The sequence below is a fragment of the Streptomyces qaidamensis genome, assembly GCF_001611795.1.
GTDB lineage: Bacteria > Actinomycetota > Actinomycetes > Streptomycetales > Streptomycetaceae > Streptomyces > Streptomyces qaidamensis.
This window is the reverse complement of record NZ_CP015098.1, coordinates 7,296,669-7,353,360: the sequence shown is the minus strand read 5'-3', so window position 1 is coordinate 7,353,360 and position 56,692 is coordinate 7,296,669. Positions and strand designations below refer to the sequence as shown.

The following is a 56,692-nucleotide window of genomic DNA, read 5'->3' as shown; positions in this document are numbered from 1 at the left end:
AGTCCGGCCAGAGCAACCAGATGTCCCTGGCCGTAGCCACCGGTGGCGCTGTCATCACCGGCCGGCCGGCTGCCGAAGCGGTGTGGAGGCAGAGGGTGTCGGATGTGCTGAGGGATTCCGCCCACTTGGGCGCGTTCGCCCGCCGTCTTCGACGCCCCCCGTGAAGGAGGACGGACCGCCCACGCGCCTGCACTTCCATGCCGCCCGGATCCTGCAGGGCGACGGTGACGGGAACCCGCTGCACGCAGTGTGGGCCCGACCGGCGTACCGGTCGGGCCCCTGCTGGTCAGATGTCGGCTGGTGTCTGATCACCTGGTCAGACTGTGACGGGGGTGCCGAGCATCGCGGAGGCGTGCTGCATCGGGCTGAGCATGCCCAGAGGCGCTGCCTTGGGAACGGCGCGGCAGGTGAAGCCGAGCTGAGCCATGGCCCGCAGGACTTCGGCGGCGCTGAAGTCACGGCGGTCCTGGCGCGTGATGACCTGGCCGACCTGCTTGGCGGGGTAGTGGCGGCGGCCGATGATCACCGATTCGCCGGTGACCGGTTCGGGCTTGATGCCCTTCATCGATTCCAGCACCCCGCCCTTGGTGAGCTCGAAGGGGAAGCGGGCGATGACGCAGCGCATGTGGCCTCACAGAGAGAAGGAAAGAACGGTCCGGCCAGGGGCGAGGTGTTTCAGCGGGAGAGGGCGAGGATGCCCAGGGCGCTGCCTTGTTCGTCGACCACCGGCAGGGCACCGAGCCGACGGGTGCGCATCGCGTGCTCGGCTTCGGCCATCGTGGTCACGGGTGAGGCGAACGAACCGGGGCCGCCGAGGATGTCGCGCAGGCGGACACGGTCCGTGTAGTCGGAGCTGTCACGGACGGCGGCGAGTTCGGTACGGGTGACCAGGCCGGTGCACTGGCCGTCCTGGTCGCAGACGACCAGTCGGCCCGTGCGGGCGGCGGCCATGACGGCCAGCGCCACCTCGACACTCATGTCGTCACAGACCTGCGGTCCGGCCGCATCCATGACCTCAGCCACCGTCCTGTGCACGGACTCGCCGTCCGCCGGGCGGGGCTGTGTCTGAACCAACGTCAAGGGTGCCTCCTGCAGAGATGGGCCGGCTTCCTGATCACGAGAGTTCTAGGCCACCGCGCCGAGGACGGACTGGCGTACGGGGGTGCGCCTGGTCGCGGAGGTGGGGCGGCGGCGGCCTCGGGAGGTGGCGCTGCGCTTGGGGCGTTCGGTCACCGGTGCGGTGATGACGACCGGGATGCCGGACGGGGCCTGGGCTCCGGTGATCCGGCTCAGTGCCTCGTCGCCCGAGCGTACCTGGGTGGTCTGCGGCCGGATTCCGGCGTCCGACATCAGACGGACCATGCCTCGGCGCTGGCTCGGCGTGACCAGGGTGACGACGCTGCCGGACTCGCCGGCGCGGGCGGTACGGCCGCCGCGGTGAAGGTAGTCCTTGTGGTCGGTCGGCGGATCGACGTTGACGACCAGGTCGAGGTTGTCCACGTGAATGCCGCGCGCCGCGACGTTGGTCGCCACCAGCACGGTGACGTGCCCCGTCTTGAACTGCGCCAGCGTGCGGGTGCGCTGGGGCTGCGACTTGCCGCCGTGCAGCGCGGCGGCCCGCACCCCGCTGTCGAGCAGGTCCTGGGTCAGCCGGTCGACGGCGTGCTTGGTGTCCAGGAACATGATCACGCGGCCTTCACGGGCGGCGATCTCGGTCGTGGCGGCGTGCTTGTCGGCGCCGTGAACGTGCAGGACGTGGTGCTCCATCGTCGTGACCGCACCGGCCGACGGGTCGACCGAATGCACGACGGGGTCGGTCAGATAGCGGCGCACCAGCAGGTCGACGTTACGGTCCAGGGTGGCGGAGAACAGCATCCGCTGCCCCTCCGGACGCACCTGGTCGAGCAGCGCGGTGACCTGCGGCATGAAACCCATGTCGGCCATCTGGTCGGCCTCGTCCAGCACCGTGATGCCCACGCGGTTCAGCCGGCAGTCGCCACGGTCGATGAGGTCCTTGAGCCGGCCCGGGGTCGCGACGACGACCTCGGCTCCGCCGCGCAGCGCGCTGGCCTGCCTGCTGATCGACATGCCGCCCACCACGGTGGCCAGCCGCAGCCGCACGGAGCGGGCGTACGGGGTCAGCGCGTCGGTCACCTGCTGTGCCAGCTCACGCGTGGGTACGAGGATCAGCCCCAGCGGCTGGCGGGGCTCGGCACGCTGTCCGACGGTGCGGGCGAGCAGGGCGAGGCCGAAGGCGAGGGTCTTGCCGGAACCGGTGCGCCCGCGGCCCAGGACGTCACGGCCCGCCAGGGAGTTCGGCAGCGTAGCTCCCTGGATCGGGAACGGTACGGTCACACCCTGCTTGCCGAGTTCGGCCAACAGCTGCTCGGGCATGTCGAGATCGGCGAAGCCCTCGACGGCGGGCAGTGCGGGGGTGATCGTCCTGGGCGGCGCGAACTCACGCTGCACTGCGGCGGGCCGACGGCCGTAACCGCCGGAGCGGACGGGCCCGCCGGTACGGCGCGGTGCCTGCGAGCCGTAGCCGCTGCCGCCCCTTCCGGCGTCGGCACGGCCGTCACGGGAGCGGGCGGGGCGGTCGTTCGTGTACGTGCGATTCATGCGGACCTTCCTCGATGTGGCACATACCAAGGAATTCCCGCCGCGATGAATGGCATGGAGAATTACAAGTATGGACCGGTGACAAGAGAAAACAGATCTGGCCTGCGAAAACATCCGTGGGAACAGATACTGAAATGGGTGACGCGATGGGGACCTTTCGATCCGGGCGCCGGCTGCGGTGCAGCGCTTCAGGATGCACCTGCGTCCCGAAGAAGGAACCACGTGTGGTGGTAGCGCGAATTCCTCCGGGGCGTCCCGCGGGTGAAATCCACTGCGGGTACGCGTACAGCTGGGGCCCGCACCCCGAAGGATGCGGGCCCCAGCTACGGATTGCGCGTGAGCGTCAGGCCGGAACGATGTTCTCGGCCGTCGGGCCCTTCTGGCCCTGCGCGATGTCGAAGTTCACCTTCTGGCCCTCGAGCAGCTCACGGAAGCCCTGCGCGGCAATGTTCGAGTAGTGGGCGAACACGTCGGCGCCGCCACCGTCCTGCTCGATGAAGCCGAAGCCCTTTTCCGCGTTGAACCACTTCACGGTACCAGCAGCCATGTCATATCTCCTTTGGGGCAGTGCATCGGCATCCGCACTGTGCGAACGCCGTGTCGCCGCGATGATCACCCCGCCCGGAAATGACCGGAAATACAAAAGCGCTCCCGACCGGCAGAAGCCTGGTGGGGCACTTGAAGTTTCGGGAACCACAACTGCAACTGAGATAGACAGTAGCACGCCGGAGCGGCCCGTGTGCGTTGGATAATTCCACTCTTCTCTTCGCGGCAAAAACTCCCGCTGCACGGCCCCCCAAAATCTGATCCCTCGGGAACAGATATTGATTACTCGGAGTTTTGACGTCTCAGGAAGAGTCGACCGGCATGCTGCGCGACAGCCGGGGAAAAACCGCTGCCCCCGCCTGGAAAACGCAGCTGCGAGACTGCGGTATGACCAGATGAGCGAGCCCATTTCTTCAGTGTGGGTGAGGCGTCGTTGAGCTCGGCACGGGGCGGGGTACGTGGAGTTGGCACAGGACCTGATGAGACGCTCCTCGCCACGATCAGCTACGTGCTGGTCAGCGGCTGCGCCTGGCGAACTCTGCCGCCGTGCTTCGGCATAGCGGAGTCGACCGCCAACCGCCGGTTCCTCATCTGGTCCAGAGCCGGTGTCTGGGGCCGACTGCACGAGGCCGTGCTGCCGTGACACACCTCCTGCCGTGACACGTCGCCGCCCGTGGAGCCACCGTACTCGCGGGACTGGCGGCTCGGCGCGGCGCGGGCCCGAAGGCCCGCGCCGCGCCGGGTCACGCCGGTGGCCTCAGACAACTGCCCGCTGCCTGCGGCGCCTGCTCAGGTACATCCCCGTGGCACCCGCCGCCAGCAGGCCGCCCGCGGCGATGCTCACCGGAAGGGCCGGGAAGGACGAGACGTCGGTGCTCGCGGCGGTGTTCTGAACGGCCGGGCCCGGGGTGATGGACGTGGTGACCGGGCTGACGTGCCGGATCCGGCCGACCGACTTCACCGAGCCGTCCGTGTTCAGCAGCACCTGCTTGTTGTTGGGGTGCCGGAAGTCGAACATGCCCGTGAGCGGGCCCGCGGTGGCGTCGAAGGACGCGTCGCCGATGCGGCCGGTGTGCCAGTTGTCCTCGATGAAGCGGGTGATCGACGCCTGGTCGGTCTGTGTGTGGTCGACCTTGTCGACCTTGCTGTAGGGGGAGATGACCAGCAGCGGCTGGCGGGTGCCCGGTCCGCAGCGGTCCTGGTAGCCGCCAGAGGCCGTGGGGCCGTCCTGGCAGGCCGGGCTGTCGGTGGCCTTGCCGTTGGAGCCGGGGGCGGTGTCCGTGGAGCCGTTGCGCGGTGGGGCGTAGACGTGGTCGTACCAGCCGTCGGAGTCGTCGTAGGCGACGACGATCGCGGTGGACTTCCACTGCGGCGAGCTCTGGATGGCGTTGATCTGCTGTACCAGGAAGTGCTGTTCGTCGATCGGGTCCGAGTAGCCGGCGTGCCCGTCCTGGTACTCGGCGGCCTTGAGGAAGCTGACGGAGGGCAGCTTGCCCGCCTTCAGCGCGGCGTCGAAGTCGGTCAGGTCGTAGTTGTGGTTGGCCTGGCCGTTGTGACCGATCTCGGTCACGCTCTTGGGCGGCAGGTGGTGCGGGTTGGACGTCGACTTGTAGTACGCGAACGGGTTGTGGTGAGGGCTGTAGTCGACCACGGAGGCGCCGCCCACGTTCGTGTGCGCGGTGTCGCACTTGGCGTACGAGCCGCCCGCGCCGTTCCACGCGGTGGAGGGACGGAAGCCGCCCTGGAACCAGCCCCAGCTCACCTTGTCGGCGTTGAGCAGGTCGCCGATGTTCTTGCCCTGCATCGCCGCGAGCGCGTTGGTGCTGGTGTGGTCCTTGCCGGCGCAGTCGTCGTAGGCCGGGTCGGGGTCGTTGACGACCGTGCCGACGCCCTTGGCGTCCGGGGACTTGACCGTGTAGGCGTCCGGGGTGGAAGTCTGCTTCGGGTTCTCGGTGCCGGTGGATGGGTCGACCGAGATGACACCGTGCGTCTGACCGGAGACCAGGTTCAGGGCACCGGGTGTGGAGGGGCCGTAGACCGAGCTGAATGAGCGGTCGTTGAGGGTGTAGTGCTGGGCGTAGTTCCACAGGCCGGTGACGGTGTTGCCGTCGTAGTAGTCCATCACCAGGCCCGGCTCGCCGAACAGGCCGCCGCTGCACTTGTCGACCTCGGTGTTCTGCACGAACTGGTCGGCCTTGCCACCGTTGTAGGCGTACTGCTCGGGCCCGTAGGAATGGTTCTGGTCGCAGGTCATCGCCTGGGACGGGGGCAGCCGCTTGGGCGCGTACTGGTTCGGGTTCTGCGTCAGCAGCCCGGCGTGCGCGACGGTGTCGATGTTCCTCGGGGTCTTCTTCGACGCCGTGAACTTCGTGCCGTCGGTGTTGGCGGCCTTCGGATAGGTTGCGAAGTAGTGGTCGAAGGAGACGTTCTCGTCGTAGATGACGACGACGTGCTTGATGGGCGTGGCCGTCGAGGAGCGGCCCTGGTGGTAGCCGGCGGGCACGGCGGCCCAGGTGGGTGCCGCGCCACCGAGGACCGTGAGCGCGGCGGCGCCCGCCAGTGCCCCCAGGCTCCGGATCGCTGTTCTGCTTGCCTTGCTGACCATGCTCGTTCACCCTCCGGGCGAGATCGTTATCGAGGCATACGGCCAGGGATCCTCCGCCGGGCGGACGGCGTGCCGACGGAGGGATGGTGGCGGCTGGGTGAACACCGGGTCAGGGAAACACGACCTGATTTTGACCGCTTGTTGACCGGTCAGGCGCGGAAGTTGTCCATACAGGTTTCAGGTGAGGAGGGCCCGCCCGTACCAGTCCGCCGCGTCCCGCACACCGGGCAGGGCGAAGAAGTAACCCCCGCCGAACGGCTTGATGTAGTCGGTGAGTGGCTCACCCTCCAGACGCTTCTGGACCGTCTCGAACTGCCGGACCAGATCCTGCTGGTAGCAGCAGAACAGCAGGCCCATGTCGAGGTTGCCGTTGCTGTCCATGCCCCGGTCGTAGTTGTAGGCGCGGCGAAGGATGCGCTGGCCGGCGGTGGCGGTGGTACGCGGATTGGCAAGCCGGATGTGGGCGTCCAGGGGGATGACGTCGCCCTTGGGGTCGTCGGCGTAGTCGGGCGTGTCGTGCTCGGCGTTGCCGTCCAGCGGCGCGCCGGACTCGCGGGCGCGGCCGAACATCCGCTCCTGTTCACTGAGCGACACCCGGTCCCAGAACTCCACCAGCATCCGGATGAGCCGCACGACTTGATAGCTGCCGCCGACCGCCCAGTCCGGCTCGTCCATACCCTGGCCCACCCATACCAGGCGGTTCATCGCGTGCGCGTCGGTGGCGTCCGGGTTGGCGGTGCCGTCCTTGAAGCCCATCAGGTTGCGGGGGGTGCCGGTCGGGCGGGGTGGGCTGCTGAATCCGTCCAGGCGCCAGCGGACCTGCATAGCGCCCCGGGTGTGCCGCGCGATGTCGCGCAGGGCGTGCAGCACGGTGTCGGGGTCGTCGGCGTGCAGCTGGAGGCTGAGGTCGCCGTGGCACCAGTCCGGCTGAAGGTCGTCGTCGGGGAAGGAGGGCATCGCGGTCAGGCGGCGGGGCCTGAGCCCGCCGAGGCCGAAGCGGGCGTCGAAGAGCGCGGCGCCGACGCCGACGGTCACCGCCAGTGCGCGGGAGGGCAGTTCACCGCCGAGGACGCCGGAATCAGCGGGCGGTCCGGTGATGCCGACCGGCTCCGGCATGCCGCCCGTGGTCAGGAAGCGGGCGCGGTCGGTGAGCGTGCGCAGCAGGTCGGTCAGCTCGGCACGGTTCTCGGCGGTGACGTCGAAGGAGGTGAAGGCGCTGACCCGGCGCGGGGCCGCGAGCACCGACTGCTGGTGCCGGCCGTGGAACGGAGCAACGGCAGGGGTCGCAGCGGCGGCGGCTGTGCCAGGAGCGGTCGCACCTCCCGCGGCGAGTCCCGCCCCCGCGAGCGCCGCGCCGCGCAGGAAACCGCGCCGGGCGACCCTGCCCTGCTGCCGGGCCCCGGCCTCCCGTTCTGCCGTACTCATACCGTCCTCCGGGGATCGCACAGGGTCGCGACCGACGCGAGCCGCTCCACCAGGTCGTCGAGGACCGCGTCGACGGTCTCCCGCTGCGGACGGCTCACATGGGCCAGCGGCGTCCATTCGTCCCCGTGGCGAAAGCCGTCGAGAGTGTCCTGCGCGGTGGCCAACTCCTTCTCCAGTCGAGGCAGATCGCCGTACCGGGTGGCGAGCAGGGGCCGCAGGCGGGACAGGACATCGCGGGTGCCGTCGAGGTTGGCGCGGGCGGTGGCGAGGTTGCTGCCGCTGCCGTAGTCGGTGCGCCCGGTCAGCTCGAACTGCACGGTGTTCTCCAGGATCTCGTGCGCCCGCAGCCCCAGTTGGGCCGGGTCCATGCGCGTCTGCGTCCAGCTGTCGTGCAGCGCGGTGACGGCCTTCAGCAGAGCGGCCGCCGGGGCGCCCAGCTCGGCGGCGGACTGGCCGTGCCACAGCCCGTACTCGATGCGGTGGAAGCCGGTGAAGTCGTTGTCGTGGACGCCGCCTGGCAGGCCCGCGTCGGTGCCGTTGATCTCCCCGTCGGCGTCGCCGAACGCGTCGTACGCGGCACCGAGCCGCTCGTACTCCAGATGCGCCGGCAGCCAGGCGGCGCGGGCCCCAGCCAGGTCGCCCCGGCCGATCGCCTCCCGCAGCCTCGACGTCAGCCGTACGACGTCATCGAGGCCACTGCCCACCCACTTCTGGTAAGCGAGCGCGGGCGGGATCAGATCGTGCTCGGTGACCGGGGCCGCCGCCGGACCACTGCGTCCGGCGGTGATGCGGACCGTGGGTCCGGTGACCGCGTCGGCGTCGTCGGGCACGCACTTGAAGGCGTACGCGCCCTTGCCGAGACGCACGGTCAGCGGGCGGGTCGTGCCGGGGCCGATGTCCTCCAGTTCGCCGTACACGGACTGGCTCTTCGGGTCCTCCAGGTAGACCTCGGCGGGCCCGTCGGAGGTGTTGTGCACCTCGAAGACCTGCAGACCGGACACCGGATGGTCCCAGCCGTGGCCACAGCGGCCCGCCGACACCTCCACGGTCGTGTGCGGCAGCCCGTCCGAGGCCGCGCCGGCCGGTCGGGACCCGTGTGAGAGGACCAGCACTCCGGCCACCAGGCACACGAGAGTGAGCCCGAGGACACCCCACAGACGCGGCGACCTCCGTCTGAGGCCGGACAACACCATCCCGGCCTCCCGGGTCGTACCGTACGTGACCGCCTCATGCTAGGCAGCGGACTCCGCCCGAACGGCCGTCCAAAGGAACCCATGACCAAGAGTTCCCTCCCGGTTCACCGGAGGGCGCCGCGAGCTGGTCAGCTCTGGCCGGCCGAACCACTCATACGCTGCACAGAGGCCAGGTCATGCTCCGCGAGCTTCTTCGCGGTCGCGGCACCGTTGTCGCTGCCGTCGGTGGACAGCACGCTGACGACTGCCGTGCCGGCGCCGGCGGCGATCAGCGTGGTGCCGCTCCCCCAGGGGCTGTCGGTCAGCGTGACGGTGTACGCCTCGTCCCCGAGCCCTGCCATGGAGGCGCCGGTGACCTTCACGGTGCTGTGGGTGTCGGAGTCGGTGTAGGTCGGGCACCCGGAGACGACCTTCGCCACGTCCTTCACCACGTCCGCGGCCGTCGTACCGCGGTAGACGTCGATCTCCTGGTCGAGCTCGGCGGACGTGTTCTTGTTGATGTGGGAGTCCTGCGCGAAGGACACGCCCTCCACGCCGGTGAGGCTGATCCAGCTGGTGGCTCCGAGATCGGCGCAGTGCGACTTTGCGGCGCCCTTGGTGGCCGGTGCCTGGCAGGTGTCTCCGGTGTCCCGGGCGAGACCGGGGTCGGCGGCGAAACCGGTCGGGAACTAGGACGCGGGAGCCAGGGCCTTCTTCAGCTGCGTGCCCGTCAGCAGACCAGTGTGATCAGCCAAGGGGCGGTCAAGAGCGGTGCCGAGCCGCACCGGCCACCTGACCGGCCACCTGACCGGCCGCCAGCCGCTGCCGTCGGCGTGCGGTAAGCGCCAGACCGCCGCGCCCCACGTGGCGGCGCGGCCTCGGCACCGCCTGGCGGCCGCGGCCTCGGCACCGCCCCGGTGACGCCGGTGGAACGGGCAGTGCCTCACCCGCGCTGTCGTGGCTGACGGCGGGTTACTCCCCGGTCAGCAGGTGGCGCACGACGTATCCGGCGGAGTCCACGCCGGATCTGCCGCCTTCGACCAAGGCCGCGACGGCGATGCGGGAGTCGTACGCGGTCAGCCAGCCGTTGGTGTGGTCGCCCTCCTCCGCGGTCCCCGTCTTGGCGCCCACGCCCGCCAGCCCGCCCAGCCGGGGCGCGGCGGTGCCGCTGGTGGCCACGCTGCGCATCATCGACTGCAGGTATCCGGCCGTGCGCGCGGAGATGGGGCGGGATGCGGCCTCTTGGTGCTGTCCGGGCAGGATGACCGGCTGCTCGAAGCCTGCGTTGCGCACGGTGGCCGCCACCGAGGCCATGAAGAGCGGTGTGGCCGTGACCTTGCCCTGGCCGATGAACTGGGCCGCCTGGTCGCCGCCCTGCGCGTCCGGCGGGATGCTCGGGTCGGTGGTGGCGACGCCGCCGCCGATGGACCAACTGCCCATGCCGAAGACGTTCACCGCCTCGTCGTGCAGGGCGGAGGCGTCGCCGTCATGCACGAGGTGGTGGAAGCCGTCCTTGATGAAGGAGGTGTTGCAGGACACGGTGAACGCCTGGGCGATCGTGGAGCCGGGGTCGGCCCTCACGCCGGGATCGTTGTGGAACGACTGGCTGTTGGCCATGAGCGAGTCCGTACAGGGCGCCGGGCTGTCCGGGGTGAGGCCCGCCTGGTCGAACAGGGCTGCCGAGGTGACGATCTTCATGGTGGAGCCCGGCGACTTGATGCCGTTGATGGCGATGTCGCCGTCCGCGCCCGTGTGGGCGATCGCGAGGATATGCCCCGTTCGCAAGTCGAGCGCTACCGTCCCGGCTGGCTTGCCCTGTAGGTGAGCGTCCTTCACCGCGGTCTCGGCCACCGACTGAAGAGGGGCGTCGATCGTGGTCCTGACGACGGCAGCCCGGCCCTTTGAGAAGACCTTCAGTGTCCTGACGCCCGCGCCGGTGCCGTCGATCACGGCCACGCCCGTGCCGGGGGTTCCACCAGTGGGCTTGGCGTTCTTCCGGATCGTCGCCGTGATGTCCCGCAGGGACGCGAAGGTGGACAGCTCTGTCTTTCCGTCGTCGGCGACCACCTTCACGGTGCTCGCGTCGGCCGGCAGCCTGCCCGCGGTCAGCGACTGGCCGTCGCCCAGGCCCGGGTAGAGCACCGAGTTGTTCCAGTGGACCGCCAGCACGCCGTCTGTACTCTTCCGCACCGCCACCGCGCTCGGGTAGCTCCAGGTGCCACCCGCGACCTGCGCGGTGACGTCGAAGGTGACCTTGGTGGCGCCCGGCGTGGCCGTTGAGGAACCCGCCGAGCGAATGTGATCAGACGACAGCTTCTTCACATGCAGGCCGTTTGCGTATCCCCGCAGTGCCTGTGATGCCGCGTCCGGCAGATCGGTGTCGCCCGCCGCGTCGCCGAGGTGCTGCTTGGACCAGTCGTCAAGGAACGCACGGGCCAGTTTGACGGCTTCGGCGTCCGTCGGCGGCGTACTCGATACGGCCGACGGGTCAAACGTACGCGCCGCCTTGGTCCGAGCGTCGCCCGCGGAACCGGTGGTCAGGGCATGAACCACGTTGTAGGCGCCGATTCCGCCGACGACGACCAGCGCGGTGCACGTACCGGCAAGGCCGATCTTCGCAGCTTTGTTCACATGCCGGATCGTATGCGCGTTCCCTCTACCTATTTACAGGTCATGGGTAGATCATTACCGGATCAACAGCATGAGGTGGGGCCCGCACCCGCGTCTCACTCTCCACAGCGCTCCGCCCCGCCGGATGAGATCAGCGGGGGGATTCACCAACAGCGTCGGAGCGCTCAGGTGGGGCTTCGTCTCGTGGCTCCGGGCAGACCCCGCCAGCATGCACCCAGCGGGCCTCGCCCTTTCACCGGGCCGTCACGGGCGCTGCCTCACGTCTGTCACCAACTACGCCCCCCGAACCGCGACACCTTGACCTCCCCTTACGCCCCGAGCCTGGAATTCGCCGCGGGGCAGGTCGCTGTCGGGCGATCACCATGCCGGGGCCAGAGGCGACGGCGCACACGGAGCGCGCGACGTCCAGCGGCTCCCGCAAGCCTGCCGCCCTGGAGGCGAAGCCGGTGTCCCGCCGACGGGCACACCGCGTCATTCCGCAGGAATGCGAAACTCGAATTCGGGACGGTCCCACGGCACGACGGGCGGGTTCGCGAACGCGGTCCCTGTCCGCACCGCACCGACACGGTGGTAGAAGTCCTCGGCGAGAACATGCGACACGACCTTGACACGGTCGATCCCGGCCGCACGGGCCGTGGACTGCATGTGCGCGACCAGCAGCCGTCCAATACCCCGTCCCTGCACGTCGTCGGCGACGAACAGCAGGTCGAGCTCCGGCGGAGCGAGGACGAGCGCGTAGAACCCGAGGACCCGGTCTTCATGCTCGTCGGCGCCGACGGCCACGAAGGTGCGGTGAGCCTCGATGTAGTCAGGACCGACCCGGTAGCCCGCGACTGCGGCTGCGTACTTGCCCTTGTAGGCGCCTGAGCCACGCACGAGCCGCGTGAGCCGTTTGGCATCCCGTGCGGCGGCCCTCCGGATCGTGATCGACCGGCTGATCGGGGAAGTGCGAGAACCCATCGGGAGAGTATGCCGCACCGGCGAATGCCGTCGTGTGGCGGATCGGCTGCTCTCGCGCAGGCACTCCCGGACGGGACGGCCATGACACGCTCACCGTCGGTTCCGGCACCGCCGACGCGGGTCCCGGGATCCTTACACCCGGCTCCCGGATATCACCGGTGAACCTCACACCGCCTTCCTTGATGTGCCCGGGGAGCGGGGGCGACGAAGCGGGGGTGCGCAGGCGCGGGGATGGGGGCGCCGAGGCGTGTTCAGAAGTCGCTCGGCAGACCGAGGCCAGTCAGGGCGCCCACCGGGTCCAGGTCGGGGGTGCCTCTCGGCCACCAGTCGTCGTGGCCCGGCTCGGACTCGTAGGCGTACCAGAGGCCGTCGCGGCCGAGGCGGAGCTGGAGGTGGCCCCGGGGGTGGGTGAGGTGGTTGCGCCAGGGGCGGAAGGCGGGCAGGTCGGCAGCGAGCAGGAGGGGGCGGGCACGGTCGAACCGCCCGGCCGGCGGGTCCCAGGGCTCCTCCAGTACGGCGAGGCCCTCCAGCCCTCCCTGACGCCAGGCGGCGACCGCACGGGCCAGGTCGGACGGGGTGCGGCCCGCCGCCGAGGCGAGGGACGAGTAGAGCGACCGGGTGCCGGCGGTGAGTCCCACCCCGGGGCGGGCGGCGGCCAGGCGGACCGCGTCCTGCCAGAAGGTCAGCTGCCCGACCGGGTCACGGCCGGTGCCGAGCAGGGCGTGGGCGCGGGCGGCGGCGTCCGTGGCGAGCTGGTCCAGCGCGAAGGGGTCCGGACCGCCGGGGGCCGCCGGGTAGGCCGGGGGCTGCGCGGGGTGCGCGGGCGGAGGCAGTGGTGCGGGCAGGGGCGGAAGGGCCCGCGACGCGAGGACCTCCGCGGCCCGCACGCCGGGCAGGGGCGCCGGGCCCTTGTCGCGGGCGGCGCGCGCCGCGCGGGTGGCACTCAGCCGGGACAGCGCGTCCAGCAGCTCCCGCTCGCCCCGGCCGCGCAGCAGGAGCAGGACGAAGGGGTCGGCGTCGAGCAGCCGGGCGGTCTGGTAGCAGAGGGCGGCCGCGTGCTTGCAGGGGTGACCACGGTCGGGGCAGCTGCACCGGGGCTCCAGATCACCGGGGCCGGGCAACAGCGGCACGCCGCACTCCGCGAGGGACTGGGGCATCTCCTTGTCGAGCAGCGCGGCGATGTGCCCGGGGCGGTCGGCGGCCGCATCCAGGAAACGGTCCCAGTCGGTGTCGTCGAGGGTGCGCAGGCGCACCTGGACACGGTACGGGCGGGGGCGGCTGCCCTGGACGTAGGCCAGCACGAGTCCGGGCGTCACGGTGATGGCGTCGACATGCCCCTGCCCGGCGTACCCCCGCCCGCGCTCCAGCCGCTTCACATCCAGCGCGCCCTGCTCCAGCGCCCCGATCCAGGCGTTCCCCCACCAGCTCTCGGCGAAGCGGTCGCCGTCCCGGGGCGGGAAGGGCGGGAAGGTACGGCGGAGTTCGTGGTCACGAGTGGGGGCGGCCATGGAACGGGCTGCCCGGGGCGTGCTGCTGACCGCGGAGGTCGTGGGCGAGGCCGAGGCCGGCGCGGGACCGGCGGTCACGGAGCTGGCCGGCGCGGGGCGGCGGGGCGAGGCGGGGCCCGAAGCCGGGGGCGGCGGGGCCGGGGCGTCGGCGCCTGCGGCGGCGCCGGGGTCCCGGAGGGCCGGGCCGCCGGTGTGCACGGCCGGGCCCGTGCTCCCAAGTCCCGGAGCATCGGTTCCGGCCAGGGCAGCGGGACCGGAGTCCGGGACGGCCGAACCGTCGGCGTGCGCGGCCCGGCCCGAACCCCCGAGTCCCGGGGCACCAGGCTCGACCGGAGCGACGGCGCCCGCGGCGGGACCGGAGTCCGGGACGGCCGAACCGTCGGCGTGCGCGGCCCGGCCCGAACCCGCGAGTCCCGGGGCGCCAGGCTCGACCGGGGCACCGGTGCCCGCGGCGGGACCGGAGTCCCGCAGAGCCGGACCCCCGGTGTGCTCGACCGGTCCCGCACGCCGGACTCCGGAAACGCCGGGCTCGACCGGGGCGTCGGTGGCGGGGCCGGGGTCCCGCAGGGCCCGACCGCCGGTGCGCGCGATCGGACCCGGATCCATGAGTCCTGGGGCGCCGGTTTCGGCCGGGGTGTCGGCGCCTGCGGCGGGGCCGGAGCCCGGGAGGGCAAGGCCGTCGGCGGGCGCGACCGAACCCGGATCCACGAGTCCTGGGGCGCCGGTTTCGGCCGGGGTGTCGGCGCCTGCGGCGGGGCCGGAGCCGGGGAGGGCCGGACCGTCGGCGGGCGCGACCGGACCCGGACCCCCGAGTCCCGGGGCGCCGGTTCCGGCCGAAGCGTCCCAGGGCTCGGGCCGGGAGCCCGGGCTTCCGGTTCCGTCCTGCGCCTCTGGACCCGGTTCGGTCAGGCTGTGCCCGCTGTCCGGCGTCTCTTGGCCCGCCCCGGCCAACCCGTGCCCACCCGGCACCTCCGGGCCCGACCCGGCCACCCCGTGCCCGCCACCCGACACCTCCGGGCCCGACCCGGCCAGCCCGGGATGGTCGTCGGAGGTCGGCTCCTGCGAGTCCGGCATCCGGAAGGCGTCGGACAGGAATCGCCGTATGTCATGCGCGGCCGAGCCGGGGGCGTCCGTGGCGGCGCGGCGCGCAGCCGCTGCTCTGTCGTCGACGTGGCGTTGCCGGGCCCGGCGCCTGCGGCGCGCACCTTCCCGTTCGGTCTCCTCCCGGGCCCGCCGCGCGTCGTCCCGTGCCGCGCGCAGCGCCTCACGCGCGACGTCCGCCGCCCGCGGCTCGGTACCCGCCCGGGCAGCGGATCGCGCGGGGGCCCCACCGGCCGGGGTGTCCCCCGTCGGGCTCGGCCGCGGGCCGCCTGCTGCCCGCGGCCCGGGCGTCGCGGCCGGAGAGCCCGTGTCCTCCGGCGCGTCGGCGACGCGGGGCGCGCTCGCGGCCTCCGACCCGCCATCCGCTTCGGTGGCGGCCATGCCGTCCTGCCCACCGGCCTCGTCGGGGTCTTCGGCGCCCTCGGCACCCCCGGCGGCCTCCGTGGCGCCGGTGACCCGAGGCGCACCCCGGTCACCTCGCCCACCAGCGGCAGCCTCGGGCGCATCCGCCTCCCCGGGTGCGCCGGCCCGCTCCGGGGAGTGAGGGGCCTCGAAGGCATCGGTGTCCCCTTGTCCGCTCCCCCGCTGCTCGGACACCGCCCTCCGCAGCGCCTCGCGGGCCGCGTCTGCCGGTCCGGGTGTTTCCTGGGCGGCGGCTCCCCCGGCCGGGGACGGTTCCGGACGGGCTGCGGATGCCCGGTCGGGGTCCTGGGCCGCCCGTTCCCGGGCCTCCCGCAGGGCCCGGCGGGCCTCGTCGGCCGGGCCGGGTGTCATGACGACCTCCGCAGGGACACCAGGTCGGACAGCTCCCGGTCCGTCAGTTCCGTGAGGGAGGACTCGCCGGAGCCGAGGATGGCGTCGGCCAGGGCGCGCTTGGACTGGAGCATCTCGGCGATGCGGTCCTCGACGGTGCCCTCGGTGATGAGGCGGTGCACCTGAACCGGCTGGGTCTGGCCGATGCGGTAGGCGCGGTCGGTCGCCTGTTCCTCGACGGCCGGGTTCCACCAGCGGTCGAAGTGCACGACATGTCCCGCCCGGGTGAGGTTGAGGCCGGTGCCCGCCGCCTTGAGCGACAGCACCAGGACGGGCGTCGAACCGGCCTGGAAGCGGTCCACCATGCGCTCCCGCTCGGGGACCGGCGTACCGCCGTGGAGGAGGTCGACCGGGACCGCGCGGGTGGCCAGGTGCGAGGTGATCAGGCGGGCCATCCCGACGTACTGCGTGAAGACGAGGGCGGATCCGTCCTCGGCCAGCAGCGTGTCCAGCAACTCGTCGAGGAGGGCGAGTTTGCCGGAGCGGGCGGCGAGCCGGTCGCCCGTGGCCGGATGCTCCTCCTTGAGGAACAGCGCCGGGTGGTTGCAGATCTGCTTCAGCGATGTGAGGAGCTTCAGCACCAGGCCGCGGCGGGGCATGCCCTCGGCGGTCTCGATGGCGAGCATCGACTCGCGCACCACCGCCTCGTACAGCGCGGCCTGTTCGCGGGTGAGCGGGACGGGATGGTCGGTCTCCGTCTTGGGCGGCAGCTCTGGCACGATGCCCGGGTCGGACTTCTTGCGGCGCAGCAGGAAGGGCCTGACCAGCCGGGCGAGGCGCTCCACCGCCTCCTCGTCCTCGCCGTTCTCCACGGCACGCGCGTGCCGGGCGCGGAAGGACTTCAGCGGGCCGAGGAGGCCGGGGGTCGTCCAGTCGAGCAGGGCCCACAGCTCCGAGAGGTTGTTCTCGACGGGCGTGCCCGTCAGGGCCACGCGCGCGGGAGCCGGGATCGTGCGCAGCGCCTTGGCCGTGGCCGAGTAGGGGTTCTTGACGTGCTGCGCCTCGTCGGCGACGACCATGCCCCAGGTGCGGTCGGCCAGGGCGGGGGCCGCCGAGCGCATGGTGCCGTAGGTGGTGAGGACGAAGCCGCCGTCCAGGTCGTCGAGGCTGCGGTCCGGACCGTGGAAGCGGCGGACCGGCACGCCGGGGGCGAAGCGGTTGATCTCCCGCTGCCAGTTGCCCAGCAGGGAGGCGGGGCAGACGACCAGCGTCGGCTCACGGCGGGCGCGCTTCAGATGCAGGGCGATGAGGGTGACGGTCTTGCCGAGGCCCATGTCGTCGGCGAGGCAGCCGCCGAGACCGAGGGTGGTCATCAGGTCTAGCCAGGCCAGCCCTCGGAGCTGGTAGTCCCGGAGGGTGGCCTGAAGGGCCGGGGGCGGTTCGGCCGGGCGGATCCCCGCGGTCAGGCGGTCGCGCAGGGCGGCCAGCGCGCCCACGGGGACGGCTTCGACCGTCTCACCGTCCACGTCGGCCGTGCCGGTGAGGGCCACGGACAGGGCGTCGACCGGGTCGAGGAGGCCCAGGTCCCGTTTGCGGGCCTTGCGGACGAGCGCCGGGTCGACCAGTACCCACTGGTCGCGCAGCCGGACGACCGGGCGGTGGGCCTCGGCGAGCGCGTCCATCTCGGTGTCGGTGAGCGGGTCGCCGCCGAGCGCCAGCTGCCAGCGGAACCGGAGGAGGTCCTCGCTCTCGAAGAAGCCGGTGCCGTCGGTCGCCGAGCCGGGGGCCGGGCGGACCACCGCCGCGGCGGACAGGTCCTGTGCGAGGTCCCGCGGCCAGTGCACGGCGACCCCGGCCGCGGCGAGCCGGGTCGCCGCGACTCCGAGCAGGTCGCTCAACTCGTCCTCGGTCAGGGCCAGCACGTCGGGCACGTCCTGGTCGGCGAGCCGGTCGAGCGGAGGCCAGACGCGGGCCGCGCGGCGGACGGCGAGGGCCGCGTCCACGCGGGCGCGGGGCCCGAAGGCGTCGTCGGCCTCCCCCGCCCACAGGGCCGCCGCGTCGGCCACGAGGGTGGGGTCGGCGAGGCTGTGCACCTGGACGATCGCGGCGCCGGCACTACGGCCGTCGGAGGCGTCGTCGAACAGGTCGTACGCCGACAGGTCCAGGCGGAGCGAGATCCGCACGCCGGCGTCCATGCCGGCGGCGACCTCGGCGGCCCAGTCGTGAGCGGCGGGCAGGTGCTGGGGTTCGCGCGCCGCGAAGGGCCTGCCGGAGGTGTGGGGCGCGGCCGGGGTGCGGGGCAGGGTGTCGGCGACCGCGTCCAGGAAGGCGCGCACCAGCGCTTCCGGTTCGGGCAGCCGGAGCGGGCCCGGGCCGGGCAGCGGGACGGCGTGGCCCTCGTAGGGCAGGGCGGCGGCGACGGCGCGCAGGTGCGCGATGTCGTCCGGGTCGAGGGGGCCGGCGCGCCAGGCGTCGTGGCCCGTGGGAGTGAGGCCGGGCAGCAGCCGGCCGCGGGCGGTCAGACGCAGGGCGTGGAGGGCGGCGGCGCCCCAGCAGGCGGTGGCGGGGTGGGCCCCCGGGTCGTGCCGGGCGCGCACGAGGAGCGGCAGGGCCACGTCGAGCGGGAGGGTCAGCGCGGGGGCGGTGTGCCGCCGGACCCCGGCGGCGCCGTGCCGTCGGACGACGGTCAGCTCGGTGGCGGCGGTGTGCTCCGGGTCCCCGGCGGGGAGGGGTTCGCCCTCGGGGTTCCAGAAGGCGACGCGTCCCTCGCGCGGGAGGGGTGCGGGCAGGAAGACGGCCGGGAGCCGGACCGGGACCGCGGGCGCCTCGGCCCGCTCGGCCACCGCAGTCGTGTCGCCCATACGTCCGGTCACCTCCCGCCCGTGTTTCGGATCAGCTGTCTCCGACTCTACGGGCGGGGTCTGACAATCGGCTCCGGGGACGGTCAGGGCACGGTCCGCGCGACCACGTACACCCAGGGGTACGCCGGGTTGGACAGGTCCACGACCACGTCGTGGGTGGGGGCCGGGTTCTTCTGCCGGTGGACGAAGCCGTACCAGGAGTCGGTCGTGGCGAACTTCCAGCCGGTGACCTTCCGGTCGCGGGCGCCGATGGTGATGTCGCCCTGTTTCAGGTCCTTCCGGGTCACGCCCAGGCCGGTCAGGTAGGCGTCGAGGCCGGCGGCGTTGGTCTCGAACTGGGTGTAGAGGCGGCTGGTCTTCCAGTTGTTGGTCTCGTAGTACGCCACGTGCCAGGCCGGGTGCGGGACGGGCACCTGGTAGATCCGGCGCTGGAGCTTGGAGGGCCAGCCCTCGGTCAGGCCGGTCGCCGAGTACTTCGCCTCCTTGTCCTTGCCGCTGTCGCGGCTCTGGTTCGCGGAGATCACGAGGTAGCCGGCCGGGATGCCGATGAGCAGCACGATGATCAGCAGGGTGAGGGCCCTGCGGCGGATCATGTGGCGGCGGTCCTCGACCGGGCGGTCCGGCTCGTCGGGCCAGGATCCCTGGTGGGGCAGGGAGGCGGTCACGGCGTCTCCTGGGTACTGCGGAGCGACTGCGTGTAGCGCTCGTACCGCTCGTGGCGCTCCACGCGGCGGCGCTTGGCGCGGCGGAAGCGGCGGGCGACCAGCCGGGCGAGGTCGGCGGCGCCGACCATGCCGGCCTCGGGGCCGAGCTGGGCCCGGACGATACGGGCCTCGGGGCGGTAGCCGCGGCCGGTGAGGTGCCGCTTGAAGGCGTCCCGGGCCGGGGCGATCAGCAGGTCGTCGGCGGCCGAGACGCCGCCGCCGATCACGAAGCAGGACGGGTCGAGGGCGGCGGCGAGGTTGGCGATGCCGACGCCGAGCCACTGGCCGATGTCCTGGAGCAGCTCGATGCACATGGCGTCGCCGTCACGGGCCAGCTCGGTGATCATCGGGCCGGTGATGTCGCCGATGCTGCCCTTGACGTGCTCGATGATCCCGTACGCGACGGGCGAGTCTGCGGCGGCCAGCTCGCGGGCCTCGCGGACCAGGGCGTTCCCGGAGCTGTACTGCTCCCAGCAGCCGCGGTTGCCGCACGGGCAACGGTGGCCGCCGGGCACGACCTGCATGTGGCCGAACTCGCCGGCGACGCCGTACTTGCCGCGCTTGACCTGGCCGTCCTCCAGGATCGCGCCGCCGATGCCGGTGCCCAGGGTGATCATGACGAGGTGGTCCTCGCCCCGGCCGGCGCCGAAGCGCCATTCCGCCCAGGCCGCGGTGTTGGCGTCGTTGTCCACGAGGACGGGGACGGAGAGCCGGCCCGACAGGCGGTCGCGGAGCGGTTCGTTGCGCCAGGACAGGTGGGGGGCGAACAGCACGCGGTTGCGGTCGGCGTCCACCCAGCCGGCCGCGCCGATGCCGACGGCGTGCACGTCGTGCCGGTCGGAGAGGTCCAGGACCAGCTCGGCGATGGTGTCCTCGACGACCTTGGGGCTCTTGGACTTGTCCGGGGTCTCCGTGCGGAGCATCTCCAGGATGTTGCCGTCGGCGTCGACGACGCCCGCCATCACCTTCGTACCGCCGATGTCGATGCCGACCGTGGGCACGCGAGGTGCCGTCAGGTGCGAGCGGCGCTCCCGGGTGCCGACGGTGCGGAGCACGGTGGCACGGCGGGAGCCGATGGGGGCGGTGAAGTCGCGGTAGGTGCTCATCGCCGCCGATTCTGCCTCACGGTGGGGGTGCGTGCGGAGCGGGGCAGGGGCGGGGTGGTGCGGGTCATTGCCGGGTGCGGGCGGGTCGGGGCTGAGTGCGCAGTTCCCCGCACCGCCGAGAACTCAGCTCCGCACCAGGAGCTGGAACTCGAACGAATAGCGCGTCGGGCGGTAGGTGTGTGTGCCGTATTCCACTGTCCGGCCCGTGTCGTCGAACGTGACGCGTTGCATGGTGAGCAGCGGCGCGCCCGTCTCCTCCGCCAGGCGTTCCGCCTCCTCCGTCGTCGCCGCGCGGGCGCCGATCGACTGGCGGGCGCTGTGCAGGGTGATGCCCGCCGCTCGCATCAGACGGTAGAGGCCGGTGGTCTCCAGCTGGTCCGTGTCGAGGTCGATGAGGCCGGGGGGCAGGAAGTTGCAGAGGTAGGCCATGGGCTCGCCGTGGGCGAGGCGGAGGCGTTCCACGCGGTGGACGTCGCTGTCCTCGGCGACACCGAGCGCGGCGGCGACCTCGGCGGAGGCGGGGACGAGCTTGTTGACGAGGACCCGGGTGGCCGGGCGCTGGCCCGCCGCTTCCAGGTCGTCGTAGAGGCTGCTGAGCTCCAGGGGGCGCTTCACCTGGCTGTGCACGACCTGGGTGCCCACGCCGCGGCGGCGGACGAGGAGGCCCTTGTCGACGAGCGACTGGATCGCCTGGCGGACGGTGGGCCGGGACAGGCCGAGCCGGGCGGCGAGTTCGATCTCGTTGCCCAGCAGGCTGCCGGGGGTCAGCGTGCCGTGCTCGATCGCGGCTTCCAACTGCTGGGACAGCTGGAAGTACAACGGCACGGGGGAACTGCGGTCCACGCTCAGCTCAAGCTGCACGGTCGGGTCCACTTCTGGTTTCGGCACGGGGCGAGCGTAGCTCCGTGCGTGGTTGACGGGAAGTCGTGTAGTCAGATTGTCCGGACATACAGATTGACAGCGGCGCGTCGGGCACGCACTTTGTTTTCATGCGCATCGGCGTCATCGGTACGGGCCGCATCGGCACCATCCACGCGAACACGCTCAGCCGGCATCGCGACGTCGGCTCCCTGATCCTCACGGACGCGGACGCCGCCAGGGCCCAGGAACTGGCGCACCGGCTGGGTGAGACGGCCGCGCCCGGCGTGGAGGAGATCTTCCGCTGGGGGGTCGACGCGGTGGTGATCACGACGGCCACGTCGGCCCACGCCGAACTGATCGGTCGGGCAGCACGCTCGGGGCTGCCGGTGTTCTGCGAGAAACCCATCGCGCTGGATCTGCCGGGGTCCCTGAGCGCGATCTCCGAGGTCGAGACGGCCGGGACGGTTCTCCAGATGGGCTTCCAACGCCGCTTCGACGCGGGCTACACGGGCGCGCGCGAGGCCGTGCGCTCCGGCCGGCTGGGGCGGCTGCACACCGTGCGGGCCCTCACCAGCGACCAGGCGCCGCCGGACGCCGCCTGGCTGCCGCTGTCCGGCGGGCTGTACCGGGACACGCTGATCCACGACTTCGACGTGCTGCGCTGGGTGACCGGCCGGGAGGTGACGGATGTCTACGCCGCCGGGTCCGACGCCGGTCCCCGGATGTTCCGCGAGGCGGGCGACGTCGACACCGCCGCCGCGCTGCTCACCCTGGACGACGGCACCCTCGCCACCCTCACCGCGACCCGGATGAACGGGGCCGGCTACGACGTGCGCATGGAGCTCGCCGGGGAGCGCGACCAGATCGTGGTCGGCCTGGACGACCGTACGCCGATCGCGTCCACCGAGCCGACCGGGCCACCGGCCGCGGACAAACCGTGGACGGGCTTCCTGGAGCGCTTCGGCCCCGCCTACGAGGCCGAGCTGAACGCGTTCGTGGAGGTCGTGCGGGGCGAGCGGGCCAACCCCTGCGACGGGCGCGAGGCGCTGCAGGCGCTGCGGATCGCCGAGGCGTGCGAGCTGTCGCGGCGGGGCCGCAGGCCGGTACACCTCGCGGAGATCGCCGGCGCCTCCCCCGCGTTCGCCTGACGGCGAGCCGCCGCGGTCAGTGCTCTTCCTGCTCTTCCTCCAGGAGCCCCGCGTCGTAGGCGAGCAGCGCGATCTGCACCCGGTTGTTGAGGTCCAGCTTGGCCAGGATGCGCGAGACGTGCGTCTTCACGGTGGCGACGCTCATGAACAAGCCGGTGGCGATCGCGGCGTTGGCCAGGCCCCGGCCGACCGCGACGGCGACCTCGCGCTCGCGGTCGTTGAGGGCGGCCAGGCGTTCGCGCGCGCGGGTGCGGCGCGTGTCGGCCGCGGTGCCGACGGCGTGCCGCATCAGCTGCCGGGTGACCGTGGGCGACAGGACCGGGTCGCCGGCCGCGACCCGGCGCACCGCCGCGAGGATCTCCGCCGGCGGGGTGTCCTTGAGGACGAACCCGGCGGCACCCACCCGCAGCGCGCGCAGCACCTGCTCGTCGGCGTGGAACGTGGTGAGCACCACCACCTGCGGGGCGTCCTCGCGGGCGCGCAGCCGCTCCGTGGCCGTGAGACCGTCCACCGTCGGCATCCTGATGTCCATGAGTACGACGTCCGGGCGGGTGCGGTCGACGAGGGCCTCCACCTCGGCGCCGTCCGCGGCCTCGCCGACGATCTCGATGTCGTCGGCGCCACCCATCATGAAGGACAGCCCGGCCCGCACCAGCGGATCGTCATCGACGAGGAGCAGTCTGATCGCAGTCATGGGCCTCACGTAATCACGGCCGGGCCGGTCTGTGGGGCACAAGCCGTCACCCCCAAGGCAGCCACGCCCGCACCTCGAACCCGCCCTGCGGGGTGGGTCCGTGCTCCAGCCGGCCGCCCGCGAGGGTCGCCCGCTCCGTGAGGCCGATCAGGCCCTGGCCGGAGCCGGGGACGGGTGGCACCTCGCCCTCGGGCGGCGGGTTGTGCACGAGGACGTCGAGGCCGGTGCCCGGGGCGCCGGTGACCGTCACCGTCACGTCCGTGCCCGGTGCGTGCTTGCGCGCGTTGGTCAGGCCCTCCTGGGCGATCCGGAAGGCGGTGCGGCCGACGGAGGACGGGACGGCGGCGGGGTCCTCGACGCGGTGGACGAGGGAGACCTTCATGCCCGCCTCGCGGGACTCGGCGACCAGGGTGTCCAGCGCCGCGAGCGTCGGCTGCGGACGGCCGGTGTCGTCGGGCTCGCCCGCCCGCAGCACACCGATGATCTCCCGAAGGTCCTGGAGCGCGTCGTGCGCGCTCTCCCGGATCACGCCCGCCGCCCGCGCCGTCTGGGCCGGGGGCGCGTCGGGCCGGAACTCCAGGGCGCCGGCGTGCACGCTCAGCAGGGTCAGCCGGTGGGCGAGCACGTCGTGCATCTCCCGCGCGATGGCCTCGCGGGCGAGCCGCTGCCCCTGCTCGGCCCGCAGCCGCGCCTCCGTCTCGGCGCGCCGGGCCCGGTCCTGGAGGCTCACCATGAGCTGCCGCTTGGCCCGTACGAACATGCCCCAGCCGACGACGGCCACGGTGAGCAGCCCGGCGAAGAGCACGGCCACCAGGTAGGGGAGGTCCGCTTCGGGGCGCACCCAGTAGTAGAGGGGCACCAGCGCCACGTTGACGCCGCCCACCCAGGCCACGTACCGGAAGGGGCGGTGCACGGCCAGGGTGAACAGGGCGATGAGGCCCGCGGCGCCCGAGGTGTCCGAGAAGACGTTGAGCGGGGTCAGCGCCACGGCCAGACCAAGGGGCCAGCGGCGCCGCAGCCAGACGGCCGCGCAGGCCAGCGCGCCGATCACCTGGTCGACGACGGCGAGTCCGTCCGGCACGTGGGGATTGTCGGCGAGCGCCTCGACGGCCGTCAGGCCCACCCCCACGGCCAGCAGGAAGCAGGAGAAGTCGACGACCCAGTCGCGGGCGGTGCGCCGGGGCCGCCGCCCGGCCCGTGCGGCGTCGGGGTCGAGTTCGTGCAGGAGGGCCGACGGGAAGAACCATCTGCGCCCGGTCAACGGCGCGGGCGTCTCTCCCACCGGTACCGGAGCTCCCACCGGTACCGGGGAGGCGTGCCCCACGTCGTCACCACTCACGAGGGCCAAATCTACGCAGCGCAGGCCCGTCGCACCCGCCCTCGCGCCGGATCGTCGACCAAAGTCGCCATGGCGCAGACTTTCGATGCCGTGGTGGCTCCGGAGCGGGGACTTCCGCTCCCGGCGGCCCGCCTCGCGGCCGATGTGCGTGGGGGCCCGCGGGGCGAGGCTGACGGCATGAAGCAGGTACTGGAGATTCTCGGCTTCCTCGCCCTGGTCCAGGGCGTGGCGGGCCTGGTGCACGAGTTCACCGACTGGAACTGGGGCCTGGTGCAGCGGCTGGGGTTCCTCGACGGCTACGAGGTCTACGCGAGCGTCGCGTTGCTCGTGCTGGGTGTCGCCCTGTTCGCGGCGGCCGGGAGCCGGAAGTCCGTCTGAGCAGCCCGACGGACGTCCGGCCCGCGGCCCCGTCCGGGCTCAGCAGCCGTAGTCGACCAGGTCGAACGACTCGTAGTGGTCGGCCGTGTAGTAGTCCTCCCGGTTCTGCTCACCGGTGACGATGCGCCGCGCTCCGCGGGTGGAGGAGCCCGGGGTGATGACCGTGTACTCGTGGTAGTAGCCGGACGACTGGCCGGGCAGGATGCCTTCCCGGTTCTGGAAGACGGTGCCGTCCTGGTCGAACGGGTAGGGGCCGCCCTGCTCGATCAGGTCGAGCGTGTCGTGGGCCTGGGACGGCAGGGCGCTGTAGCAGATGTCGCCGACGGCGGTGGGGGCGGCGTCGGCCGTGGTGGCGGAGACGGTTCCGCCGACGAGGAGGGCGGACAGGAGGGCGGCTGCTGCGCCGAGCCGCGAGGCGCGTGGGGGGAGATTCATGGACCTCATGATGACGCGCGTAGACGCTGGCATGTCAATGACAAGCATGGAGAATTTCCTGTGAAGCCCCGTGCGTTCGCGGGAAGTTCACCCACGCACCGGCGCCCTCACGCCTCCTCCGGCAGTCCGAACTCGCCGTACTCCGGGCGGCCCTTCAGGTCGTACGTCTGGACCGACACGCCCGCGCCGGTGACGCTCCCGCCGGTGTGCTCGAACGCGGTCGGTACGGCGCCCTCCGTGAACAGCCGGAACCCGGAGCCGAGCACGACCGGGAAGGTCAGCAGGTGCAGGGTGTCGACGAGGTCGAGCGCCAGCAGGGAGCGGACGAGGGCACCGCTGCCGTGTACCTGGACCTCGCCGTCGGTGCGCTCCTTCACGGCGGCGACCTCCTCGGCGAGATCACCGGTCAGCACCGTGGTGCCCGCCCAGCCGGGATCCGTCAGGGTCGAGGAAGGCACGTACTTCGGCAGCGAGTTCAGCTTGGAGGCGACCGGGTCGGCGGGGTCGGTCACCTTGGGCCAGTACGTGGCGAAGATGTCGTAGGTGCGGCGGCCGAGCAGGAAGGCGCCCGGGCGGGCGAAGACCTCGTCGATGAACCGGCCGAAGTCCTCGTCGGCGTACGGGAAGCTCCAGCCGCCGTGGGTGAAACCGCCCCGGGTGTCCTCCTGCGGCCCGCCGGGGGCCTGGTAGACGCCGTCGAGGGTGACGAAGAGGGTGGAGACGAGCTTGCCCATGGCGGGTGCCTTCCTTCCGGTGGGCCGGGATCTGCTGTCATCGGTTCAGACCCCGCCGCCGCCCGCAACTCATCGCTGGGCCGTACGCCCGTCCCCCGGCACGACGCACGCCGCGGGCGGTCTCACCTCGACGTCCGTTCGCCGCCAGCGCCGGTGCCGTGCGGCCGCTGGGATGGACTCATGACCACTCAGGGAACTCTGTACGGCAAGGTGGCTCTCGTGACCGGCGGGAGCCGTGGGATCGGCGCGGCGACGGCGGTGCGGCTGGCGCGGGAGGGGGCGGACGTGGCCGTCAGCCATGTGAACGGCAAGGAGGCGGCCGAGGACGTCGTCCGGGAGGTGGAGGCGCTGGGGCGCCGGGCGGTGGCCGTGCGCGCGGACCTGGCGCAGCCTGCCGAGGCAGCCGCCGTGGTGGACGCGGCGGCCGAGGCGCTGGGCGGGCTCGACATCCTGGTCAACAACGCCGGTGTGGGGGTGCTCGGGCCGCTGGAGACCCTGTCGCTCGCGGAGGTGGACCGGGTCCTGGACGTGAACGTAAGGGGTGTCTTCCTGGCCTCTCAGGCGGCCGCGGCGCGGATGCCCGAGGGCGGGCGGATCATCACGATCGGCAGTTGCATCGCCCAGCGGGTGCCGGGGCCCGGCGGGACGCTCTACGCGATGAGCAAGGCGGCCCTGGCCGGTCTGACGAAGGCGCTGGCCAGGGAGCTGGGCGGACGCGGGATCACGGCCAACCTCGTCCTTCCCGGCCCGATCGACACGGACATGAACCCGGCGGACGGGCCGTACGCGGCCGGCCAGGCGGCGATGACGGCGCTGGGCCGGTTCGGGACGGCGGACGAGGTGGCGTCGATGGTCGCCTGCCTGGCGGGGGCGACGTACGTGACCGGGGCGGAGTTCTCGGTGGACGGGGGCCACGCGGCGTGAGGCGCGTGGGGCGCACCGGTGCCGTCCGGCGGGTGCGTCCCACGGTCCGGCGGGTGAGCCCCATGGTCCGGCGGGTGAGCCTCACGGTCCGGCTGGTGAGCCCCACGGTCACGGGATTGTTCAGCCACCCAGCTCCTGGTGGCGTGCCACCAGCCGGCTCGTGCCCTCCTGGGTCAGGGAGCCGAACAGGCGCAGCCGGGAGATGCCCCCGTCGGGGAAGATGTCCACGCGCGCGTGCGTGCCCACGGCCGGGGCCGGCAGGACGAAGCGGTGGTTGGTGTCGGGCTGGAGGCGGGTGCGGGGCAGGATCTCCTGCCAGTCGCCGTCCTCGCCGTCCCTGACCGACACCGACGCCCAGCCGGCGCTGTTGCCCTTGAGGTAGGCGGTGTCGATCTCCAGGGCCCGGATCTGCGCCTGGGCGGCCAGCCGGTAGCGGATCCAGTCGTGGCCCTGGTCGCGGCGGCGGCGGGTCTCCCAGCCGTCGTCCATCTTGAGGGAGCGGCCCGGCTGGATGGTGTTGGAGGCGGGCGAGTAGAAGCGGTTGGAGGCGTCCTCGGCCCGGCCGCCGTTCTCCAGGGCGACGACGTCGAAGGTGCCGAGCGCCTCCAGCCAGGCCGGGTCGGGGACGACCTCGCCGTGGACGCGCAGGCGCGCGATGCCGCCGTCGGGGTGCTGGTTGACCCGCAGGTGCGTGAAGCACTGCTCGACGTCGACGGCGAACCCGTTCGCCGCGTGGCCGCCGACCGGGGTGCGCGGGACGAGGGTCGTCCACTTCACGTCGTCCCCGAGGAGTTCCTCCGGCGACGGGGAGCCGATGACGCGGGTGCCCTCGACGGAGACGGCCTGCGGGTAGTTGCCGCGGAAGTGGGCGGTGTCGACGACGATCCCGCGGATCACGCCCGGGGCGCCGAGGCGGACCAGCGCCCAGTCGTGGTCCTCCTCGGTCGGCCAGGGGTGGCCGGCGGAGGCGCCCCGCCGGCGGCGCGTCTCCCAGCCGTCCATGATCTTGCCCTTGTGGCCGAAGTGCTCGGGGTCGAACTCGGCGGGCCCGGGCACCAGCAGGTTCTCGCGCTGGGCGAAGAACTCGTCGTTGGCGGCGATGACACCGGCACCGAGACGCCGGTCGGCGAGGTCGGTGTACTGGGTGAAGGGGAAGTCGGCGGTGCGGTAGTCCGCGTACGGGTCGCCGCCTCCGTAGGGGTTCGCGTCGCCGGTGAAGCTGGGGATCGCCGTCACGATGATCAGGTCTGCCTTTCGGGTGTCCGGGAGGGGATTCAGTGGGTCCGGGTGAGGAGCCGCCCCTTCGGTTCGGTGAACTCGCCGTCCGCGACGATGCGCTGCCCGCGCAGCCAGGTGGACTTCACGACGCCGTGCAGGGTCCTGCCGGCGTAGGCGGTGACGCGGTTGCGGTGCTGGAGGGCGACCGGGTCGACGGTGAAGGTCTCGTCGGGGGCGAGGACGGCGAAGTCGGCGTCGCGGCCCACCGCGATGGCGCCCTTGCGGTCGTCGAGCCCGACCAGTTCGGAGGTGCGCGCGGACATCCAGCGCACCACGTCCTCCAGGCCGTGCCCGCGCCTGCGGGCCTCCGTCCAGACCGCGGCCAGGCTGAGCTGGAGGCCGGAGATGCCGCCCCAGGCCGTCGCGAAGTCGTCGGTCTTCAGGTCGGCCGTGGACGGGGAGTGGTCGGTGACGACGCAGTCGATGGTGCCGTCGGCGAGCGCCTGCCAGAGCAGGTCCTGGTTGGCGGCCTCGCGGATGGGCGGGCAGCACTTGAACTCGCTGGCACCGTCGGGGACTTCCTCGGCGGTGAGGGTCAGGTAGTGGGGGCAGGTCTCCACGGTGATGCGGACGCCCTCCGCCCGCGCCTCGGCGATCATCGGCAGGGCGTCGCTGGAGGAGAGGTGCAGGACGTGCACGCGCGCGTGGAGGGCCTTCGCCTCGCGGATGAGCTGAGCGATGGCGGTGTCCTCGGCGTCCCGGGGGCGGGAGGCGAGGAAGTCGGCGTACTTCGGGCCGGGCTGCTGCGGGGCGGCGGCGAGGAGGCGGGGGTCCTCGGCGTGCACGATGAGCAGTCCGTCGAAGGCGGCGATCTCGGCCATGGTGCGGGCGAGGGGGTCCCGGTCCAGGTGCGGGAACTCGTCGACGCCGGACGGCGACAGGAACGCCTTGAAGCCGAACACACCGGCCTCGTGCAGCGGGCGGAGCTCCTTGATGTTGTCGGGCAGCGCGCCGCCCCAGAAGCCGACGTCGATGTGTGCCTTGTCGGCGGCCACCCGCTGCTTGGTGCGCAGGTGCGGGACGGTCGTGGTCGGCGGGAGGCTGTTCAGGGGCATGTCGACGAGAGTCGTGATGCCGCCGGCCGCCGCGGCGCGGGTGGCGGTCCAGAAGCCCTCCCACTCGGTGCGGCCCGGGTCGTTGACGTGCACGTGCGTGTCGACGAGGCCGGGCAGCAGGACGTGGTCGCCCAGGTCCTCCAGGCGGGCGCTCTCCGGTACGGGCGCGTCGTACGGGAGGACGGCCGTGATCGTGCCGGCGGCGACCGCGACCGATGCGGCGCGGGTCCCCTCGGGAGTGATGACACGCGTCGAGCGAAGCACCAGTTCAGCGTCGGACACCCGAACCCCTTACTTCCAATCACTTCCGCGTAACGGAATTCAACTTTCTGTTGAAGGAGTCTTCACTCCCTCTTCCGCGACGTCAAGGGCACACTGGACTGCGGCGCCCTTCGGTGCACACTCCTGGACGTTTCCACAAAGCGGAATTAAGCTTCCAGCACGCAGAACGTAGCTACGTACAAGCGGGGAGTCAACCGACTGCCGGGTAGGCTTCTGCCCTTCCCGCCCGCCCCGAAAGGAACGCCGTGCCGACGTCCAGCGCCAGCACCACCGACTCCGCCCGGTCCTCCGCCAACGGCGGCGTCCAGTCCCTGGAGCGCGCCTTCGACCTGCTCGAACGGATGGCGGACGCGGGCGGCGAGGTGGGCCTGAGTGAGCTGTCCGCAAGCAGCGGCCTGCCCCTGCCGACCATCCACCGCCTGATGCGCACACTGGTGGCCTGCGGGTACGTACGTCAGCAGCCCAACCGGCGGTACGCGCTCGGCCCGCGCCTGATCCGCCTCGGCGAGTCGGCCTCCCGGCTGCTGGGCACCTGGGCACGGCCGTACCTGGCACGACTGGTCGAGGAGACCGGCGAGACGGCGAACATGGCCCTGCTGGACGGGGACGAGATCGTCTACGTCGCACAGGTGCCGTCGAAGCACTCGATGCGGATGTTCACGGAGGTCGGCCGACGGGTGCTGCCGCACTCCACGGGCGTCGGCAAGGCCCTGCTGGCCGGTTTCCCGCCGGAGGAGGTGCGGGCGCTGCTCTCCCGTACGGGCATGCCCGCGGCGACGGAGAAGACGATCACGACGCCCGACGGGTTCCTCGCGGCCCTGGAGGACGTGCGCCGCCAGGGCTACGCCATCGACGACAACGAGCAGGAGATCGGGGTCCGTTGCCTCGCGGTCCCGGTGCCCGACTCCCCCACCGCCGCGGCCATCTCCATCTCGGGCCCGGCGGGACGGGTCACGGAGGCGGCGACGGACAAGATCGTGCCGGTGCTCCAGCAGGTCGCGGGGGAACTGTCCGTGGCGCTCGCGAGTCAGAGTCCCGCGTAACGGCAGGGACCGCAGCCGCGGCTGCAAGCCGGGGTCGCGACCGCACCCGGGCCCCAGGCGCTCGGATCAGCCCGCCGCCTCGCGGGGCCCGGTGCGCATTCCGGGCTTAGCCCTGGCCCCGCACCGGCCCCCCGAAGAGATCCACCGCCCGCCGGACCTCCCTCAGTTCTGCGGACAGCGCGCTCACCGAGCCGATCGCGCCCGCGATCAGCAGCAGAGAGCGGCGCAGGCAGGAGGTCTCGGGGATGCCATCGGCGGCCATGGCGGCCATGGCGGCCAGTTCCTCCTCGGCTATCGTCCGGTCGGCGAACTCGCCCGGATGGGCGGCCAGTCGGCGGCGCAACCGCGACACGGCGGAGCGCAGCTCCGTCACGCGCGGATCCTCCTCGCCGCCGGTCACAGGCCCCTGCCGCTTCTGCTCGACGCTCCGCAACACAGTCCTCCCCCTCGCACCTCGCCGTGCGCGTGCCCTTCCGACGCGAAGTCCCCCACACCGGGCAGCCGTCGGGCACCCGGCCGGTCGGTGCGGGCGACAGTAAACGACGCGGACCACCAGGCGCCAGTCCATTGCGTCATCGACTTGTTTCGCTGAGTGACTTTCTGGCCCGAGGCGCACGCCCGTGCGACGCGCACCCCGCGCCGTCGCACCCCTGTGCGGGGCGTGCGGTATGCAGGAGCCATGACGACACGGGAGACGACGGACGGGGCGCCGGCGGTTGCGGGACTGCTGCTCGCGGCAGGTGGTGGACGGCGGCTCGGCGGGCGACCCAAGGCACTGCTCCCGCACCGGGGACGGCCTCTGGTGGAGCACGCCGTGCGGGTGCTGCGGGAGGGTGGCTGTGCGACCGTCCACGTCGTGCTGGGCGCCCGGGCCGACGAGGTGCGCGCCCGGGCCTGGCTCCCGGGGTGCGTCCTGGTCGACAACCCCGACTGGGAGCAGGGCATGGGGACCTCGCTGCGCGCCGGGCTCGGCTCGCTCGCCGGCACGGGTGCCGGGGCCGCCCTGGTGTCACTGGTCGACCAGCCCGGCATCGGACCGGAGGCGGTGGCCCGGGTCCTCGCGGCCTGCACGGGCGGATCGTCGCTCGTTTCCGCTTCATACGACGGTGTGCGCGGCCATCCGGTGCTGTTCGGCGCCGCCCACTGGGCGGGCGTCGCCGCGACTGCGCAAGGGGACCGGGGGGCACGCGCCTATCTGAAGGAGCACCGGCCGGAGGTCGCCCTCGTCGAGTGCGGGGACGTCGCCCGGCCCTTCGACATCGACACCGAAGCCGATCTGACCCACCTGGAGTGAGCGGGGTGGCACGAAGCGCCACCTTGCCTCGACCCGGAGAATCTCGACATCAACAGACGATTGAACTTCCACTATGAGGAAACTAGTATCCACTGTTCAGAAGCGCCCGTCTGCTCCGCGGGCGCCGAACGCCGTATCCGGGAAGACTGGCACCCGGTGCCAAGCACGCCGGCTCGTCTTCACAGCTCGCTGAAGGAAGTGACCGTTCATGTCCGCTCCAGCGCCGTCCCCGCTGGCCATCGTCGACGCCGAGCCCCTGCCCCGGCAGGAGGAGGTCCTCACCGAAGCGGCGCTCGCCTTCGTGGCCGAGCTGCACCGGCGGTTCACGCCCCGGCGTGACGAGCTCCTCGCCCGCCGCGCCGAGCGCCGCGCCGAGATCGCCCGCACCTCCACCCTCGACTTCCTCCCGGAGACCGCCGCGATCCGCGCCGACGACTCCTGGAAGGTCGCCCCCGCCCCGGACGCCCTGAACGACCGCCGGGTCGAGATCACCGGCCCCACCGACCGCAAGATGACCATCAACGCCCTCAACTCGGGCGCCAAGGTGTGGCTCGCGGACTTCGAGGACGCCTCCGCACCCACCTGGGAGAACGTGGTCCTCGGCCAGGTCAACCTGAGCGACGCCTACACCCGCACCATCGACTTCACCGACCCGAAGTCCGGCAAGTCCTACGCCCTCAAGGCGAACGAGGAGCTCGCCACGGTCGTCATGCGCCCGCGCGGCTGGCACCTGAACGAACGTCACCTCGTCGATGCCGACGGCACCCCGGTGCCCGGCGCCCTCGTCGACTTCGGCCTGTACTTCTTCCACAACGCCCAGCGCCTGCTGGACCTCGGCAAGGGCCCGTACTTCTACCTCCCCAAGACGGAGTCCCACCTGGAGGCGCGCCTGTGGAACGAGGTGTTCGTCTTCGCGCAGGAGTACTGCGGCATCCCGCAGGGCACGGTCCGCGCGACCGTCCTCATCGAGACGATCACCGCCGCGTACGAGATGGAGGAGATCCTCTACGAACTGCGCGACCACGCCTCCGGGCTGAACGCGGGCCGCTGGGACTACCTGTTCTCCATCGTCAAGAACTTCCGTGACGGCGGCGCCGCGTTCGTCCTGCCGGACCGCAACGCGGTGACGATGACCGCCCCGTTCATGCGCGCCTACACCGAACTCCTCGTCCGCACCTGCCACAAGCGCGGCGCGCACGCCATCGGCGGCATGGCGGCCTTCATCCCCTCCCGCCGGGACGCGGAGGTCAACAAGGTCGCCTTCGAGAAGGTCCGCGCCGACAAGGACCGCGAGGCCGGCGACGGCTTCGACGGCTCCTGGGTCGCCCACCCCGACCTGGTGCCGATCGCCATGGAGTCCTTCGACAAGGTCCTCGGCGACAAGCCCAACCAGAAGGACCGGCTGCGTGAGGACGTCGACGTCAAGGCGGCCGACCTCATCGCCATCGACTCGCTCGACGCCAAGCCCACCTACGCGGGTCTGGTCAACGCCGTGCAGGTCGGCATCCGTTACATCGAGGCCTGGTTGCGCGGCATGGGCGCGGTCGCCATCTTCAACCTGATGGAGGACGCGGCCACCGCCGAGATCTCCCGCTCCCAGATCTGGCAGTGGATCAACGCGGAGGTCGTCCTCGACAACGGCGAGCAGGTCACCGCCGATCTGGCCCGCAAGGTCGCCGCCGAGGAACTCGCCAACATCCGGGCCGAGATCGGCGACGAGGCCTTCGCGGCCGGCAACTGGCAGCAGGCCCACGACCTGCTGCTGACGGTCTCCCTCGACGAGGACTACGCCGACTTCCTGACGCTCCCCGCCTACGAGCAGCTCAAGGGCTGACTCAGTCCGCGGACGGCTTCTCCGAGTGGCCCAGGGACTTCCCCGGGGCCACTCGGTCGCGTACGGCCTGCTTCACGGCCGTCGGCTCCGGGAAGCCCTGCTCGCGCCGGTCCCAGACGACCTCGTCACCGACGCGGACCACGAACACCCCGCCCGTGCCGGGCTTGAGGGCCAGTTCCGTGAGTTCGGCCTCGAAGGTCGTGAGCAGTTCCTGCGCCAGCCAGGCCGCGCGGGGCAGCCAGCGGCACTGGGTGCAGTACTCGATCTCGACCCGCCGCGCGGCGGCCGGCGAGTCCTCCGGCAGTTCGATCCCGACCCGCTGAACGTCCGTCATCCGAGGTGCACCGACCAATCCTGCTGAGCCGCGGGCTTGCCGTGCAGGTCGGGCACCTGCTTGAGCCACGCGGGGCGTCCTTGCTGGTTCTTCGCCGCCCGCAGGGCCTCCTCGGCGGCGAGTTCCTCCCGGGTGGGGAAGCCCGTGGGCAGCCAGTCCCCGGAGGCCCGCACGCGCGCGTGCAGGTACGTCACGTACGCCGCGCGCACCTCGTCCGCGGTGGCGAAGCCCGGCTCGTCGGCGAGCCAGGCGTCCGGGACCTCGGCGAGGATCCGCCGCAGCAGCTCCTCGGTCACCCGGGGCGCCAGCTCGGCGTCGGCGGCCCGGACGTCGGGCCCGTAGTGGCCGAGGGCGTGGTGCCGGAAGTCGTAGGCCTTGCGGGGGTCGGCGGCGTCCCAGCGGTGGTGGAAGACCAGGGCGGCGCCGTGGTCGATCAGCCACAGGCGCGGGGGTGCGACGCCCAGGGTGGGCCAGACCATCAGGTTGGAACTGTGGACCGTGCGGTCGACGTTCACGGTCAGGGCATCGAGCCAGACGATCTTCCCTGCCTCCAGCGGGCCCACGGGGAAGACCCGGGCGAGCTCCGGCGTGAAGTCCCGGGCGCCCGGCAGGTGATCCATGCCGAGGTTGACGCCCGCGCTGGCCGCGTGCAGGCCCCGCACCTCCTGGTGCGGCTCGTGGTCCGCGATCGCCGGGTCGAAGTGCACCAGGACCAGCTCCGGGAAGCGCAGCCCGAGGGCGCGGGCCAGCTCCCCCACGATCACCTCGGCGACGAGTGCCTTGCGGCCCTGCGCAGAGCCGGTGAACTTCACGACGTAGGTGCCGAGGTCGTCCGCCTCGACGACGCCGGGGACGGAACCGCCGGATCGCAGCGGTTCGATGTAGCGGGTCGCGGTGACCTCTCTCATCATCTTCTTAGGTCACCCGCCTCATCAGCCTTGCAATCCACGGCCATTCCCGGAGATGCTGAACAGTGGGAACTGGCCGTCGGCAGCCCTGGGGAGAATCTGGGGAGTTTCGACCGGCATGCAGATCTCCCCGCCTCCTCAGCAGTCCGTCAATGGCCGTCCGCCCCTTGCTTCCGGCCTCCGGCATGAAGTGAGCATAGTAACCGAGGGTGATCGCCGGCGAGGAGTGCCCGAGCCACCGCGCCACGGTCACTACGGACTCTCCCGCCTCCAGCATGATCGAGGCATAGGTGTGCCGCAGCACGTGGAAGCCGTCCTTCGGAGCCGCTTCCCACTGCCAGTCCTTTGCCCCCTTGGCACGTGGCGGGATGATGCCGGCCTTGGCCAACGCGGGCTTCCAGGTGTAGGTGTTCCACGTGTTCACCGCAATGGCGTTGCCGAATCGTGTGGTGAGTATGACGTCGCGGACTCGCAGCGCCATCTCCAGCGGCCACGCCTCGCGCCGCTCCTGTGAAGCCTTGGGCCACCGCACGGACTTCGCGTGCATGGGGTTCCTGGCGAGACCGCTTGTCATCGACCGCCGCCTCCAGAATGGAGGACAGCTCGGACAAGATGCCGCGCCGGTAGTCGACCGAGGAGACGGTGGCCTCCGACTTCGCTGTGTACGCGCGCGTGGCTGCTCGACGAAGCCACGCCTTGGCATCCTCCAGGGTCTCGAAGGAACGATCCCGGACCCCGGGTATGCCGGCGACCTGGCTGGCCCTGCGGATCGTGCGGGACACCCTGGGGTTGTTCCTGGAGTCCCGGGCGCGGTCGGGATCGCCGCGGCTCTGCGGCACGACCTGGGCGCCGCCTCGCTGGGAACGGTCCTCACCGGCGGCAACTTCTCGCCCGCGCTCCTGGGCGAACTCGCCCCGGATCCGTCACGGGCGGAAGGCCCGGCCTCGCCCGCCGCTGACCAGCGCGCCCGATGACCGCGCCCGGTGACGTCGGTCCAGGAGTGGGGGACAGTCCGCCGCCGTCCCGCGCGCCGTGGGGCTTGCGGCCGCCGGGCTGTTCACCGTACGGCAGCACCGCCGGGGACGCCGCCGACCGCCCACCGCCCGGTCACGGACCGCCGTCTTCGCAGACGGCTAGGCTGACCGAGTCGGCCCATCGGACCCCGCACGACATGGGCCGCACGCCCTGTACGCGGCTCGGAACGTCGAGGGAGGTACCCATGCGGCTGGCGCGCGTACTCGCCGCCGCCCTCACCGCGGCACTGCTGCTCGCAGGGTGCGGCGGAAGCGACGCGCCGCCCCGCCCGTCCGGGGAGATCAAGGTGGCCACCGGCAACCCGGGCGGTGTCTACGCGGACTACGGGGCCGGTTACGCCGACCTCATCGAGGGCCGGCTGCCGGACGTCTCGGCGCGGGTTCTGCACACCGGAGGCAGTGTGGACAATCTGCGCCGGGTGGCCGCCGACCAGGCACAGGCGGGCTTCACCCTCGCCGATTCCGCCGCCGACGCGGTCGCCGGGAGCGCGCCCTTCTCCCAGAAGCTGCCCGTGGTGGCGCTGGCCTCGCTCTACGACAACTATGTGCAGTTGGTGGTCCGCGCGGACAGCCCGGTCCGCAGCGCGAAGGCGCTGCACGGGCTGCGGGTCTCCGTGGGGTCCGAGGGCTCAGGCACGGCGCTGATCGCCGAGCGCATCCTGAAGGTCTCCGGGCTCTCCCCCGACGGTGACCTGACCTCGCTGCGGCTGGATGTGCGCGAGTCGGCGACCGCCTTGGCCGAGGGGCGTATCGACGCCTTCTTCTGGAGCGGCGGTCTGCCGACCGGAGCCATCACCGAACTGCGCCGCAGCACCATGATCCGCCTCGTCGACCTCGGCGACGTGGTCGACGAGCTCACCGGGTCCTACGGCGAGCTGTACACCGAGACCACCGTGCCGGCCGTCGTGTACGGAGCGCAGAGCGCGGTGACCACGGTGAGCGTGCCGAACTTCCTGGTGGTACGGCGGGACATGCCGGACGCGGAGGCGTACTGGCTGACCCGGCTGCTGTTCGAGGGGCAGTCCCGGCTGATCCGGGCGCACCCTGAGGCCCGCCGCCTCGACCGGCGTACGGCGATCGCCACCCACCCGCTGGAGCTGCACCCCGGCGCCGCTCGGTGGTACCGCGAGTCACATCCCTGACCGCTCGCAAGTACCGTCACCGGCTCCCCTCACAGCGGATCGGACAGGGGATCCCCGGGGAGTGCCGGCGCGGCGGGCAGCCGTACGGTGGCGGAGAGTCCGTGTGGCCGCGCGGCTGCCAGGAGCAGTTCACCGCCGCCAGCCTCCACCACCATGCGGGTGAGCGCGAGGCCGAGCCCCGTGCCGCGGACGTTCTGGTGACGTGTGCTGCGCCAGAACCTCCCGCCCGCCTGGGACAGTTCCTCCGCGGTCAGGCCGGGGCCGGCATCCCGTACCGTCACCTCGACCGTTTCCATCGCTGCCCCGGCCGGGGCGCGGTGCACGGAGACATCGACCGGTGCCCCCTCGCCGAACTTGAGGGCGTTGTCGAGCAGGGTGTCGAGTGCGTGGTCGAGACAGTCGGGCAGGGACAGCGCGCTCACCCCGTCGGGAATCTGCGTGGTGAGCGGGACACCCGCACCGGAGAAGGCAGCCCGCCAGGCATCGACCCGGTGCGTCACCACGGCGGTGACGTCGACCGGTCCCCTTTCCGCCTCCGACGCCTCCGCCCTGGCCAGCCGCAGCAGCGCGTCGAGCATCTCGCCGAACCGGTCGGCCTCCTCCACGGCGAAGTGCAGTTCGTTCAGACCGCGCGGGTCGTTCACGAACTCCTCCAGGTTCTCCACCCGCAGCCGGAGCGCGGTCAGCGGATTGCGCAGTTGGTGGGACGCCTGTGCCACGAACGCCCGCTGCTGCTCCTGGGAGGCGTGCATGCTGTCCGCCATCACGTTGAAGTGGTTGGCGAGGCGGCGCAGTTCCGGGGCACCCACCCGCTCCGACACACGGGTCTTCAGGCTCCCGAGGGCGACCTCATGGGTGGCACGGTCCAGGTCGTGGACAGGACGGAGCACCCAGCGGACCACCGGCGCCGCGACCGCGATCACCACCAGGACGAGTGCCGCGAGGCTGCCCAGCACCACCAGGGTCAGATGGTCGGCCACCTCGGAACGGGCCTGTTCGGTGGGTGAGACGATCAGCACGGCACCCAGCACACGGCCGTCGCGCCGGACGGGCTCGGCCAGCACGAAGGGCCGGTCGTCCCATGGCCACCACACGCCGGGCTGCTCGGGAGGCCGGTCGGCGAGGGCGAGCAGCAGCGCCGACCGCGCCTGCGGCTCCTCCAGGTCGACGGGGCGCGAGGCGATCACGGTCTCGCTGTCGGCGTCGACCACCGCGACGCGTGAGTCGTAGAGGTTCGCGTAGCGGTCGGCGGCGGCCTCCAGACGGCCGGTCCGCCCCGACTCCAGGGCGGTGGCGGCCAGGTCCGCGAACCAGGCGCCGTCCTCGACCCTCCCGATGAACGAACTCTGGACCGTACGCTCCGCGGTGGCCCGCACCAGGGGCAGGCTGAGCGCGACGATCAGACCTGCGACCAGGACGAAGACGATGAAGAGAAGTCGGCGGCGCATCCGGCGTCCTCACTCGCCTGCCGCCGCCGGACCGCCGGCCTCCGCGCCACCACCGTCGGCTCCCGGACCGGTGCCGCCCCCCGGATCGCGGGCCGCCCCCGGGCCCGCGGAGAGCCGGTACCCGAACCCTCGCACGGTCTGTACCAAGCCCCCCGCCCGCCCCAGCTTGCCGCGCAGGGTGGCCACATGGACGTCGAGGGTGCGTGACATGCCGTCGTACGTCGTCTGCCACACCTCCACCACGATCCGGTCGCGGGGTACGGCGGCACCGCCCGCGCGGGCCAGCAGGGCGAGAACCTCGAATTCCTTGAAGGTCAGGGCGACGCTGCGCCCGTCCACGGTGACCGTGCGCCGCCCGAGGTCCACCTCCAGGCCCTCGACGGCGACGAGCCGGTCCTCATGGCCGCGCTGGCTCACGCTGCGCCGGAGCACCGCCTCGATACGGGCCAGCAACTCCGCGGTGCCGAACGGTTTCACCACGTAGTCGTCGGCGCCGCTGCGCAGCCCCCGCACCCGGTCGGGCTCGTCTCCCCTCGCGGTCACCGCGATCACCGGTACGCCGCCGCGGGCGCGCAGTTCGCGGCAGACCTCGATGCCGTCCCGGTCGGGCAGGCCCAGATCGAGCAGCACGAGATCGGCAGGGGGTGCCGCCAGGGCGTCGGCGGCGTTCGCGGCACGCCGTACCTCGTATCCGTGGCGCCGGAGGGCACCGGTGAGGGCGTCGGCGACCCGGTTGTCGTCCTCGACGAGAAGTATCCGCACACGGCCTCCCGGTGGATGGAATCCGGCGGGCCCTGAGGCCCGGCGGCACAGGTGCCGAGGGAGCGCGCAGGTCACAGCCGGTGCGATGAGCGTAGAAGTGACCGCCGTCACTGAACCCTAAACCTACGTTAAGTCCTCGGTCGTGCTCTGTTGCACGCATGTGAACAGCTGCCACGGTCTGGGACACCACGAACCGCCTAGTCCCAGGAGAAGCCGCGATGAGCATGGCAACGGTGCCGCCCGAGTCGAGGCCGCGATCAGCGGAGGAGCTCGTGGCCGAGTTCGAGCAGGAGCGGCCGGCCCGGAAACTCTCCCCTCGGGTCTCCGCGGCCGTGTCAGTGGTGTGCGCCTCGCTGTCGGTCTTCGTGCTGTACGCGATCTTCTTTCCGGTTGCCAAGGGCACCCAGTACTACCTGACCCTCTTCCTCGCGGGGACGCTGCCGTTGATCTTCCTGACCCACCGCGGGACAGTGCGGGTACCGGCGCTGCTGCTGCCCTGGCGACGCGGTGACCGCACCGCGCCCGCCGACGGGGTGCCGGACAAGGCGGCCGTCCGCCACGACAAACCGGGGTGGCTCGACTGGCTGCTCGCCGCGGCGGCACTCGCCGTGTGCCTGTACCCGCTGCTGGAGTTCGACGCCTTCATCGAGCGGCGCCAGCTGCCGACCTCGCTGGACACGGCGGCCGGCCTCGCCATGATCGTGCTGGTCCTGGAGGCGTGCCGACGCACCACCGGCTGGGTCCTGCCGGCCTTCTGCGCGAGCTTCCTGGTGTACGCGTACTACGGCGGACTGCTGCCGTACGACTGGTCGCTGGCGCACGGCGGCTTCGACATCGACGCGATCGCGGCCCACTTCTTCATGGGCACCGACGGCGTCTACGGCGTGCCGCTGAACGTCGCCGGCACCTACATCGTCCTGTTCACCATCTTCGGCGCCGTCCTCGACATCTCCGGCGCGGGCAAGTTCTTCATCGACCTGTCGTTCGCGGCCTTCCGCGGCTCCCGCAGCGCGCCCGGACGCACGGTGACCGCCGCGGGCTTCCTCCTCGGCACCGTCTCCGGTTCCGGCACCGCGACCGCGGTCAGCCTGGGCTCGGTCGCCTGGCCCGTCCTGCGCCGGGCCGGTTACGGCAAGGAGCAGGGCGGCGGAGTGCTCGCGGCCGCCGGGATCGGCGCGATCCTCTCCCCGCCGACACTGGGCGCCGCCGCGTTCATCATCGCCGAGTACCTGAGGGAGAGTTACCTCACCGTCCTGCTGTACGCGCTGGTGCCCACGCTCCTGTACTACCTGGGCATCCTCCTCGCCGTCGAGATCGACGCCCGCAAGCACCACACCCAGCCCGTGGTGGACGACGAGCCCACCTCGGCACTGCGCCTGCTGGGCCGGTTCGGCTACCACTTCCTCTCCCTCTTCATGATCGTCGGCTTCATGGCGATGGGGCTGCCCCCCTTCAGGGCGGTGGTCTACGCGACGGCCCTGCAGTTCCTGCTGTCGTTCCTCGACCCCAAGCACAGGATGACGCCGCGACGGCTGTACCAAGCCCTCGCCGAGGGCAGCAAGTCGGTCCTCCCGGTCGTCGCCACCTGCGCCGCGGCGGGCATGATCGTCGCCGTCGTCACCCAGACCGGTCTCGGCCTGAACCTGGCCTCGGTCATCGTCGACGCGGCCGGGGCCTTCGGCGAGAACCCGACCGTGACACTGGTCCTGACCGTGCTCTTCGCCGCCGTCGCGGTGTCGATCCTCGGGCTCGCGGTCCCGGTCACCGCCTCGTTCATCATCGCCGCGGTGATCATCGCGCCGGCCCTGCTCGAACTGGGAGTCGCCACCCACGAGGCGTACATGTTCATCTTCTACTACGCCGTGCTCTCCGAAGTGAGCCCGCCGACGGCCATGGCGGCGGCCGCCTCCGCCGCGATCACCGGCGGCAACCCGATGCGCACGATGGTGGCGACCTGGAAGTACTCGCTGCCCGCGTTCCTCGTGCCGTTCGCCTTCGTCCTCACCGACAACGGCGCCCATCTGCTCGGCACCGGCGGCCTGTGGGGCGTCCTGTGGACCACCGCGGTCTCCGCCCTCGCCGTGGCCGCACTGGCCGCGGCCACCGGAGGCCGGCTGCTCGGCCCGGCGGGCCCGGTGGAGCGTGCGCTGTGCGCCGCCGCCGCCCTGTGCCTGCTGTACCTCGAACCCGTGGCGATCACCGCGGGTTGCGCGGCCCTCGTACTCGCCCTCGGCGTGCATCTCGTACGCCGTCGGCAGTCCACCCTCTCGGGTTCCACCACCGGTGAGAACCCCCAGGCGGACACCATCACGGAAGGACAGCTCTCCTCATGAAGCACCGGATGCGCACCCTGCGCCTCGCCACCGCCGCTCTCGCCGTAGGTCTGCTCGCCACCGCCTGCGGTGGCGGGAAGCAGACCGAGAACACGGCCGCCGACAGCGGCGGGAAGGGAGGCCGGCTCACCATCGCGACCGGCCCCACCACCGGCGTCTACTACCAGGTCGGCGGCGGACTCGCGGAGCTGATCTCCGACAACCTCGACGGCTACCGGGCCACCGCCACCACCACTGGCGCCTCCGTGCAGAACATCCAGGGCCTCGGAGCCGGCACCTACGACCTCGCCTTCTCCCTGCTCGACACCGCCGGCGACGCCGTCGAGGGCAAGGAGTCCTTCTCCTCCCCCCAGGACATCGAGGCACTGACCCGGCTGTACCCGAACTACACCCAGGTACTGGTCCGCTCCGACGCGGGGATCGACTCCATCGCAGACATGAAGGGCAAGAGAGTGTCCACCGGGGCCCCCGGCTCCGGGACGGAAGTGATCGCCAACCGGCTGCTGAAGGCCGCCGGGCTGGACCCCGCCAAGGACATCTCCGCCGACCGTCTCGGCCTCCCGGAAACCGTGGACGCCATGAAGGACGGCACGATCGACGCGCTGTTCTGGTCCGGCGGACTGCCCAGCGGCGGGATCACGGACCTCACCACCAGCCTCAAGAAAGAGGTCCGCTTCCTGGACGTGACACCGCACCTGTCCGCTCTGAACCAGGAGTACGGCGACGTCTACATGACGGCCTCCATCCCCAAGTCCGTATACAACCAGTCCAAGGACGTGCCCACGATCGTGGTACCGAACGTGCTGCTGGTGAAGAAGGGCTTCGACCCGGATCTCGCCGCCGAGATCGTCAACCTCGTCTACGAGAAGAAGAGCGAACTGGAGAAGGTGAACGCGGCCGCGGCCGACATCGATCTCGACATGGCCGAGATCGTCACCCCCGTCCAGCTGAACCCCGGCGCGGAGAAGGCGCTGAAGGCCCTCGCCCAGAAGTCCTGAACCACAGGCAAGGGGCAGGTGGCCGGTCCGTCCCGAAATGGACCGGCCACGCATCACAGACAGATCAACCTCTGCCCGGCGCGGGCGCACCAACGCGCGCGAACGACAAGCCGTACGACCGATCACGGGAACCGCTGCCGGCCCCTCCTTCATATGCCTGCTGCCTCACGCCCGCCGACCGTGTCCGCGGTGTCGCCGCCCGGTCCGCGCCGGGAGCGCACCTGTCAAGGGGTGATCATGGTGCACACCCACAGAGAGCCCCTGTGCCGCGACTTCACCCTCAGCACGGGGGACGAGACCGTTCCCACGGCGCGTCGGCTCGTCCTGTCGACGGTCGGCGACTGGGGTCTGGCGCTTCCGGACGAGACGCTGGATGACCTGGCGCTGCTCTCCGGCGAGGTGATCGCCAACGCGCTGCAGCACGCCACCGGCCCGTACAACGTCGTCGTGAGCTGGACGAGGGCCCGGCTGCGGGTGGAGGTGGCCGACACGGCTCGCCCTTTCCGGACCTCGCATGGTGGCGGGCCGTACGCCGAGAGCGGTCGCGGCCTGTTGCTGGTCGCGGCCCTGGCGGCCGATTGGGGCAGTACGCCCACGGCCACGGGAAAGACCGTTTGGTTCGAGGTAGCACCCCACGCGCCCACAAGCCATCTCGACCGGCCGGCGTCGTGACACGAGCGGCGCCGGAGACCCCCAGCCTCCGTATTCACTCCGACTGCATGGGAAAGACATGATCTTGAGGACATTCGGCTGGTCGTTCGCCGTCACGGCGGCCGGCCTTGCCTTCGCCGCATGGCAGTGGGGCTGGGAGGCGTTCGGGATCGTACTGATCCTGTCGATCCTCGAGATCTCGCTGTCCTTCGACAACGCGGTCGTCAACGCCGGGATCCTGAAGAAGATGAACGCCTTCTGGCAGCGCGTCTTCCTCACCCTCGGCATTCTGATCGCGGTGTTCGGCATGAGGCTGGTGTTCCCGGTCGTGATCGTCGCCATCAGCGCGAAGGCCGGCCCCATCGAGGCGGTGCAGCTCGCCCTCGACGACCCGAACCGCTACGAGGACCTGGTCACCGACGCCCACCCGGCGATCGCCGCCTTCGGCGGCATGTTCCTGCTGATGATCTTCCTGGACTTCATCCTCGAGGACCGGGACATCAAGTGGCTGGCCCGGCTGGAACGCCCGCTCGCCAAACTCGGCAAGGTCGACATGCTGTCGGTGTGCGTCGCGCTGATCGTGCTGCTGGCCACCGCGATGACCTTCGCCACCAACGCCCACGTCAGCACGGGCCACGCCGACAAGTCCGCCACCGTGCTGCTCTCCGGCGTCGCCGGCCTGGTCACGTATCTCGTGGTCGGCGGTCTCTCCGGCTACTTCGAGGACAAACTCGAAGAGGAGGAGGAGCACGAACACGAGGAGGAGGAAAAGGCCAGGGCAGAGGGCAAACCGGTCTCGGCCGTCGCCCTGGCCGGCAAGGCCGCGTTCTTCCTCTTCCTGTACCTGGAAGTGCTGGACGCGTCCTTCTCCTTCGACGGGGTGATAGGCGCCTTCGCCATCACCAACCACATCTTCTGGATGGCGCTCGGCCTGGGCATCGGCGCGATGTACGTGCGTTCGCTGACGGTCTTTCTGGTCCGCGAGGGCACCCTGGACGACTACGTCTACCTGCAGCACGGCGCCCACTACGCGATCGGCGCGCTCGCCGTGATCCTGCTGGTGACGATCCAGCACGAGATCAGCGAGATCATCACCGGCCTGGTCGGCGTGTTCCTGATCGCGGCCTCCTTCCTGTCCTCCGTGCGACGCAACAAGACACTCCAGGCGGCAGAAGGAACAGCCGCGGCCTCGGGCGAGAAGACTCAGGTCTCGGCCGGGGCCTGACCAGCCGACGAACCCTCGTGTGCCGTTCCACCACAGCGGGTCGCCCGGGGAGCGCCTCCCACTCTGCCCTTCCGCCCGCTCGACCAAGCCGTCGCTACACGCTCCGCCCACTGCATGGGGTGAACCCCCGCCAACGGCGCACAGCACACCCGCGTTGGCGGGGGTTCACCCCAGAACCTCCCCCCTTACGTGCCGGAGGATTTGCCTTTAGTCTCAGCTCTGCTTACGAGTTACCAGCCAGTTAACAAGCCTTTGGATGGGCGCATCCGGGCCCGGAGGTCGATGTGAGTACCGCGCAGTCCCTTCTTGAAAGCCGCCCGGTTTCCGTGGCGCACCTCTTCCTCTCAAGAGTCCGGGCCACACCTGACCTGGAGGCTTACCGCTACCCCGCACCGTCCGACGACGGCTCTTCCGGCACCGAGCAGTGGCACTCGCTGACCTGGGCGCAGACCGGCGAGCGGGTCAAGGTGATCGCGGCCGGCCTTCTCGCACTCGGGGTGCGGCCCGAAGAGCGTGTGGCGATCTCCTCCTCCACTCGCGTGGAATGGATCCTGGCCGACATGGGCGTCATGTGCGCGGGCGCTGCCGCCACCGCCGTCTACCCCAGCACCAATGCCGACGAGACGGCGTACATCCTCGCCGACTCCGGCAGCCGGGCGATCTTCGTCGAGAACGCCGCCCAGCTGGCCAAGGTGATCGCCCATGCCGACCGCCTGCCCGGGCTCGACCACGCGATCCTCTTCGACCCACAGGCGGACGCCATACCCGTGGACGGCCTGGAGGTGCTGTCACTCGCCGAGCTCGAGAAGCTCGGCACCGCGCACCTGGAAGAGCACCCTGACGCAATCGAGGCAGCCGTCGGCGCCATCGAGCGGGAACAACTCGCGACCCTCATCTACACCTCCGGCACGACCGGCCGCCCCAAGGGCGTTCGCCTCGTCCACGACTGCTGGTCGTACCAGGGCGTAGCACAGGAGGTCAGCGGGCTGCTGCGCCCCGACGACGTGCAGTTCCTCTGGCTGCCGCTGTCCCACGTCTTCGGCAAGGCTCTGATCTCCGGTCAGATCAGGACCGGACATGTGATGGCCGTGGACGGGCGTGTCGACCGCATCATCACCAACCTGCCCGCCGTCCGGCCCACCGTGATGGCCTCCGCACCGCGGATCTTCGAAAAGGTCTACAACGGCATCGCGAGCAGGGCGAGGGCCGAGGGCGGCGCCAAGTACAAGATCTTCCTCTGGGCGGCGCAGGTCGCCCGCGACTACGCCAGGGCGCAGCAGAACACCGTGGCGGCGACCGCGAGACGCCAGGTCCCCTTGTGGCTCTCCGTGCAGCACGCCCTGGCCGACCGGCTGGTGTACCGCAAGATCCGCGCTGCCTTCGGAGGCAATCTGCGCGGCAGCGTCTCGGGCAGTGCCGCGCTCGCGCCCGACATCGGCTACTTCTTCGCCGGCGCCGGCGTGCCCGTCCTCGAAGGCTACGGCCTGACCGAGACCAGCGCCGCCTGCACCGTCAACCCCGCCGACGACCTTCGCGTCGGCACCGTCGGCAAACCCCTGCCCGGGACCGAGGTCCGCATCGCCGACGACGGCGAGATCCTTCTCCGAGGGCCCGGCATCATGCGCGGCTACCACAACCTCCCGGAGAAGACCGACGAGGTGCTGGAGAGCGACGGCTGGTTCCACACCGGCGACATCGGAGAGGTCGACGGCGACGGCTTCGTCCGGATCACCGACCGCAAGAAGGACCTGTTCAAGACCTCGGGCGGCAAGTACGTGGCTCCTACGGAGATCGAAGGGCGCTTCAAAGCCATCTGCCCGTTCGTCAGCAACGTCCTCGTCATCGGCAACGGCCGCAACTACTGCACCGCTCTGATCGCCCTCGACGAAACCGCCATCATGCCGTGGGCGGCATCCCACGACCTCGGTGGCCGCGGCTACGCGGAGGTCGTCTCGTCACCGCAGGTGCACGAGTTGATCGACGGCTTCGTCCAGCGTGTCAACGGCGAACTGCAGCGGTGGCAGACCATCAAGAAGTTCTCGGTGTTGCCGCGCGACCTCGACGTGGAGCACGGCGAGCTCACCCCGAGCCTCAAGGTCAAGCGGCCTGTCGTGGAGCGCGAGTACGCCGAGGCCATCGAGGCCATGTACGAGGGTTCCCGCGAGGCGTGACCTCCATCGGTCCGGTACGGCACTTCCACATGGCCCAGGGCTCCACGGAGGGCAGAATCCGAAGGGCCATCGTAACCAGGCACGACAGCCGGTAAAGGAGCCTCGGCCGGCGGCCGGATCCCGGTCGGCCTCAGCGTGCCGCGGGCGCGGGCCCGTGAGCGGGTACCGGTGCCCGGACGGCGTCCAGGACGAAGCCGCTGCGGACCCGGGCCGGTATGCGGTTCAGCGGGATCCGCAGGTCCTGCTCGGGCACGTCGTACTCCAGCAGGGCCAGCCGGGGCCCGAGGGCGCGCAGCAGGGCGGTCGTGACGTCCTCGCCGGGGCAGCGGTGACCGGTGTCGCGGTCGCCGCCGCCCTGGGGGATCAGTTCGTCGAGCTGGGGCGGCCGCTGGAGGAAGCGCTGCGGTTCGAAGGTGTACGGGTCGTCCCAGAGGTCGGGGTCGTGGTTCTGCCCGTAGAGGTCCAGCAGGATCAGCGTGCCGGACCGGATGGGTTCGCCCCGCCACTCCAGATCGGTGGCGGCCCGGCCGCCGACGAAGGGCGCGAAGGGGTAGAAGCGCCGCAGCTCGTGGGCGAACGCCACGGCGTAGGCGGGATCGTCACCGGTCAGCCGGTCCCGCAGATCGGGCCTGAGGCGCAGTGCGTGACCGGCGTAGGTGACGAACCAGCACACCGCGACGGTCGGACGGATGACGTTGAGCAGTTCGACGGCGGCCGTGTGCGGGGCGAGGAGCCGGCCGTCGGCGTCCCGGTGCCGGACGATCCCCTCCAGTGCCGACCCGGCCGGCGCGGTGGCGGCCCCTGCCCGTACGTCCTCGACCAGGCGCCCCAGCCAGGCCTCGCAGCGGGCCCGTGCCCGGCGGGCCCGCCAGTGGCGCGGGCCGGGGCCGGCGAAACCGTCGACCATGGCGACGAGGTCCCGGGCCAGGGGGCCGGCGTCCTCGACGGCGAGTCCGGCCCACTGGCACACCCCCCGGGTGAGGACGCGGCTCGTCTCGTCGAACAGCACGACCCGGCGGCCGGACCACGACTCCACCGCCTCGTCCCACTCCGCGGCGACGCGGTCCACCAGGCCGGCGACCGCCTCCGCCCCGGTGAGCAGGGACACGAACATGTCCTTGCGTACGCGATGGTCCGGCCCGTCCAGGGTGTGCACGGCCCCGTGCCCGAAGAGCGTGCTCAGCACCGGTCCGGGCAGTGCCGTCCGGCGCTCGACGTGCCGCTCGTCGTAGAAGAACCGCACCGCCTCGGGGCCGTGCAGGGCGACCACCGGCTGTCCCAGGAGCCGGGTGCGTACGAGCGGAGCGGTGGTGCGGCGCCTCCGGTCGGGCAGCCATGCGTATCCCTTGGCCAGGAGAGCGAGCGAGCTGTCGGCGAGGGGTGCACGGAGACGGGGATCCATGGCGCGGCGAGTGCCCGCCGGCCCTGCCGGGAAACCGGGGACACGCCCGCGCGCCCGTGCGGCTCCGGCGGGGCGACTGACCAGGGCCGCCGCCGCACCGCGTCCGGTTTGCCGCTGGTGGCGGTGGGGACTCGGCGGGGCATGAGCGCAACCCCACGTCGCCGCGTGATGCGGCAGAACCGGGTCCTGTGGTTGCTGGACCGTCTGGAGCGGGAGCCCAGGGCCGACGCGCTGATCGACACGCTCCGCAGGGGCGTGCGGGCCCTTCCCCTGGGCCGTGGCCGGGACCTGCTGCACGGCAGGTGGCTGGGGCACCCGGTGCATCCGCTGATGGTGCAGGTGCCGATCGGAAGCTGGCTGTCGGCGGCCGTCCTGGATCTGCGCCCCGGCCGCTCACGAGAGTCGGGGCTGCTGGTCGGGGTCGGGCTGGGTACCGCGGCCCCCGCGGCCGTGGCCGGCTGGGTGGACTGGGCGGAGCTGCACCACCGTCAGCAGCGGGTCGGGCTGGTCCACGCCCTGTCGAACACGGTGGCCGTCGGTCTGTACGCCGCCTCGCTCGTCTGCCGCGTCAAGGGGCGCGAGGGGGCGGGCCGGGCCTACGGCTTCCTGGGGCTCACGGCGGTCGGGGTCGGGGGCATGCTGGGCGGCCACCTGGCCTACCGGCAGGCCTCCGGCGCCAATCACGCCGAGGAGGTCCCGAACGTCGTCTCCCCGGGCTGGCACCGGGTCGGGAGCGTCGACGAGTTCCCGGCCGGTGAGCCGGTGCGGCGCAGCGTGGACGACGTGCCGGTGCTGGTGGTGCGCGAGTCCGGCGGGGCGGTCCACGCGCTGGCCGAGCGGTGCAGCCACCTCGCGGGGCCGCTGTCCGAGGGCACCGTCGCCGACGGGTGTGTGCGGTGCCCGTGGCACGGCAGCGTGTTCCGGCTCTCCGACGGCTGGAACGTACGCGGACCCGCCACCGCGCCCCAGCCCTCCTTCGAGACGCGGATCACCGGCGGGCACGTCGAGGTGCGGCTGCGTCACCAGAACGGCGGAGAGCCGGCCGGACAGGGGAACAGGACACGATCGGGGGCTGCCCATGGGCACGGCGACCATGACTGACAGCCGCCTCGCGCGCCGGCTGCACGCAGCGCTCCGGCGCACCCGCCGGGACTACGCGGCGGGGCACGATCGCCCGTTGGGCGGCTATGTCGCGGCCATGGCCGGTTTCGCGGCCTGCACGGTGGCCTGGACCATCGCGGTACGGCGCAGCGGGCGCCCGCTGCCCGAGCGGCCCGAGCCGTGGGACGTGGTCCTGACGTCGGTGGCCACGTTCCGGCTCAGCCGGCTGCTGAGCAAGGCGGCGGTGACCAGCCCGCTGCGGGCTCCCTTCACCCGGTACGTCGGGCCGCAGGGCCCCGCCGAGCTGCACGAGGAGGCGCAGCCCGAGCAGGGGAAGCACACCGTCGGCGAGCTCGCGACCTGCCCGTTCTGTATGAGCGTCTGGGTGGCGTCGGGCCTGACCGCCGGGCGGCTGCTCTGGCCGCGCGCCACCCGGACGGCCATGGGCACGCTCACCGCCCTGGCCGGGGCGGACGCGCTGCAACTGGCGTACGGCGCCCTGGTGGACAAGGCGACGGGCGACTGACCGCGCGCCGGAGAACCCCTGGGCGCTCTCACCCTCACACCCCCCGCAGGACCGGATGGGTCCGGACGCGCCACCCCCTTGTCAAGGCGATATTAGGTTAGGCTAACCTTCGCCGCGTGAGATCTGGTGAAGAAACGGCCGGCGGACTGCGTCTGCGCGGGCATCAGCTGTCGGCCACGGGCGTGACCGTGTCGTACGACGGCACGGACGTCGTGCACGACGCGGCGATCGCGCTGCGGCCCGGCGAGGTGACCGTCCTGGTCGGTCCCAACGGCAGCGGGAAGTCGACGCTGCTGCGGACGATCGCCCGGCTGCAGCCGGCCCGCCGGGCCGAGATCGGCATCGACGGTGACACCGACGGCCTCGCCCTGTCCGCCCGGGAGTTCGCCCGGTACGTGGCCCTGCTGACACAGGGGCGCCCCACGCCGAGCGGGCTGACCGTGCGGGATCTCGTCGAGTTCGGCCGCTACCCGTACCGGGGCCGCTTCGGCCGGCCGGATCCGGACGCGCCCGCCGCCGTCGAACGGGCGCTGGCGCTGACCGGCGTGACGGACCTCGCCGAGCGCGGCGCCGACCACCTCTCCGGGGGGCAGTTGCAGCGCGTGTGGCTCGCGAGCTGCCTCGCCCAGGAGACCGGCGTCCTGCTGCTGGACGAGCCGACGACCTATCTCGACCTGCGCTACCAGATCGAACTCCTCGACCTCGTCCGCGACCTGGCGGACGACCACGGGATCGCCGTCGGGGTCGTGCTGCACGACCTCGACCAGGCTGCGGCCATCGCCGACCGGATCACGCTGCTCGAAGCGGGCCGGATCGTCGCCGACGGCCGGCCCGAGGAGGTCCTGACCCCGGAGCGGCTGACCGCCGTCTACGGCATCCGGATCGACGTCGACACAGACCCCCACACCGGCCGGATACGGACCCGTCCGATCGGCCGGCACCACACCCGCTCCGACCGAAGCGAAAGGCTCGGCACCACTTCATGAGACGTCTCCTGCTCACCGCGGCCACCACCACCGCCGCGGCGCTCACCCTCGCCGCCTGCGGCACCACCGAGCCGGCCGCCGACAGCGCGCAGAAGAAGACCTCCGAGGCCATCAGCCTCACCGACTCCACCGGCGCGAAGGTGAAGCTGGACGGTCCGGCCAAGAAGGTCGTCGCCACCGAGTGGAACGAGGTCGAGAGCCTCATCACCCTCGGCGTCGACCCGGTCGGCGTCGCCGACGTCAAGGGCTACAAGACCTGGGACACCGCCGTCCCGCTGAAGAACGAGCCGAAGGACATCGGCACGCGCGGCGAGCCGAGCATGGACACCATCGCCTCGCTCTCCCCCGACCTGATCGTGGCCAGCTCCGACCTGCCGGACGCGGCCGTGAAGCAGCTGCGGAAGATCGCCCCGGTCCTGGAGATCAAGTCGGCGGACGCCTCCGACCAGATCGGGCAGATGTTCACCAACCTCGACCTCATCGCCAAGGCCACCGGCACCGCCGACAAGGCCGAGGCCGCGCGCAAGAGCTTCGAGGCCAAGGTCGCCGAGGGCAAGAAGACCCTCGCCGACGCGAAGCTCGCCGGCACCGACGTCGCCTTCGCCGACGGTTATGTGACGTCCAACCAGGTCTCCCTGCGCCCCTACACCAGCGGCTCCCTCATCGGCGCCGTCAACGAGCAGCTCAGCCTGAAGAACGCCTGGAAGGTCAAGGGCGACCCGGCCTACGGCCTCGGCACCACCGACGTCGAGGGCCTCACCGCCCTGCCGAAGGACGTGCAGTTCGCCTACATCGGCAACGACGGCGACAAGTCCAGCAACCCGTTCTCCGGCCAGCTCAAGAAGAACGCCGTGTGGACCTCCCTGCCGTTCGTGAAGGCGGACCGGGTGCACCGGCTGCCCGACGGCATCTGGATGTTCGGCGGTCCCGGGTCGATGGAGGCGTACATCGACGCCCTCGTCGGCGCGCTGACGAAGTAGCGAGGCCATGGCCGTCACCGAAGCACCCTCCGTCGCCCGTCCGCAGGCGGCCGCGTCCCGGACGGGTGCGGCCGCGGTGACGGCCGGGCTCGTCCTCCTGGTCGCCGCCCTCGCCGTCGTCGACATCACCCAGGGCACGGCCTCCGTCGGACCGGGCCAGGTCTTCAAGGCCCTGACCGGGCAGGCCGATCCGGGTGACGCGTCCGTCGTGATCGCCTCCCGGCTGCCGCGGATGACCGCCGGCATCCTGGTCGGCGTCGTCCTCGGCATCGCGGGCGCGGTCCTGCAGGCCGTCAGCCGCAATGTGCTCGCCTCGCCCGACACCCTCGCCGTGAACGCCGGTTCGTACCTGGCCCTCGGGCTGGTCGGCGCGACCGGTGTCTCGCTGCCCCTGCTCGCCTCCTCCGGCGTGGCCTTCGCGGGCGGGCTGGCGGCCGCCGCCGTCGTCCTGGCGCTGTCCGGCCTCGGCACGGGCACCGTGCGGCTGGTCCTCGCCGGCACCGCGCTCGCCCTGGGCCTGAACTCCGTCACCGAGGGGCTGCTCCTGCTGTTCCCGCAGCAGACGGAGGGCCTCTACCAGTGGAACCAGGGCAGCATCGGCCAGAACGGCTTCGACGGCGTCCTGCAGATGCTGCCCGTCGCCCTGGTGGGACTCGCCGGACTCCTGCTGGTCGCCCGCCGGGTCGACGCGCTCGCCCTCGGGGACGACGCGGCGCGCGGCCTCGGCGTGCCCGTGCGGGCCACCCGGGTCACGGTGGTGGTGCTGGCGGCGCTGCTGTCCGCCGCGGCCGTCACGCTCGCCGGGCCCATCGGCTTCGTCGGCCTGTGCGCCCCCGCGCTGGTCCGTCCGCTCGCCCGCCGGTTCCGGGGGTTCGTCCGGGCCCGGGCGGTGCTGCCCGTGGCCGGTCTGGCCGGTGCCGCGCTGGTGCTCGGGTCGGACGTGCTGCTGCGGACCCTCATCCCGGCGGACACGGCGGTCGCCGTCCCCACGGGCATCGTCACCAGCCTGGTCGGTGCCGTCTTCCTCGTGGTGACGGCCCTGCGCCTCAAGGACACCGCCGGGGCCGACGCGCCGGACCGGCTGCGCGTCCCGAGCCGGACGGCGTTCCTCGTCACCGTGGGCGCACTCGTCGCGGCGGTCGTCGGCGTCACCGTGGCCGGCGTCCTGCTGGGCGACAGCAAGCTCCTGCTCGGCGATGTCGCCAACTGGGTGCAGGGGCGGGCCGGGCAGACCGTCTCCTTCGTCCTGGACACCCGCGTGCCGCGGGTGCTCGCGGCGCTGTGCGCGGGCGCGGCGCTCGCCCTGGCCGGCACCCTGGTGCAGGCCGTGACCCGCAATCCCCTGGCGGAGCCCGGTGTACTGGGCGTCTCCGGCGGTGCCGCGCTGGGCGCCGTCCTGCTCGTCACCACCGTGCCCGCGGCCGGTTCCTGGGGGGTCGCCGGCGCGGCCTTCGGGGGCGCGGCGCTGGCCTCGGCCATCGTCTTCGGGCTGTCCGCCCGGGGCGGATACCGGCAGAACCGGCTGGTCCTCGTCGGCATCGGCATGGCGGCCGGTTCCACGGCCCTGATCAGCCTGCTCATCGTGCTCACCGACCCGTTCAACGCCACCAAGGCGCTGACCTGGCTGTCCGGTTCCACCTACGGGCGGACCATGGCCGACGTCCTGCCCGTCGCGCTCGTCCTGGCCCTGGGCCTGGCCGTCGCGTTCACCCGGCGCACCGAGCTGGACCTCGTCTCGCTGGACGAGGACACCCCGCGGCTGCTCGGTCTCGGACTGCCGCGGGCCAGGCTGGGCTTGTTGGTGACGGGCGTGCTGCTCGCCGCGACCGCCGTCGCCTCGGCCGGCACGATCGGCTTCGTGGGCCTGGTGGCTCCGCACGCGGCCCGCGCCCTCGTGGGCCGGCGCCACGGGCGGGTCGTACCGGTCGCCGTCCTGCTCGGCGCGACGCTGGTCTGCACGGCCGATCTGATCGGCCGCACCGTCATCGCCCCCGCCCAGCTGGGCGCCGGCCTGATGACGGCGGTGATCGGCACGCCGTACTTCCTGCACCTGCTGGTCCGCGGCCGGAAAACGACATGACGCCCGAAAGGGGCATCAATAGTTAAAGCGCTCCGAAAGTGCCTGTTGTATGGATGCACACACAACAGGAGCGAGGGAGCATGGCCAAGGACATCACGGACCCGGGCCCGCCCCCGGAAGCGAGCCTGAAACCCAATGCGATCGGGTTTCTCGACGCCCTGGTCATCGGGCTCAACGCGACCTCCCCCGCGTACTCCGTGGCGGCGGTCATCGGGCCGATCGTGGCGCTGGTGGGCATCTACGCCCCCGGGGTGATGCTCGCGTCGTTCGTGCCCATGCTGCTGATCGCGTCGGCGTTCTACTACCTCAACAAGGTCGACCAGGACTGCGGCACGACGTTCTCCTGGGTCACCCGGGCCATGGGGCCGTGGGCGGGCTGGCTGGGCGGCTGGGCCATCGCGATGACGGGCGTCCTGGTCGTCGGGTCGCTCGCGGACGTCGCCGTGACGTTCTTCCTGCTCGCCGTGGGCCTGGACGGCTGGGCCGACAACGACGCGGTGCGCCAGGTGCTGACGGTGCTGCTCATCCTGGTGATGACGGCCGTCTGCGTGATCGGCACCGAGATCTCGGCCAAGGTGCAGAACGTCCTCATCCTGGCCCAGGTCGCCTGCCTGCTGGCCTTCGCCGTGGTGGCGCTCTACCGCGTCTACGCCGACACCGGCACCCTCGACGCCGTCGATCCGGAGTTCGGCTGGCTCGATCCGTTCGGAGCCGGAGGGGCGTCACTGACCGCGTCCCTGCTGCTGGGTGTGTTCATCTACTGGGGGTGGGAGTCGGCGGTCAACCTCACCGAAGAGGTCGAGGACTCGGCCACCGCCCCCGGCCGGGCGGCCGTCTGGTCGACCGTGCTGCTGCTGGTGACCTACCTCGCGGTCGCCTTCGCGGTCGTGGCCTACGCCGGAACGGACTACCTCGCCGAGAACGCGGCGGAGGAGGAGTTCATCTTCGCGCTGCTCGCCGAGGAGGCGATGGGCGGCTGGGACTGGGTCGTCCTGCTCGCCGTCTCGACGTCGGCGCTCGCCTCCACGCAGACGACGATCATCCCGGCGTCGCGCACAGGTCTGTCCATGGCACGCCGGCACGCGCTGCCCGCGCACTTCGGCCGCATCCACCCGCGGTTCCGCACCCCCGACGTGAGCACCTGGTGGGTCGCCGGCATCGCCATCGCCTGGTACCTCGTGCTCTACCACGTCAGCGAGAACGCCCTCTTCGACTCCCTCACCGCCCTGTCCCTGCTGATCGCCTTCTACTACGCGCTCACGGGCCTGGCCTGCGCGGTCTACTACCGCCGCCAGCTGACCCGCAGCGCCCGCAACTTCTTCCTGATCGGCCTCGGCCCGCTGATCGGCGCGGGGCTGCTGGCGTGGCTGCTGGTGGAATCCGTGGCGGACATGTCCGACCCCGGGAACTCCTACAGCGGCGTCTCGTGGTTCGGGCTGGGTCCGCCGCTCGTCATCGGCATCGGCATCGTGGTGACGGGCGTGGTCCTCATGATCGTGTGGCGGCTGCTGGCGCCCGCCTTCTGGTCGGAACACCCGAGCGTGGTCGACCCGGACCTCGTCGACGGCAAGGAGTCCTGAACATGTCGGTGGTCCTCGGCTACGACGAGTCCCCGGGCGCCCTGAGCGCGCTGCGCGTCGCCATCGAGGTGGCGACCGCGTACGACGAACCGCTGGTGATCGTCCACGGCGTCGCCGCCCCGGGTGTCACGGGCGAGGAGTACGGCGCACATCACGAGGCCGTCCGCGAGGCCGGCAGCACCGCGCTCTCCCACGCGGTGCGGGTGGCCGACGAGGCCGGTGTGCGGACGTCCGTGGAACTCATCGACGAGCGGCCCGCGCAGGCGCTGATCGAGGCGGCGGCCCGGCACGGCGCCAGGGTCATCGTGGTGGGCACATGGGGCGAGAGCCCGGTGCGGGGCGCGCTGCTGGGCTCCACACCGCACAAGCTGCTGCACCTGTCGACCGTGCCCGTGCTGTGCGTGCCGGCCCGGTCATGAGCCGCCGGAGCGGCGTCGCCCGGGCGGCTTGAAGACGTACAGGCCGAGGATGTCGGGCAGGGGCGCGACACCGGGGCCGCCCTCGCGCACCCAGGAGACGACGTCCTCGGTGGCGGCCGGGTCGTTGACCAGTCCGAGCCACACCGGCCGGGCTCCGGCGGCCCGGCCCGCCGACGACGGCTGCACGACGACGACGTTGGCCTGGTCGCAGACGTCGAGGCAGTCGGAGACGCGTACCGGTGCCGCCTCGCGCAGGCGTTCGGTCTGGGCGGCGTGATCGACGCCTCTGATCTTGCGGGTGCCGCAGCAGCAGTCCCGGCAGACGACGAGGCGGCAGGGGACCCCTGCGTTCGGCGTCGCGGACATGCCGCCCCTCCCTCTCTGCGTATGACGATGATCATGTCACGCGGGCGCCGGGCCCGGACGGTCAGGTCCCTTCTCGGAGCGGGTTGGGCAGGGGCCGGTAGCGGGCGTCGGCGCCGTCGGCGCCCGTCCACCGCAGCAGCAGGTTGGTCTTCGCGGGGAGGGTCGGCGAGCTGAGCAGGGCGGGGATCTCGGGGAGGTCGTGGCGGGCGAGTTCGCGGCGGGCGGCGGGCCAGGGGTCGAACCCTGGGTGGCCTTCGGCGAGGGCGCCGGCGATCTCCATGAGGTGGTTGACGACCAGGCAGTACACGAGCCGCTCCCAGCCGGCCTGCCGCGACACCTCCGGCAGCAGCTTCACGCCCTCGGCGTCCCGGTACAGCGCCTGCACCGGCAGGCCGTCGACGTCCACGGCGACCAGGGTGTTCTGCAGGTGGGCCTCGATGACGACGCCGTGCTCGGCGAACGCCGCCAGCGCCGGGGGCACGACCCGGGCCAGGTAGGCAGCCCACCAGGCCCCCGGGTCGGCGGCGCGGTCGAGCGGGCTGCCGTCGAACCCCTCGACCAGACCGGCGGCGAGCAGCGGGGTCGCGCCGGGCAGGAGGCGGTCGCCGAAGCCGTCGCGGACGAGGACGGCCAAGGCCTCGAAGGCGAAGCCTGCGGTGCGGTACCCGCGGTCGCCGAGCCAGGCCGGAGGACCGTCGAACGCCGCGAAGGCGTCGCACACGGCCGCGTCCGTCCTGCGCAGGGCGAGCAGGTCGTGGTGCCAGAGCCGGCGGATGTCGTTGGTGATGCGCACGTCCAGGCTGAACTTGAGGAAGAGGTCGTGCCCGGGCGCGTAGAGCGTGCGGATCGCGGCCGTCGGCCAGGTGTCGAAGGTGGTCGTGCCGAGCCGGATCAGCCTGCCGTCCGCGAAGGCGGCGGCGAGTTCCCGGCCCGCCAGATCCAGCTGCCAGGGGTGG

Annotated in this window: 49 protein-coding genes and 2 pseudogenes (2 of these 51 only partly in view); 21 read left to right on the top strand and 30 right to left on the bottom strand. The window is 71.9% G+C overall.

The genetic code is table 11. The features are described 5' to 3' along the window. Positions 1–220: pseudogene (locus tag A4E84_RS44815) on the top strand (hypothetical protein); its annotated part reaches 46 nt to the left of the window's first position; the annotation flags it as partial. 96 nt (positions 221–316) lie between these two features. On the opposite strand, the gene A4E84_RS32505 reads toward A4E84_RS44815, so the two are convergent. The 4 genes from A4E84_RS32505 to A4E84_RS32490 all read right to left on the bottom strand — a co-directional run bounded on the left by A4E84_RS32505 (position 317) and on the right by A4E84_RS32490 (position 3,166). After that, positions 317–625: an SCO5918 family protein gene (locus A4E84_RS32505; protein ID WP_062929971.1), complete on the bottom strand. Its 309-nt coding sequence runs from the start codon at positions 623–625 to the stop codon at positions 317–319. 50 nt (positions 626–675) lie between these two features. Next, a complete protein-coding gene (locus tag A4E84_RS32500; protein WP_062929970.1) occupies positions 676–1,080 on the bottom strand; it encodes a CBS domain-containing protein in 405 nt (134 codons plus the stop codon). Between the two features lie 45 nt (positions 1,081–1,125). Further along, positions 1,126–2,619: a DEAD/DEAH box helicase gene (locus A4E84_RS32495; protein WP_062929969.1), complete on the bottom strand. Its 1,494-nt coding sequence runs from the start codon at positions 2,617–2,619 to the stop codon at positions 1,126–1,128. Between the two features lie 343 nt (positions 2,620–2,962). Next, positions 2,963–3,166: a cold-shock protein gene (locus A4E84_RS32490; RefSeq protein WP_003973099.1), complete on the bottom strand. Its 204-nt coding sequence runs from the start codon at positions 3,164–3,166 to the stop codon at positions 2,963–2,965. A 459-nt stretch (positions 3,167–3,625) separates the two neighbouring features. Between A4E84_RS32490 and A4E84_RS32485 the strand changes: the two are divergent. After that, a pseudogene (locus tag A4E84_RS32485) lies at positions 3,626–3,802 on the top strand (transposase); the annotation flags it as partial. 120 nt (positions 3,803–3,922) lie between these two features. Here A4E84_RS32485 and A4E84_RS32480 read toward each other — a convergent pair. The 11 genes from A4E84_RS32480 to A4E84_RS32430 form a co-directional block, all read right to left on the bottom strand. Then, on the bottom strand, positions 3,923–5,770 hold the full coding sequence (locus A4E84_RS32480; RefSeq protein ID WP_062929968.1) for a phospholipase C: 1,848 nt from the start codon (positions 5,768–5,770) through the stop codon (positions 3,923–3,925). A 177-nt stretch (positions 5,771–5,947) separates the two neighbouring features. Next, positions 5,948–7,195, bottom strand: coding sequence for an iron uptake transporter deferrochelatase/peroxidase subunit (gene efeB, locus A4E84_RS32475; RefSeq protein WP_062929967.1), 1,248 nt, complete (start codon positions 7,193–7,195; stop codon positions 5,948–5,950). Beyond that, the gene (locus A4E84_RS32470) at positions 7,192–8,316 is read right to left on the bottom strand and encodes an EfeM/EfeO family lipoprotein (protein WP_418082236.1); all 1,125 of its coding nucleotides are present in this window, start codon (positions 8,314–8,316) and stop codon (positions 7,192–7,194) included. Before A4E84_RS32470 ends, efeB begins: the two co-directional genes overlap by 4 nt. A 200-nt stretch (positions 8,317–8,516) precedes the next feature. Beyond that, positions 8,517–8,921: a hypothetical protein gene (locus A4E84_RS41455; RefSeq protein WP_062929965.1), complete on the bottom strand. Its 405-nt coding sequence runs from the start codon at positions 8,919–8,921 to the stop codon at positions 8,517–8,519. A 418-nt stretch (positions 8,922–9,339) separates the two neighbouring features. Then, the gene (locus A4E84_RS32460) at positions 9,340–10,998 is read right to left on the bottom strand and encodes a penicillin-binding transpeptidase domain-containing protein (protein ID WP_062929964.1); all 1,659 of its coding nucleotides are present in this window, start codon (positions 10,996–10,998) and stop codon (positions 9,340–9,342) included. A gap of 471 nt (positions 10,999–11,469) precedes the next feature. Further along, positions 11,470–11,958: a GNAT family N-acetyltransferase gene (locus A4E84_RS32455; RefSeq protein WP_062929963.1), complete on the bottom strand. Its 489-nt coding sequence runs from the start codon at positions 11,956–11,958 to the stop codon at positions 11,470–11,472. Between the two features lie 251 nt (positions 11,959–12,209). Continuing rightward, the gene (locus A4E84_RS32450; RefSeq protein WP_107308533.1) at positions 12,210–14,072 is read right to left on the bottom strand and encodes an SWIM zinc finger family protein; all 1,863 of its coding nucleotides are present in this window, start codon (positions 14,070–14,072) and stop codon (positions 12,210–12,212) included. A 1,265-nt stretch (positions 14,073–15,337) separates the two neighbouring features. Next, entirely contained in the window at positions 15,338–18,181 is a 2,844-nt protein-coding gene (locus tag A4E84_RS32445; protein WP_062929962.1) for a DEAD/DEAH box helicase, read from the bottom strand. Between the two features lie 83 nt (positions 18,182–18,264). Continuing rightward, positions 18,265–18,846, bottom strand: coding sequence for a hypothetical protein (locus tag A4E84_RS32440; RefSeq protein WP_062929961.1), 582 nt, complete (start codon positions 18,844–18,846; stop codon positions 18,265–18,267). Then, complete coding sequence (locus A4E84_RS32435) at positions 18,843–19,991, bottom strand: ROK family glucokinase (RefSeq protein ID WP_062929960.1); 1,149 nt, start codon at positions 19,989–19,991, stop codon at positions 18,843–18,845. Before A4E84_RS32435 ends, A4E84_RS32440 begins: the two co-directional genes overlap by 4 nt. Positions 19,992–20,114: 123 nt before the next feature. Continuing rightward, complete coding sequence (locus A4E84_RS32430; protein ID WP_174569526.1) at positions 20,115–20,852, bottom strand: GntR family transcriptional regulator; 738 nt, start codon at positions 20,850–20,852, stop codon at positions 20,115–20,117. A gap of 128 nt (positions 20,853–20,980) precedes the next feature. Here A4E84_RS32430 and A4E84_RS32425 point away from each other — a divergent pair, with 128 nt between their 5' ends. Continuing rightward, positions 20,981–22,000 carry a Gfo/Idh/MocA family protein gene (locus A4E84_RS32425; RefSeq protein WP_062929958.1) on the top strand — a complete coding sequence of 340 codons (1,020 nt, stop codon included), beginning with the start codon at positions 20,981–20,983 and terminating at the stop codon, positions 21,998–22,000. 16 nt (positions 22,001–22,016) lie between these two features. Here A4E84_RS32425 and A4E84_RS32420 read toward each other — a convergent pair whose 3' ends face one another. Next, positions 22,017–22,694 carry a response regulator gene (locus A4E84_RS32420; protein ID WP_062929957.1) on the bottom strand — a complete coding sequence of 226 codons (678 nt, stop codon included), beginning with the start codon at positions 22,692–22,694 and terminating at the stop codon, positions 22,017–22,019. Positions 22,695–22,740: 46 nt separating this feature from the next. Next, positions 22,741–23,994: a sensor histidine kinase gene (locus A4E84_RS32415; RefSeq protein WP_107308532.1), complete on the bottom strand. Its 1,254-nt coding sequence runs from the start codon at positions 23,992–23,994 to the stop codon at positions 22,741–22,743. Positions 23,995–24,210: 216 nt separating this feature from the next. Here A4E84_RS32415 and A4E84_RS32410 point away from each other — a divergent pair, with 216 nt between their 5' ends. Next, positions 24,211–24,411 carry a hypothetical protein gene (locus tag A4E84_RS32410; protein WP_062929955.1) on the top strand — a complete coding sequence of 67 codons (201 nt, stop codon included), beginning with the start codon at positions 24,211–24,213 and terminating at the stop codon, positions 24,409–24,411. 39 nt (positions 24,412–24,450) lie between these two features. Here the strand turns inward: A4E84_RS32410 and A4E84_RS32405 are convergent, their stop codons facing one another. Beyond that, positions 24,451–24,846 carry a ribonuclease domain-containing protein gene (locus A4E84_RS32405; protein WP_174569479.1) on the bottom strand — a complete coding sequence of 132 codons (396 nt, stop codon included), beginning with the start codon at positions 24,844–24,846 and terminating at the stop codon, positions 24,451–24,453. Between the two features lie 107 nt (positions 24,847–24,953). Continuing rightward, a complete protein-coding gene (locus A4E84_RS32400) occupies positions 24,954–25,580 on the bottom strand; it encodes a dihydrofolate reductase family protein (RefSeq protein WP_062929953.1) in 627 nt (208 codons plus the stop codon). A gap of 180 nt (positions 25,581–25,760) precedes the next feature. On the opposite strand from A4E84_RS32400, the gene A4E84_RS32395 reads away from it, so the two are divergent. Next, a complete protein-coding gene (locus A4E84_RS32395) occupies positions 25,761–26,504 on the top strand; it encodes an SDR family oxidoreductase (RefSeq protein ID WP_062929952.1) in 744 nt (247 codons plus the stop codon). Between the two features lie 120 nt (positions 26,505–26,624). Here A4E84_RS32395 and alc read toward each other — a convergent pair whose 3' ends face one another. Together alc and allB are read right to left on the bottom strand one after the other, a co-directional pair. Then, entirely contained in the window at positions 26,625–27,740 is a 1,116-nt protein-coding gene (gene alc / locus A4E84_RS32390) for an allantoicase (protein ID WP_062929951.1), read from the bottom strand. Positions 27,741–27,778: 38 nt separating this feature from the next. Further along, on the bottom strand, positions 27,779–29,119 hold the full coding sequence (gene allB, locus A4E84_RS32385; protein WP_062929950.1) for an allantoinase AllB: 1,341 nt from the start codon (positions 29,117–29,119) through the stop codon (positions 27,779–27,781). 245 nt (positions 29,120–29,364) lie between these two features. Between allB and A4E84_RS32380 the strand changes: the two genes are divergently transcribed. Then, positions 29,365–30,162: an IclR family transcriptional regulator gene (locus tag A4E84_RS32380; RefSeq protein WP_062929949.1), complete on the top strand. Its 798-nt coding sequence runs from the start codon at positions 29,365–29,367 to the stop codon at positions 30,160–30,162. 106 nt (positions 30,163–30,268) lie between these two features. On the opposite strand, the gene A4E84_RS32375 is transcribed toward A4E84_RS32380, so the two are convergent. Next, complete coding sequence (locus tag A4E84_RS32375; RefSeq protein WP_062929948.1) at positions 30,269–30,598, bottom strand: DUF5955 family protein; 330 nt, start codon at positions 30,596–30,598, stop codon at positions 30,269–30,271. A 243-nt stretch (positions 30,599–30,841) separates the two neighbouring features. On the opposite strand from A4E84_RS32375, the gene A4E84_RS32370 reads away from it, so the two are divergent. Both A4E84_RS32370 and aceB read left to right on the top strand, forming a co-directional pair. Next, the gene (locus tag A4E84_RS32370) at positions 30,842–31,456 is read left to right on the top strand and encodes a nucleotidyltransferase family protein (protein WP_062929947.1); all 615 of its coding nucleotides are present in this window, start codon (positions 30,842–30,844) and stop codon (positions 31,454–31,456) included. 208 nt (positions 31,457–31,664) lie between these two features. Continuing rightward, a complete protein-coding gene (gene aceB / locus A4E84_RS32365) occupies positions 31,665–33,290 on the top strand; it encodes a malate synthase A (RefSeq protein ID WP_062929946.1) in 1,626 nt (541 codons plus the stop codon). A 1-nt stretch (position 33,291) separates the two neighbouring features. On the opposite strand, the gene A4E84_RS32360 is transcribed toward aceB, so the two are convergent. Genes A4E84_RS32360 through A4E84_RS32350 form a run of 3 tightly spaced genes read right to left on the bottom strand, consistent with a single transcriptional unit; the run spans position 33,292 to position 35,079 of the window. After that, positions 33,292–33,624 (bottom strand): Rdx family protein, encoded by a 333-nt coding sequence (locus tag A4E84_RS32360; RefSeq protein WP_062929945.1) that lies wholly within the window; start codon positions 33,622–33,624, stop codon positions 33,292–33,294. Further along, positions 33,621–34,535: a HipA family kinase gene (locus A4E84_RS32355; RefSeq protein ID WP_062929944.1), complete on the bottom strand. Its 915-nt coding sequence runs from the start codon at positions 34,533–34,535 to the stop codon at positions 33,621–33,623. The genes A4E84_RS32360 and A4E84_RS32355 overlap by 4 nt, the downstream gene beginning before the upstream one ends. Before the next feature lie 4 nt (positions 34,536–34,539). Then, a complete protein-coding gene (locus tag A4E84_RS32350; protein ID WP_062929943.1) occupies positions 34,540–35,079 on the bottom strand; it encodes a tyrosine-type recombinase/integrase in 540 nt (179 codons plus the stop codon). Positions 35,080–35,751: 672 nt separating this feature from the next. On the opposite strand from A4E84_RS32350, the gene A4E84_RS32345 reads away from it, so the two are divergent. Then, positions 35,752–36,708, top strand: coding sequence for a TAXI family TRAP transporter solute-binding subunit (locus A4E84_RS32345; protein WP_062929942.1), 957 nt, complete (start codon positions 35,752–35,754; stop codon positions 36,706–36,708). A 29-nt stretch (positions 36,709–36,737) separates the two neighbouring features. Here the strand turns inward: A4E84_RS32345 and A4E84_RS32340 are convergent, their stop codons facing one another. Beyond that, entirely contained in the window at positions 36,738–38,156 is a 1,419-nt protein-coding gene (locus tag A4E84_RS32340; protein ID WP_062929941.1) for a HAMP domain-containing sensor histidine kinase, read from the bottom strand. Between the two features lie 9 nt (positions 38,157–38,165). Continuing rightward, positions 38,166–38,918, bottom strand: coding sequence for a response regulator transcription factor (locus tag A4E84_RS32335; protein WP_062929940.1), 753 nt, complete (start codon positions 38,916–38,918; stop codon positions 38,166–38,168). Between the two features lie 218 nt (positions 38,919–39,136). On the opposite strand from A4E84_RS32335, the gene A4E84_RS32330 reads away from it, so the two are divergent. The 5 genes from A4E84_RS32330 to A4E84_RS32310 all read left to right on the top strand — a co-directional run bounded on the left by A4E84_RS32330 (position 39,137) and on the right by A4E84_RS32310 (position 46,296). After that, positions 39,137–41,251, top strand: a complete 2,115-nt coding sequence (locus tag A4E84_RS32330; protein ID WP_237305024.1) for a TRAP transporter permease — start codon at positions 39,137–39,139, stop codon at positions 41,249–41,251. Continuing rightward, positions 41,248–42,249 carry a TAXI family TRAP transporter solute-binding subunit gene (locus A4E84_RS32325; protein WP_107308407.1) on the top strand — a complete coding sequence of 334 codons (1,002 nt, stop codon included), beginning with the start codon at positions 41,248–41,250 and terminating at the stop codon, positions 42,247–42,249. Before A4E84_RS32330 ends, A4E84_RS32325 begins: the two co-directional genes overlap by 4 nt. Before the next feature lie 237 nt (positions 42,250–42,486). Continuing rightward, positions 42,487–42,921, top strand: a complete 435-nt coding sequence (locus A4E84_RS32320; protein WP_063827585.1) for an ATP-binding protein — start codon at positions 42,487–42,489, stop codon at positions 42,919–42,921. Positions 42,922–42,979: 58 nt separating this feature from the next. Continuing rightward, a complete protein-coding gene (locus tag A4E84_RS32315; RefSeq protein ID WP_062929938.1) occupies positions 42,980–44,125 on the top strand; it encodes a DUF475 domain-containing protein in 1,146 nt (381 codons plus the stop codon). Between the two features lie 284 nt (positions 44,126–44,409). Continuing rightward, the gene (locus A4E84_RS32310) at positions 44,410–46,296 is read left to right on the top strand and encodes an AMP-dependent synthetase/ligase (protein WP_062929937.1); all 1,887 of its coding nucleotides are present in this window, start codon (positions 44,410–44,412) and stop codon (positions 46,294–46,296) included. 130 nt (positions 46,297–46,426) lie between these two features. Here A4E84_RS32310 and A4E84_RS32305 read toward each other — a convergent pair whose 3' ends face one another. Next, positions 46,427–47,698, bottom strand: coding sequence for a cytochrome P450 (locus A4E84_RS32305; RefSeq protein ID WP_062929936.1), 1,272 nt, complete (start codon positions 47,696–47,698; stop codon positions 46,427–46,429). Between the two features lie 141 nt (positions 47,699–47,839). Between A4E84_RS32305 and A4E84_RS32300 the strand changes: the two genes are divergently transcribed. From A4E84_RS32300 to A4E84_RS32270, 7 genes are all read left to right on the top strand, one after another. Then, positions 47,840–48,799, top strand: coding sequence for a Rieske (2Fe-2S) protein (locus A4E84_RS32300; RefSeq protein ID WP_418082235.1), 960 nt, complete (start codon positions 47,840–47,842; stop codon positions 48,797–48,799). Further along, on the top strand, positions 48,792–49,325 hold the full coding sequence (locus A4E84_RS32295; protein WP_062931687.1) for a DUF1360 domain-containing protein: 534 nt from the start codon (positions 48,792–48,794) through the stop codon (positions 49,323–49,325). Before A4E84_RS32300 ends, A4E84_RS32295 begins: the two co-directional genes overlap by 8 nt. A 116-nt stretch (positions 49,326–49,441) precedes the next feature. Beyond that, complete coding sequence (locus A4E84_RS32290; RefSeq protein WP_062929934.1) at positions 49,442–50,311, top strand: ABC transporter ATP-binding protein; 870 nt, start codon at positions 49,442–49,444, stop codon at positions 50,309–50,311. Continuing rightward, on the top strand, positions 50,308–51,291 hold the full coding sequence (locus A4E84_RS32285) for an ABC transporter substrate-binding protein (RefSeq protein WP_062929933.1): 984 nt from the start codon (positions 50,308–50,310) through the stop codon (positions 51,289–51,291). Before A4E84_RS32290 ends, A4E84_RS32285 begins: the two co-directional genes overlap by 4 nt. A 7-nt stretch (positions 51,292–51,298) precedes the next feature. Then, complete coding sequence (locus A4E84_RS32280) at positions 51,299–53,371, top strand: iron ABC transporter permease (RefSeq protein WP_062929932.1); 2,073 nt, start codon at positions 51,299–51,301, stop codon at positions 53,369–53,371. 80 nt (positions 53,372–53,451) lie between these two features. Next, entirely contained in the window at positions 53,452–54,951 is a 1,500-nt protein-coding gene (locus tag A4E84_RS32275; protein WP_062929931.1) for an APC family permease, read from the top strand. A 2-nt stretch (positions 54,952–54,953) separates the two neighbouring features. After that, on the top strand, positions 54,954–55,370 hold the full coding sequence (locus A4E84_RS32270) for a universal stress protein (RefSeq protein WP_062929930.1): 417 nt from the start codon (positions 54,954–54,956) through the stop codon (positions 55,368–55,370). On the opposite strand, the gene A4E84_RS32265 is transcribed toward A4E84_RS32270, so the two are convergent. Together A4E84_RS32265 and A4E84_RS32260 are read right to left on the bottom strand one after the other, a co-directional pair. Continuing rightward, positions 55,365–55,736 carry a hypothetical protein gene (locus tag A4E84_RS32265; RefSeq protein WP_062929929.1) on the bottom strand — a complete coding sequence of 124 codons (372 nt, stop codon included), beginning with the start codon at positions 55,734–55,736 and terminating at the stop codon, positions 55,365–55,367. The two genes, A4E84_RS32270 and A4E84_RS32265, sit on opposite strands and share 6 nt — an antisense overlap. A gap of 61 nt (positions 55,737–55,797) precedes the next feature. Continuing rightward, positions 55,798–56,692: the 3' portion of an IucA/IucC family protein gene (locus A4E84_RS32260; protein WP_062929928.1), read on the bottom strand. 641 nt of this gene lie beyond the right edge of the window; only the last 895 of its 1,536 coding nucleotides appear in the window; its start codon lies beyond the right edge, outside the window; the stop codon is at positions 55,798–55,800.

Excerpts from the sequence above, each read along its gene's own strand:
- A4E84_RS32490 (WP_003973099.1), bottom strand. The coding sequence starts at position 3,166 with ATGGCTGCTGGTACCGTGAAGTGGTTCAACGCGGAAAAGGGCTTCGGC.
- A4E84_RS32405 (WP_174569479.1), bottom strand. The coding sequence starts at position 24,846 with ATGAATCTCCCCCCACGCGCCTCGCGGCTCGGCGCAGCAGCCGCCCTC.
- A4E84_RS32280 (WP_062929932.1), top strand. The coding sequence starts at position 51,299 with ATGGCCGTCACCGAAGCACCCTCCGTCGCCCGTCCGCAGGCGGCCGCG.
- A4E84_RS32480 (WP_062929968.1), bottom strand. The coding sequence starts at position 5,770 with ATGGTCAGCAAGGCAAGCAGAACAGCGATCCGGAGCCTGGGGGCACTG.
- A4E84_RS32305 (WP_062929936.1), bottom strand. The coding sequence starts at position 47,698 with ATGGATCCCCGTCTCCGTGCACCCCTCGCCGACAGCTCGCTCGCTCTC.
- A4E84_RS32325 (WP_107308407.1), top strand. The coding sequence starts at position 41,248 with ATGAAGCACCGGATGCGCACCCTGCGCCTCGCCACCGCCGCTCTCGCC.
- A4E84_RS32425 (WP_062929958.1), top strand. The coding sequence starts at position 20,981 with ATGCGCATCGGCGTCATCGGTACGGGCCGCATCGGCACCATCCACGCG.
- A4E84_RS32360 (WP_062929945.1), bottom strand. The coding sequence starts at position 33,624 with ATGACGGACGTTCAGCGGGTCGGGATCGAACTGCCGGAGGACTCGCCG.
- A4E84_RS32330 (WP_237305024.1), top strand. The coding sequence starts at position 39,137 with ATGAGCATGGCAACGGTGCCGCCCGAGTCGAGGCCGCGATCAGCGGAG.
- aceB (WP_062929946.1), top strand. The coding sequence starts at position 31,665 with ATGTCCGCTCCAGCGCCGTCCCCGCTGGCCATCGTCGACGCCGAGCCC.
- A4E84_RS32400 (WP_062929953.1), bottom strand. The coding sequence starts at position 25,580 with ATGGGCAAGCTCGTCTCCACCCTCTTCGTCACCCTCGACGGCGTCTAC.
- A4E84_RS32435 (WP_062929960.1), bottom strand. The coding sequence starts at position 19,991 with ATGAGCACCTACCGCGACTTCACCGCCCCCATCGGCTCCCGCCGTGCC.
- A4E84_RS32450 (WP_107308533.1), bottom strand. The coding sequence starts at position 14,072 with ATGGATCCGGGTCCGATCGCGCGCACCGGCGGTCGGGCCCTGCGGGAC.
- A4E84_RS32350 (WP_062929943.1), bottom strand. The coding sequence starts at position 35,079 with ATGCACGCGAAGTCCGTGCGGTGGCCCAAGGCTTCACAGGAGCGGCGC.
- A4E84_RS32265 (WP_062929929.1), bottom strand. The coding sequence starts at position 55,736 with ATGTCCGCGACGCCGAACGCAGGGGTCCCCTGCCGCCTCGTCGTCTGC.
- A4E84_RS32445 (WP_062929962.1), bottom strand. The coding sequence starts at position 18,181 with ATGGGCGACACGACTGCGGTGGCCGAGCGGGCCGAGGCGCCCGCGGTC.
- A4E84_RS32420 (WP_062929957.1), bottom strand. The coding sequence starts at position 22,694 with ATGACTGCGATCAGACTGCTCCTCGTCGATGACGATCCGCTGGTGCGG.
- A4E84_RS32455 (WP_062929963.1), bottom strand. The coding sequence starts at position 11,958 with ATGGGTTCTCGCACTTCCCCGATCAGCCGGTCGATCACGATCCGGAGG.
- A4E84_RS32355 (WP_062929944.1), bottom strand. The coding sequence starts at position 34,535 with ATGATGAGAGAGGTCACCGCGACCCGCTACATCGAACCGCTGCGATCC.
- A4E84_RS32275 (WP_062929931.1), top strand. The coding sequence starts at position 53,452 with ATGGCCAAGGACATCACGGACCCGGGCCCGCCCCCGGAAGCGAGCCTG.
- A4E84_RS32505 (WP_062929971.1), bottom strand. The coding sequence starts at position 625 with ATGCGCTGCGTCATCGCCCGCTTCCCCTTCGAGCTCACCAAGGGCGGG.
- A4E84_RS32370 (WP_062929947.1), top strand. The coding sequence starts at position 30,842 with ATGACGACACGGGAGACGACGGACGGGGCGCCGGCGGTTGCGGGACTG.
- A4E84_RS32410 (WP_062929955.1), top strand. The coding sequence starts at position 24,211 with ATGAAGCAGGTACTGGAGATTCTCGGCTTCCTCGCCCTGGTCCAGGGC.
- A4E84_RS32315 (WP_062929938.1), top strand. The coding sequence starts at position 42,980 with ATGATCTTGAGGACATTCGGCTGGTCGTTCGCCGTCACGGCGGCCGGC.
- A4E84_RS32320 (WP_063827585.1), top strand. The coding sequence starts at position 42,487 with ATGGTGCACACCCACAGAGAGCCCCTGTGCCGCGACTTCACCCTCAGC.
- A4E84_RS32285 (WP_062929933.1), top strand. The coding sequence starts at position 50,308 with ATGAGACGTCTCCTGCTCACCGCGGCCACCACCACCGCCGCGGCGCTC.
- A4E84_RS32340 (WP_062929941.1), bottom strand. The coding sequence starts at position 38,156 with ATGCGCCGCCGACTTCTCTTCATCGTCTTCGTCCTGGTCGCAGGTCTG.
- A4E84_RS32270 (WP_062929930.1), top strand. The coding sequence starts at position 54,954 with ATGTCGGTGGTCCTCGGCTACGACGAGTCCCCGGGCGCCCTGAGCGCG.
- A4E84_RS32495 (WP_062929969.1), bottom strand. The coding sequence starts at position 2,619 with ATGAATCGCACGTACACGAACGACCGCCCCGCCCGCTCCCGTGACGGC.
- A4E84_RS32295 (WP_062931687.1), top strand. The coding sequence starts at position 48,792 with ATGACTGACAGCCGCCTCGCGCGCCGGCTGCACGCAGCGCTCCGGCGC.
- efeB (WP_062929967.1), bottom strand. The coding sequence starts at position 7,195 with ATGAGTACGGCAGAACGGGAGGCCGGGGCCCGGCAGCAGGGCAGGGTC.
- A4E84_RS32395 (WP_062929952.1), top strand. The coding sequence starts at position 25,761 with ATGACCACTCAGGGAACTCTGTACGGCAAGGTGGCTCTCGTGACCGGC.
- A4E84_RS32300 (WP_418082235.1), top strand. The coding sequence starts at position 47,840 with ATGAGCGCAACCCCACGTCGCCGCGTGATGCGGCAGAACCGGGTCCTG.
- A4E84_RS32345 (WP_062929942.1), top strand. The coding sequence starts at position 35,752 with ATGCGGCTGGCGCGCGTACTCGCCGCCGCCCTCACCGCGGCACTGCTG.